A 56,233-nucleotide genomic window follows, 5' to 3' on the forward strand; every position below is an offset into this window, starting at 1 on the left:
CTGTGAGTTCCTTGAGTCAACCTCTATGCGGCGATCGGTTGTTGAGCGGGTTGGTGCAGGTTGGGATTGTAGGGGGTTTCGGTGCGCCAGCAGGCCCAGATGATGCGCAGCCAGGCGCGGCCGAGGGTGCGGATGGCATGGGGGTGTCGTTGTCCGCGTGCGCGGGCAGCGGCGTAGCGCTGATCGGCCCATTCGCTGGCGCGGCGGCTGTTGTCTATCCAGGTGACCAGCGCTTGGCGGGCCTGGCGGTTGGTGGCGTGGCGGAACGCGACGGTGTGTGTTTTCCCGGAGGCCCGGGTGACCGGTGCGATACCGGTTTCGGCGGCGAGTTGGTCGAAGGTGTTGCAACGCTCCAGGATCGGTCCGACCTCGCCGATGATCTGGGCGAGGTTGAGGACCCCGATCCGGGGCAGACCGGCCAGCAGCGCAGCGTAGGGGTGCTGTTCGACAGCGCCGGCGATGAGGGTGTCGAGCGCATCGATACCAGCCTGAATCGAACGCACGAGCCCGACCTGAGCACCGACCAGTTGAGCAATGACCGGTTCGCCGAGCCGGCTGGCCGCGGTGGGAGCCGCGTGCAATCTGGTGAGCAGCTCGGCGCCGGAACGGCGGCCGCTGTAGTGGTGACGTCGGCAGAACGTTTCGACACGGGCCGCAGTGAGTCCGGCAGCGGCCTGTGGTGTCGGGTAGCGGTCGAGGAAGGACAGCGCGATCGGCGAGTGCAGGCTCGCGAAGATCGCCTTGCCGCCGGGCCAGTGGGTGTCCAGCAGCGCCGCGAGCTGGTTGACCGCAGCGATGCGCATCGCCAGATGGTCGCCGCGCTGGCGGGTCAGCGCCTGCAGTTCGAGGGTTTGCGGCAGTGTCGGGGTCAGTATCGGCAGCCGGTGGCTGTCGGTGCGGGCGTAGTCTGCGAGCTTGAACCCGTCGCCCGGGTCGTTCTTGGCGCGGGCGGCGCCCCAGCGGGGACGTGCGGCGTGAAACGCGTTGGGGTGCACCGCGACCACCGGGTGACCAGCGGCGAGCAACCGGTCCACAACCAGCCCGCGGGTGGTTTCGATCGCCACCGGCACCCCGCCGTGGCAGGCCAGCCGGGCCAGCGCGCGGGTGATGCCTTCTTCGGTATGTGGCACCGGGAACCGTTCGATTTTACGGCCGGCATCGTCGATCACGGTCACATCGTGGGTGGCATTTCCCCAGTCCCAGCCAGCGAACACCAACAATCTCCTTCGAGGTCGATGTGGTGCCTCCTCGGAAACGAGGGCCGTGGCCGGAAGCTCATTGATCGGCCCTCTGCGGGGCATTTCCTTGATGCCGGTCTGCGACCCCCGGCCCGGTGGGGCTGGCAATACTCACAGCGGCCATCGAGTGGCACGCGACGCGGGCCATGCACCCACCGGAACCGAGAGACAACAACCCTATCCGTTCGGGTTGCAGAAGGGATGGTGCCCCAATGAGCGGCGAAAAGATCACCAAGGACGTCGACCACGACGTCTCCGGCCTGAAACGGGTGGTGCAGACCGGTCTGTGGTTCGAGGAGCTGGAGACCGGAGTGCTCTACGAGCACCGTCCCGGCCGCACCATGACCGAAACCGACAACGTGCTGTTCAGCACCCTCACGATGAACACTCAGGGCTTGCACATCGACAAAGCCTTCAGCGATGCCCAGGAGCCGTTCCACGAGCGTCTGGTGAACTCCCTGTTCACCCTGGGCACCATGATCGGGCAGGCGGTGGCCCATCTGACCCAGGGCACCACGGTCGCCAACCTCGGCTTCGAAGAGGTCAAGTTCCCGGCCCCGCTGTTCCACGGCGACACCGTGTATACCGAGACCGTCGTCCTCGACAAGAGGGAATCGAAGAGCCGGCCGGGTCAGGGCGTGGTCACCTTCCGCCACGTCGCCCGCAATCAGCACGGCACCGTGGTCGGGGTGGCCGTCCGCAACGCGCTGATCCGGTTGCGCCCGTCGGAAGAGCGGCCGTGAGCGCCGGCGGCGAAAACACCTCGAGGGGGTACCGGCAGTGACCGAGCAGTACGGCGCGGACGCCACCTGGCAATCCGCGGGCCCGGCGTGGCTGTTCTGCCCCGCGGATCGCCCCGAGCGCTACCACAAGGCCGCCGACGTCGCCGATGTGGTGATCCTCGATCTGGAGGACGGTGTCGCCCCCGCCGACAAACCCGCCGCCCGCGTCGCACTCGTGGAGACTCCGCTCGACCCCGCGACCACCGTGGTGCGGGTGAACCCGGCCGGCACCCCCGACCACGACCTCGACCTGGAAGCCCTGCGGCGCACCGGATACCGGCTGGTCATGCTGCCGAAAACCGAATCCGCCCGCCAGGTCACCGGCCTCGGCGAGTACCAGGTCTTCGCCCTGATCGAATCCCCTTCGGGGGCCTCGGCAATCCAGGAGATCGCCGCCGCGCCCAATACCCGCGGCGTGATGTGCGGCGTGGAGGACCTGGTCGCCGCCATGGGCGGCACCGGCACCCGCCGCCCCGACGGCAGCTACCGCGATGTGGCACGGCATCTGCGCAGCACCGGCCTGCTGGCCGCCAAGGCACACCGGCGCCTCGCCCTGGACATGGTGTACCTGAACATCCGCGACCTCGACGGCCTGCGTGCCGAAGCGGAGGACGCGGTGGCGGTGGGCTTCGATATCAAGGTCGCCATCCATCCCGCCCAGCTCCCGGTCATTCGCGCCGCCTACGCCCCGTCGCCCGAAGAGTTGGCCTGGGCCCGTGGCGTATTGGCCGCGGCCCCGAACCACCGTGGAGTCTTCGCCTACGAAGGCAGAATGGTAGACGCCCCCCTACTCCGTCACGCCGAACAACTCCTCCAGCGCAGCCCAGAATGAAATGTGCGGTCGACAGTCCAGAGACCGGTGACCGTTGAGCACTTACAGTGATGTGAACCTCCCCAGGCCGGTCCAGGCGCGCGACAGCATGCACCTTCTGCCCATCCCGGACGGTCGACCTCGGTGGTCAGGGCTCGCCCCCGGTTCTGGAGCGACAGAGCGAAGGAGCGCAGCGACTGAGCGTGTGCAGTCGACCGTCCAGAGAATGGCGACCATTGAGCACTTACAGTGAGGTGAGCCTACCCACGCTGGTCGAGGCGCAGAACAGCATGCAACTTCTATCTATTCCGGATGGTCTACCTCCGCGGTCGGGGCCCGCCCCCGATTCTGGACTGACGGAGCGAAGGAGCGCAGCGACTGAGCGGAGGAGGGAAGAATCGGGGTCACAGGGCCCCGACCCGCGGCGCCGGAGGCGCCGCCATCAACACAGAAGGGTCCTTTGCCGGTGGAACCTCAGTGGGTACCGACCGAACGGGATATCGCCGATGCCCGGATCACCGATTTCGCCCGCTTCGTGGCCGCGCGTTCCGGTGCGGAACTGCCCGACTACCACGCGCTCTGGCGCTGGTCGGTGGACAATCTGTCCGAGTTCTGGCTGGCGGTGTGGGAGTACTTCGAGCTCGGGCCCATCGCCGGTGAGGTACTGCCCTGTCCGGAGATGCCCGGCACACGCTGGTTTCCCGGTACGACCCTGAACTATGTGGATCGGGTGATCGCGCAGGCGCGGACCGACCGGCCGGCGATCCTGCAGGTCACCGAGGACAGCGCGGACGTGGTGGCGACGTCGTGGGCGGAGTTGCTGGCCGGAGTGGCCGCGTTCGCCCGGACTCTGCGCGGGCTCGGTGTCCGGCCCGGCGACCGGGTGGTCGGCTATCTGCCGAATATCACCGAGACGGTGGTGGCGTTCCTGGGTACCGCGGCCGTGGGGGCGGTGTGGAGTGCGTGCGGACAGGACTATTCGGCCAAGGCCGCGCTGGACCGGCTGGGCCAGTTGGAGCCCGTGGTCCTGGTGACCGCGGACGGGTACCGCTACGGCGGGAAGACCCATGACAAGAGCGCGGATATCGCCGCCTTGCGAGCCGGTCTGGATACCGTGCGCGCCACCGTGGTGGTGTCGCGGCTGGGGGTCGGGATCCCCGACAGCACACCGTGGTCGGCCGCGGCCGATCCCTCCGGCGGCGAACCGCTCCCGGAAACCGAAACCGTCGATTTCGCGCATCCGCTGTGGATCGTGTTCTCCTCCGGCACCACCGGACTGCCCAAGGGTATCGTGCACGGCCACGGCGGGGTGCTGCTCGAACATGTCAAAGCCGTTGCGCTGCAATCGGATATCGGACCCGAGGACACCTTCTTCTGGTACACCAGCCCGAGCTGGATGATGTGGAACTTCCAGGTCGCCGGGCTGCTCGCCGGGGCGACCATCGTCTGCTACGACGGCAGCCCGGCCCACCCCCGGCCGGACACGCTCTGGGAGATCACCGCCCGCACCCGCGCCACCGTGCTGGGTACCAGTCCCGGTTATGTGCTGGGCTGCATGAAGGCGGGTGCGGTACCACGGACCGATCACGATCTGTCCGCCCTGCGGCTAATCGGTATCACCGGTTCGTCCCTGCCGCCGGCGTCGGCGCTGTGGCTGCGCGACAACGCCGGGAATGTCCCGGTGGCCTCGATCAGCGGTGGTACCGATGTCGTCTCGGCGTTCGCCGGAGGGGCGCCCACCGTACCGGTCTGGCCGGGCGAACTCTCGGCGCCCTATCTGGGTGTCGCTCTCGACGCCTACGACGAGGTCGGGCAACCGGTCCGCGGCGAGGTGGGCGAGCTGGTGATCACCGCCCCCATGCCGTCCATGCCGATCCGTTTCTGGCGCGACCCCGACGGCGCCCGCTACCACGACGCCTATTTCGACGCCTACCCCGGCGTGTGGCGGCACGGCGACTGGATCACCCTCACCGGCCGCGGCAGTGTGGTCGTGCACGGCCGCTCCGATTCCACCCTCAACCGGCACGGTATCCGGATGGGCAGCGCCGATATCTACCAGGCGGTCGAGCGGCTTCCCGAGGTGGCCGAAGCGCTGGTCATCGGCGCCGAACAACCCGACGGCGGGTACTGGATGCCGCTGTTCGTGGTCCTGGCTCCCGGCGCCGAACTCACCGACGCACTGCGCGGCCGCATCAACGAGGCGATCCGCACCGAGGTGTCGCCGCGGCACGTCCCCGACGAGATCCTGCCGGCGCCGGCGATACCGCACACCCGTACCGGCAAGAAACTCGAGGTCCCGATCAAACGCCTGCTCCAGGGCGCCGACCCGGCCCGCGTGGTGGAGCGCAGCGCCGTCGACGACCCCGATCTGCTCGACTGGTACTCCGGAATCCGCCCACCGGCCCAGCGCTGACCGGCCCGCCGCCACTGACCGCCGCGACCTGGTCGGATACGTAAATACCTCCGGCCGGGCGCGGCCCGAACTAGCCTGGTCGCAGTCGGTGTATCCGCATGTTCGCTGCCGTTCCACCAGTACGCACCCAGTCGCTCGGCTCGGAGAGGACAGGCGCAATGAAGGCACTGCAATACGTGACCGTCGGGGCAGAACCGGAGGTCCGCGAGATCCCCACCCCTGAGCCCGGCCCCGGTGAGGTGCTGCTGCGGGTGACCGCGGCGGGGGTCTGCCATTCCGACGATTTCGTCATGAACAACCCGCCGGAACAGTTCGGTATCGAACTGCCCCTGACCCTGGGGCATGAGGGCGCCGGGCAGGTCACCGCCCTGGGTGAGGGGGTGCGCGGTATCGATATCGGCACGAATGTCGTGGTCTACGGCCCGTGGGGCTGCGGAAACTGCTGGTTCTGCGCCCAGGGCCAGGAGAACTACTGTTCGCGGGCCGCCGAACTGGGCATCATGCCGCCGGGGCTCGGCTCACCGGGTGCCATCGCCGAATACCTGATCGTCGATTCGCCCCGCCATCTGGTGCCGATCGGCGATCTCGACCCGGTGGCGACCGTACCGCTCACCGATGCCGGTCTGACCCCCTATCACGCGATCAAACGATCGCTGGACAAGATCCGCCCCGGCTCGTGGACGGTGGTGATCGGCAGTGGCGGTCTCGGCCATGTGGCCATCCAGCTGCTGCGGTATCTGTCCTCCACCCGCATCGTCGCCCTCGACGTGAACGACGAGAAACTCGAATTCGCGAGGTCGGTGGGCGCGCACGAGGCGGTGCTCTCCGATGACCGGGCCGCCGACAACGTCCGCAAGATCACCGGCCCGGCCGGGGCGAGCCTGGTCCTGGATTTCGTGGGCTTCCAGCCGACCATCGATACCGCCATGGCGGTGGCCGGGGTGGATTCCGATGTGACCATCGTCGGTATCGGCGACGGGAAGTCCGCCGCGCGGGTCGGGTTCGGCATCAGCCCGTACGAAACGACCGCGACCGCACCGTACTGGGGTGCCCGGGCCGAACTGATCGAGCTGATCGATCTCGCGCACGCCGGAGTCCTCGATATCGCCACCGAACGGTTCAGCCTGGACGAAGCCCCCGAGGCGTATCGCCGGCTCGCCGCCGGAACGCTGCGCGGCCGGGCGGTCGTCGTCCCCTGACGTCCGCCCCGGACCACCGGCCGGAAATTCCGGCCGGTGCCCGCTGCGGAGTGCGCACCGGTCGAGTTTTCCCGGCCTGATCCGATGAGCGGCACACCGGCCCACACCCGATAGCGGAGACCGGATACACCGGGCAACGCCGTTCCCGCCCAGCGGGAGCGGTCTCGGTCACGGCCCGGTGACCGGGAGAAACGCGGTCGCGGGATATCCGGCGCACCTAGCGTCGCCCGCATGGATGCGGTATGTGCCGGAGGCGCGCGATGAAGCGCCTGCAGGACCGGGTAGCGGTGGTGACAGGGGCAGCGGGCGGAATGGGCCGTGCCCATTGCCGCCGGCTGGCCGAGGAGGGCGCCGATATCGTCGCGCTCGACCTCGCGGAGAGCGCGGCCGACCTGGTCGCGGTGGCCGGGGAGGTGGAGGATCTCGGCCGCCGGTGCGTCACCGGTTTCGCCGATGTCCGTGACCCGCTGGCGGTCGAGGAAGCCGTGAACACGGGGGTGACGCAGCTCGGCCGGCTCGATGTGGTCGTCGCCAATGCCGGCATCTACGCGGATCTGGCGCCGACCTGGGAACTGTCCGACGACGCCTGGCAGCGCGCCCTCGATATCAATCTCACCGGAGTCTGGCACACCGTCCGGGCCGGGGCCGCCCATCTCGACGCGGGAGCTTCGATCGTGATCGTCGGGTCGACGAACGGCATCAAGGGCGGCGCTTCGGCCGCGCACTACTCGGCGAGTAAACACGCGGTGGTGGGTCTGGCGCGGACGCTGGCCAACGAGCTCGGACCGCAGGGCATCCGGGTGAACACCGTGCATCCGGGCTCGGTGGCGACGCCGATGATCCTGAACGACGACGTATACGCGAAATTGCTACCCGGGCTGACGGATCCGACCCGCGACGACGCGGCGCGGGTCCTCGCGGAACGGACGATCCTGCCGGTGCCCTGGGTGGAGCCGGTGGATATCAGCAATGCGGTGTTGTTCCTCGCGTCCGACGAGTCCCGGTACATCACCGGCACCCAGCTCGTCGTGGACGCCGGACTTACTCAGAAGGTGTGAGATGGGACGGGTTTCGGGCAAGGTAGCGCTGGTCACCGGCGCGGCACGGGGTATCGGGCGGGCCCAGGCGGTACGGCTGGCCGAGGAGGGCGCCGATATCGTCGCGCTCGATCTCTGCGGCCCGGTGGAGACGGTGGTCATCCCACCGGCGACGCCGGAAGACCTCGAGCAGACCGTGCGAGCTGTCGAGAAGACCGGGGCCCGGGTCGTGGCCGCCACCGCCGATGTCCGCGACGGCGCGGCGCTGCGGGTGGCGGCCGACCGGGCGGTGGACGAACTCGGCGGTCTGGACGTGGTGTGCGCGACGGCCGGGATCACCTCCAGCGCACCCGGTCTGCAACTGACCGAGGAGCAGTGGCGGACGATGCTGGATGTCAACCTGACCGGCGTATGGCAGACCTGCAAGGCGACCGCCCCGCATCTCATCGCCCGCGGCGGCGGGTCGATGATCCTGACCAGTTCGATCGCCGGACTGCGCGGACTGGTCGGGGTGGCGCACTACACGGCGGCCAAACACGGTGTGGTCGGGCTGATGCGGTCGCTCGCGCAGGAGCTGGCACCGCACGGGATCCGGGTGAACTCGGTGCACCCGACCAATGTGGACACCCCGATGATCCAGAACGATATGGTCCGCAGGTCGTTCCGCCCCGATCGGGAAAACCCCACCCGCGAGGAATTCGCGGAGGCCGCCCGGGCCATGAATATGCTGCCGATCCCGTGGGTGGAGCCGGTCGATATCGCGAACGCGTCGCTTTTCCTGGCGTCGGAGGAGGCCCGCTACATCACCGCGGTGACCCTGCCGGTCGACGCCGGCAGCACCCAGCGGTAGGGGTGGCTCCTCCAGGCGCATTCGATGCGCGCGGCACAGCCGGTTCGATCGCTGACGCGCCGGTCGGCGTATTCCCTGTCGGACATTACAGTGTCGGGGGCAGGCCCAGCCATGGTTTGTCGGTGGCGTCGAATCCGGTGAGCTCGGCGATCTTCCCGTCGACGATATGCAGGACCGCGATGTTGAACAGCCGGTACTCCGGGTCGCCGAGGGCTCGGAGGTACAGCGCGGCGGCAGGCATGCGATTGACTGTCGTGGCGATACAGCGCCAGTCGTCGTAGCCGGGCTGGAAGAGCCCACCGGAGACCCAGCCGTCCACCGCGTCCCCGGCCCCCGTGATCGAGGTGCCCGGATCGGGCAGCATCGCGAAGCGCAGGTCGTTGCGCAGCAGGGCCATCAGCCCGTCGAGGTCGTTGCGCTCATGCGCGTCGATGTAGGACTTCACCACGCCGCGCTCGTCCTTCGACAGCTCGCGCGTGGCGGGGCTCCGCCAGTCGAGGCGGCGGTCGGGCAGCTGCTCGCGCATCGTCACGCGCGCCCGCTGCAGTGCGCTGGTCACCGATGCGACGGTCAGCTCGAGAGCGTCGGCGACCTTCGACGCCGGCCAGCCGAGGACGTCGCGCAGGATGAACACCGCCCGCTGCCGCAGCGGCAGGTGCTGGACGGCGACGATGAACGCCAGCTCGATCGTCTCCCGGGCCACCACCGATTCCTCCGGGTCCGCGGGGAGCATCCGATCGGGGTACGGCTGCAGGTACAGCACCTCGGAGCCAGGGTCCGGCAGCCCGGACGGTACAGGTGTCCGGTCGTTGCGCTTCTCCAGGAAGTCGAGGCAGGCGTTCGTCGCGATCCGGTACAGCCAGGTCCGCAGCGCGGCGTGGCCCTTGAACGACTCCCGCTTGTTCCACGCTCGCAGGAACGTCTCCTGCGTCATGTCCTGGGCGTCCTCGTAGTTCGCGAGCATCCGGTAGCAGTGCACCTGCAGCTCACGCCGGTGCCGTTCCGTGATGAGTGCGAACCGCGCCGTATCGCCTGAGCGGGCCGCCGCGATGAACGTGGCCTCATCGGCGCCCAGCGGTCTGGCGTCGGTCATGGTCATCAATCCTTCCACTGGTGCGAGGCGGCTACCAGAACCGACGCCATGGCGGAGGATTTCTGATCGGTGAAGCCGCAGGCAGGTCAGCGAAGAAGGCCCGGCGCCGGATCCGAGCAATCGAACCTGCCCAGGTTGGTCTGCTCGATCCGGGGTGGGCCGGCCCTCGAGAGGGGGCGCCTTGTGGGCGCGTGGGTGACGCCGCCCGCGGATTTCGCTCCAGCCGACGTTCGTGCGGGCGGATACGAAAACCTTTTTGTTCACGGCCGCCCCGTAGGTATACCAGTGGAATGCGTATCGGGATCGTCGGTTTGTCGCGGGGTTTGTACATGGCCGAGTGGGCACATCGACTCGGGATCGAAGTGCAGGCGGTGTGCGATCGTGACCCCGAACGGCTGGCCGACGCGCAGGCGGGATTTCCGGCGGCGCGGGCGACAGGGAGCTGGGCGGATCTGCTCGACGCCGGCCTGGACGGTGTCGTGCTCGCCAACGATTTCGACGCCCACGCGGCGTTGTCCATCGCCTTCCTGGATCGCGGAATCCATGTGCTGTCGGAGACGGCGGCCTGCGTATCCGAAGAAGAGGGGCACCGACTCATCGCCGCGGCCGAGGGGTCGACGGCCACCTATTCGTTCGCGGAAAACTACGTCTTCCATCCACACACCCGGTTGCTCCGCGCGTCGGTGGCCTCCGGCGAACTGGGCGGCATCACGTTGGTGGAAGCGGACTATCTGCACAGTCTGTCGCCCGAGGACACCGCCGCGCTCATCGGCGATCCGGCCCACTGGCGTGGTCGCATCCCGCCGACCGCCTATTGCACGCACACCGTCTCGCCGTTGCTGGAGCTCACCGGTGCATGGCCGGTCGAGGTCAGCGCCTTCCCGGTCGGTCCGGGAGGCGACCGCCCCGCCGCGGTGGTGCTGGCGATCCGGCTCTCCGACGGCACTTTGGCCCTCGCCCGCCACGGTTTTCTCACCGGGGAAACGGGCAGCCACTGGAGCTGGATCTCGGTACGAGGCGGCCACGGCATGGCCGAATCCATCCGTAGCGCAGGCGAAGAGGCCTGGTCGGTCCGAGTGCGCGAGGAAGGCTGGGCACAGGCCGACGGGCAGACACGCGAAGCGGTCCGCGTACCGGACCCCTATCTTGTGAACGACGAACCGATCGACCGCATGGCCGAGGGTACCGTCGCGGTGCTCGAAGGATTCCGTGCCACCGTGGAACGCGGCACACCCCCGCTCATCCCGGTACGCCCCGCCGTCGCGGCATCACTGGTCGGCGTGGCGGGTGCGGAATCGCTTGCGAAGGGTTCCGGACCCGTTCCCGTTCCGGACGTATCCGCCTGACGCTGCCCGGGCCCGGGTGCCTCAGTCCTTACGGGTCAGGAAGGCCATGACCGTGGATTCGAAGGCGGCCTTCTGCTCGATCATGGCCCAGTGGCCGCAATCCGGGAACACATGCAGTTCGGCGCGCGGGATGGTGCGCATCGGCAGCAGGGCCATATCCAGCGGGCTCACCCGATCGTCACGTCCCCAGGTCACCAGGGTCGGCGCCGTCACCTTGTGCAGCAGCGCCCACTGCGGCGGGGTGTCCGCGGCGTCCATGGCACGCACCATCGCGGTGAACGCGGCCCGGCTGTACATGCGGCGGGCGCTGTCGAGGGTGGCCGGATCGGTGGCCTGGACCCAGCGTTCCTCGATCATCTCCTCCGTGACCAGCGCCGGGTCGTACACCATCGAGTGCAGCCAGGCGATCAGCCGTTCCCGGGTGGGGTTCTCGGTGAAGTCCTGGAGCAGCCGGATGCCCTCTCCCGGGCCCGGACTGAAGAGGTTCTTGCCGATACCGCCGATGGTCACGATCTTGCCGACCCGGTCGGGGTGGGCGATCGCGTAGTTCAGTGCGACCCCGCCGCCCATCGAGTTGCCGACGATATCGACCCGGTCGAGGCCGAGCGCGTCGACGAAGCGGACCACCGCGTCCAGGGCGGTGATCATCGGGTGCCCGCCGAAATCGTCGCTGACGCCGAAGCCGGGGAATTCCAGGATGAGTGTGCGGAACCGTTCGGCGAAGAAATCGAGATTGCCGCGGAAGTTACGCCATCCGGTGACCCCGGGGCCGGAACCGTGCAACAGCAGCAGCGGAGTACCGGAGCCTGCCTCGTAATACCGCAGCACCCCGGCATCGGTAGGTATCTCCCGCAGCTCGTGCTCGGCGCTGGAAACCGGTGTCATCGTCAGCCCTCCATCTCGGCGTACTTTCTTCCTGCCACGCTGCCAGCTGCGCGGCGACCGCTCACCCGGCGTTCCCGGTGAGCGGTCGCCGCGTGCCGGCGGCGAAACGGCACAGGGTTTTCGAGACGGAGTTCGGTGTCACCGCGGTATGGGCCGAGTGCCCCTACGCCGCAGCCCTGCCTATAGAGTGAACATTAGTTCATTCTATAGATGGGAGGGCCGTCCGTGGCGCGCACCACCGAACAGAGTGCAGCCCTGAGCGCGGCAACGCGAAGCGCGGTTCAGACCGCGGCCGTTCGCGTTTTCGCCCGTCACGGGTACGCCGCATCGGCCATCCGTGACATCGCGACCGAGGCCGGCGTCAGCATCGGCACGATCTACCGGCACTATCCGACCAAAGACGCGCTGTACGCCGACCTGCTCGACCAGGCACTGACCGGGCTCGACGATCTGACAGGGGAACTCTCCGGCCCAGGGCGCCCGCTCGAGATCATCCGGAAATTCACCGCTCGATACCTGGCCGGTCTCACAGCCGACGACGGCGCCGCCGAGTTCATGATCGTCATCAACCAGGGCGTGACCGCCGCTGCCCCGTCCGCATCGATCCCTCGTCTCCTCGATGCACGCAGGTTGATGTGGCGCACTTTCGAGGACCTGATTCGCCGAGGACAGGCGGGCGGCGAACTCGGTCGAGGAGATCCGGCTCAACTCACGACCTGTTACTTCGCGATGCTCGGCGGTCTCACCTCGATCCGAGTAGGTCTCGGCTCCGAATTCACCGCCCCGGACGTCGATGTCGTACTCAAACTGCTCACCGAAGGAAGAACACAATGATCACGATCAAGCACGGCGACGAGCTCGGTGAGGACTACCGCCGTACGATCACCGAGGTACTCGTCCATGGCTTCGCCGAAGACTTCGCCTTCTTCTCGTCCGACCTCGAGCAGCTGACCGCCGCGTTCGAGCACATGCTCATACTGGAGCGTTTCGTCGTGGCCCTGGTCGACGGCGAGCCTGCCGCCATCGCGTCGGTCACCTCCCGCGATCAGGAGTGCTTCGCACCGCGACTACCGGAGTTCCGCCGCCATCTCGGACTCCTCCACGGGACCATCAGCTATCCGGTGGTCCGCTCACAATTCCTCGGCGCCCCCGATGAGGCGCGGGACGGGCTGGCGGAGATCGCTTTCGTCGCCACCGCCCCCGCCCACCAAGGGCGCGGGGTGGGAACCGCACTGATGCAATACATCATCGCCCTTCCCGGCTACGACGAGTTCATCCTGCGCGAGATCAAGGACACCAATACACCCGCGCTGAGCCTCTACCGCAAGTTCGGCTTCACCGAGTATCAGCGACGCCCCGTCCGATTCGCTCGGCGTGCCGGCTTCGGTCAGTATCTATCGCTTCGCCTCAGCATGGTGTAGCTCTCCTGCCGACGGGCGAGCGCCGAGCAGCCGTGTCAGCCGAGGCGGCCCGGAACGGGTTCCCGGCGGCATTCGTCGGTGGGCAGCTCACCGTCGGCGACGGCCCGTTCGATGGAATCGCGCAGTGCCGGGCAGGTGGGGATCCATTTGCTGTGCTCGCCGAGGGCCGCTCGGCGGGCGAATTCGGGGCAGGCGGATTCGGCGTCGTCGAGCCATTGCACACTGGTGTGGCTGGGGCTGAACTTCTCCACCAGCACTCGGTTACCGCAGTTGGCGCACTGTACGGGCTGCACGATCACTCCTTCGTCGCGGCGTGGCGGGCGGCGATATAGCCGAACACCATGGCGGGTCCGATGGTGGCGCCGGCGCCCGCGTAATCGGTGCCCATCACCGCGGCGGACGTGTTGCCCGTCGCGTACAGGCCCGGGATCACGGCGCCGTCGGCGCGTAGGACCTGCGCGTTCTCGTTGTACACCAACCCACCTTTGGTACCGAGGTCACCGATGCGGATTCGCAACGCGTAGAACGGTGCCCGGTCGAGTACGTCGAGGGTGGGTTGCGGGAGAGTCGGGTCGCCGTAGTAGTTGTCGTAGGCGCTCTCGCCGCGCCCGTGATCGGTGTCGCGGCCGGTGCGCGCGGCGTCGTTGTACCGGCGCACGGTCGCCTCCAGGGCCGCGGCGGGCACGCCGATCGCGTCCGCCAGGCCACCGACGGTGGCCGCGCTGCGCACCAGCCCCGAGGACAACCAGTCCGCCGGAAACTTCTGCCCCGGCATGATCCCGCCGATGGGGTAGCGGTTCTTGGCTCTGCCGTCGAACACCAGCCATGCCGGGTCGTGACCGCCGGCCAGCTGCGCGTGCACGAAGGTGACGTAGGGGGCGGCCTCGTTGGTGAACCGGACACCGGAGCCGTTCACGATGATCGACCGGGGTATGGATCGTTCGGACACCAGGACCTGGTTGATCCCGTCGGGCCGCTGGAACGACGGCATCCACCAGGCGTCGTCCATGAGATCGACCGCGGCGCCGACCCGTTCCCCGGCCACGATCCCGTCACCGGTGTTGTCGGCGGAGGCGGCGCTGAAGTTGTCGCGGCCCCCGGCGGGCAGGTGCTGTTTGCGCAGCGCCTGGTTGTATTCGAAACCGCCGGTCGCGAGCAGCACTCCGCCGCGGGCCCGGATCCGTATCTCCCGGCCGGCCCGTTCGGCCACCACTCCCAGCACCGCGCCCGCTTCGTCGGTGATCAGCGACCGCATCGCGGTGTTCAGCCACAGCGGGACCCCGGCGTCGCGCAGCGCCAGGCGGAGCCGGGCGATCAGGGCGCGGCCGAGGGTGTCCATATGCCGGCGCAGCACCACGGCTTTGACTGCCCGCAGTCCGGTGAGCAGCGCGGTCCAGCGGGCCTTCCAGGTCCGGGTGACCATGTTCAGCTGGACGAAATCCTTGGAGGTGATGAACAGCCCGGGCGGGGTGGCGAGCGCGGCCGGGCGCAGGTAGGGCTCGTCGGCACCGAGTTCGCGCAGGTCCACCGGCAGCGGTTCGATCGACCGGCCGGCCGGACGCCCGCCCGGAGCTTCCGGGTGGTAGTCGGAATAGCCGGTGCACCACTGGAAACGCAGGTGCGGGCCGCTGCTCTCCAAGAACTCCAGCATTGCCGGGCCCTGGTCGATGAACGCGTCCAGATTGGCCGAGGGCACCCGGTCACCGACCACCGCGTCGAGGTAGGCGCGTACCTCGGCGCGGGAATCGCGCAGGCCCTCGCGCAGCAGCACCGGGTTGTTCGGTACCCAGATCCCGCCGCCGGACAGCGCTGTACTTCCGCCGTAGTAGCCGGCCTTCTCGATGACCAGGGTGTCCGCGCCCCGGTCCGCGGCGGCCAGCGCGCCGGTGAGGCCGCCGGCGCCGCTTCCCACGACCAGGAAACCCACCTCGTGATCCCAGTGCTGTTCGGTAGGAGACACGGATATCTCTTTTCTCGTAGAGCTCGAACTCAGCCGAAGCTGATGTCCTCGGCCGACCAGAACGCGCGCATACTCGTGATCCGCGCGTTCTCGTCGAAGGTCATGACGTCGATGGGTTCGACGGTGATGGTCTGGTCACCGGTCTCGGTGACGACCCGGAAACCGAACGCGGCGCTGTCGCCGCTCACCCGCAGGCTCAGCAGTTCGGTACTGCGACGCGCGGATTCGAGGCTCCCGTAGAATTTCTCGATGGCCGCGCGGCCGGTGTGCGACGGACTGCCCACCGGGTCTTCCAGGGTGGCGTTCTCGTCGTAGAGGGCGGCGATATCGGCCGCGGTTCCGGTGGCCACGGCGGCGAGGTAGCGGTGTACGGCCGCGCGGATCTGTTCGGGTTCGGGCATCGATGTTTCCTGTTCGGGATCGGGGCGCAGTGTTCGGCCGGCCCGTGGGTGAGCATGTCGGCGGTTCGCGATGGCCCGGTGCTAACGGCCGAGCATGTCGAGGACAGCGAGATGGGCGAACAGCATCGAGGCGCCGATCGGGTTACCGCCGCCGGGGTAGACGGTGCCGCTGACCGCGGCCATGGTGTTGCCGGCGGCGTACAGGCCGGGGATCGGTGTCGCGTCGCGGTCCAGCACCCGGGCGGCGCGATCGGTCCGCAGCCCACCCTTGGTGCCCAGATCGGACAGGCCGAAGGCGGCGGCGTGGAAGGGCCCCCGCTCGATCGGCACCAGCGGTAGCTCGCCCTGGGAGAAGGCCCGGTCGTAGGCTTCCTCGCCGCGGCCGAAATCGGTATCGGCACCCGCGGCGACCATCGCGTTGTACCGCTCGACGGTCTCGACGAGGTGGGCGGCGGGGACGCCGATGGCCGCGGCCAGTTCTTCGAGCGTCTCGGCGGTATGCCACAACCCGGCCGCCTGGTACTTCTCTGTTTCGACCATCGACACATTGGTGGCCTGTACCGGCGGCCGGACCCCGTCCCGGTCGTCGTAGATCATCCAGAACGGCAGGGTCATACTGCCGGCGCGCAGCCGTTCGATGGCCGCCCGGCCGAGCCGGTCGTAGGGCGCGGATTCGTTGACGAACCGCTTACCGTCCTGGTCGACGAAGATGCCGCCGGTGAACCACAGCGCGAAGGCCGACCGCCCGTCGGGGTGGGTGAGCCCGGGCGACCACCACGCCTGATCCATGAGATCGATATCGGCTCCGGCGGCGATACCGGCCCGATGCGCTTTTCCTTGATTGCCGGGCGGGCCCATGGTGTCGCGGGCCGCGCCGGGCACGCCGTAGTGGCGGCGCATCTCTTCGTTGCCCTCGAATCCGCCCGCCGCCAGGACCACACCGCGCCGGGCCCGGATCGCGATCGTGCCGTCGGGCCGTTCGATACGCGCGCCGATCACCGCGCCGTCCTCGACGATCAACTCCGCGAGGGCGGCGTTGCGGTAGAGCCGGACGTCCGGATAGGCCACCAGCGCGCGCAGGAAACGGCCGATCAGCGCCTGCCCGCCGATCAGGAGTTCCGGCGGCTCGGCGCCGAGCCGGTCGGTGTCCAGCGGGCCGCGCAGATGTGCGCGCAGGTCGCCCAGTTCGGCGGCGGGCAGCGGTACGGGGACGATATGGCGTTGTCCGTCCGTTCGCGCTTTCGGCGCCGCGCCGAAATAGTCCGGCCACGGATACATCTGGAATTCGAAACGCTCGTCGCTCTCCAGGTATTCGATGAGGTCGCGACCGCGGCGCACGAAGGTTTCCTGCAGTTGCGCCGGGGTGCGGTCACCCACGACCGCGCGGAAATAGGTGAGCGCGTCGTCGAGGGTGTCGTCGGTACCGGCGCGCTCCAGCACGGGATTGCACGGGAACCAGACCCCGCCGCCACCCGAATACGCGGTGGTGCCGCCGAATTTGTCGGTCGCTTCCACCACCGCGACCGACAATCCCTCCCGGGCCGCGGTGTAGGCGCCGGCGAGTCCGCCGCCGGACCCCGCCACCAGCACATCCACTTCGTCGTCGAAGTCCACCACTGCTCCACCGCCTCCTCGCGCTGCCGGCTCGTGCCGAGGCCGACGGTAGGGCCGGTGCCCGGCGCGGGCGAACGGTTCTCCCGGTGACCGGGAGAACCGGCGCGATCCGGTGAATGTGCCGGTCAGCGGGAGAAGGGCGACCAGGAGGCCGCGGCTGTCCCTACCGTCGCCGCAGAGCACCGGACACCCGAGCAGTTGGAGGCACTGTGAACCCCGGAACCCCCCCGTCACCCGGCCGGACCCGAGTCGATGTGGCGGTCGTCGGCGCGGGTATCGCCGGGCTGTACGCGCTGCACCGGTTCCGTAGCCGCGGCCTCACGGTGCGGGTGTTCGAGGCCGCCGACGGCGTGGGCGGGGTCTGGTACTGGAACCGCTACCCCGGCGCCCGCTGCGATGTGGAGAGCGTGGACTACTCGTACTCCTTCGACGAAGACCTCCAGCAGGAATGGGACTGGAGCGAGAAGTACGCGGCGCAGCCGGAGATCCTGGCCTATCTCGAACACGTGACCGACCGGTTCGATCTGCGCCGCGATATCGAATTCGGTACCCGGGTCACCGGTATCCGCCTCGACGAGTCGTCACTGACCTGGGAGGTGGACACCGATACCGGTAGCCGTGTCACGGCCCGGTTCGTGGTGCTGGCCACGGGGCCGCTGTCGAATGCCAACACCCCGGCGATCGAGGGCCTCGACACCTTCGCCGGGCGGCTGCTGCACACCTCGGCCTGGCCGCACGAGGGCGTCGACCCGACCGGGCAGCGGGTCGGCGTGATCGGCACCGGTTCCTCGGGTATCCAGGCGATCCCGGTGCTCGCCGAACAGGCCGCGCGGCTGCACGTGTTCCAGCGCACCGCCAACTACAGCGTGCCCGCCGGCAACACCGCGCTCGACGACGACACCCGGCGCGCCCAGAAGGCGGATTACGCGCAGCGGCGGCGGCTGTCGATGGCCAGCGGCGGCGGCTCACCGCACCGCGCCCACCCGAAATCCGCGCTCGCGGTGAGCGAGGAGGAACGGCGCGCCGCCTACGAACAGCGCTGGCAACTGGGCGGTGTGCTGTTCAGCAAAACCTTCCCCGACCAGCTCACCGATCCCGCCGCCAACGAGACCGCCCGGCTGTTCTGGGAGGAGAAGATCCGCGCCGAGCTCGACGACCCCCGGGTCGCCGAGCTGCTGATCCCCCGCGACCATCCCATCGGCACCAAACGCATCTGCACCGATACGAACTACTACCGCACCTTCAACCGGGAGAACGTGCAGCTGGTAGATCTGCGCGCCACACCGATCGAACGAATCGACGCGGGCGGTCTGCACACCACGGGTGCGTATTTCCCGCTGGACACCTTGGTGCTGGCCACCGGATTCGACGCGATGACGGGCTCGGTCGCCAAAATCGCGATCACGGGCCGCGGCGGACGGACCCTCAACGAGGCGTGGGCGGAGGGCCCGGTGAACTATCTCGGGCTCGGTGTCCCCGGCTTCCCCAATCTGTTCAACCTCACCGGCCCGGGCAGCCCGTCGGTACTGGCCAATATGGTGCTGCACTCGGAACTGCACGTGGACTGGGTGGCCGAGGCGATCGGGTTCGTCGACCGGCGCGGAGCCACCGCGCTGGAGGCCCGTGCCGACGCGGCGGCGGCCTGGGTCGCCGAATGCGCCGAGCGGGCGTCCGGGACCTTGATGACCCGGGCGAACTCCTGGTACCTGGGGGCGAACATCCCGGGCAAACCGCGAGTCTTCATGCCGTTCGTGAGCGGTTTCGGGGTGTACGGCGAGATCATCGCCGAGGTCGCCGCCGCCGACTACAAGGGTTTCGACCTACTGGACCGGTGAGCGACGCGATTCGCGCCCGCCACGGTAGTCATATGCCGGACCGGTATATGACCACTGATAGCATTCGGCGAATGACGACGAGCGAACCCGACCTGGCGCAGATCAACCTGCCGCCGACCAGCTGGGCGGTGCTCGCCATGCTCTCCTACGAGGAGGAGATCTCCGGGTACGACCTGAAGAAGTGGGCCGACTGGAGTATCCGCTACTTCTATTGGAGCCCCTCCTACAGCCAGATCTATTCGGAGCTGAAGAAGCTCGAACGGCACGGGTTCGCGCACTCGCGGGTCGACGCCGACAACGCCATGCGCGGCCGCCGCCTCTACCGGATCACCCCGGCCGGCCGGGCCGCCGTCACCGCCTGGACCAACAGCGCGCCGGTCGACCCGCCGATGCTGAAACATCATGTGATGTTGCGGATCATGTTCGGGCATCTGAGTTCGCCGGACCGGCTCAAGGAGATCCTGCGCGACCATATGGCCGATGCGGAACGGCTGGAACGCAGTGCCGCCGTGGACGCGGCGGCCGCGAAGTCCGAACCCGGCTGGGCCTACTCGCAGATCGTCCTGCAATGGGCCGAACGCTACTACGCTTCCGAGCGTGCCCTGACCCAGCAGCTGATCGACGATATCGACGCGGCCGAGACCGCGCTGGTGGCGGCCGAACGCGACGAGCAGGCCGCCTATCCGCATCCCACCCCGGGACGCTGGCGCGAGGTGGAGCAGCGGGTCAAAGACGAGGAACCCGGGCGGCGCTGATCGCGATCGCCCGGCGCCGGTCCGCCGATGCGGGCCGGGCACTCGGCATCGCAGGCGCGCGCTCGGCCGGGTCGGCTCGGTACGAGCGGAAGCAACACCGAACGCCGGCACCCGCACCGGGTCGGCGGAGTGACCCGTCGTAAACCGGTCAGGTCAGCACCGGTTCTGTACGGACGCAGTAGCTGTGGCAGACCCGGTCGCGGACGACGACCTCCGGGCATTCCGGGTCGAACCAACGGTCCACCAGACCCCAGTGCACCGGATGCGCGAGGTAGGCGCCCACCAAGCCGTCGAGGTCGCTGAACTCCTGCTCCCAGATGTGCGTCCACTGCGCGGTGCCCTCGGCCCGAAGGGCCCGGCTCAGCCGCCAGGCGCGGATGGTGGATACATGCCGGGGCATCCGCAGCAGGTCGGCCTCGAATTCGGCCAGCACCCGCGGCGACGTGTCCGGGTCCACGCGCAACAGCAGGGTGCGGTACACCGTGCCCGGGCTGCTCGGCCCGGCCACACCGTGCACGCCGGGACCGTGGTCGGCTCCGTCGACGCGCAGCACCTCCGCCCGGTCGCACACCGCTGCCAGCCGGGTCGCCGCCGCCCGCCCCACCGCCGGTTCCGCGAAGCTCAGGCGCAGCAGGATATCGCCACCGTTGCGGACCCCGGGCAGAGTCGGTTCGATCAACGCGCGCCGCGCCGCACCGGCTGCGGCCCGCAGCCCGGCGAGCAGGGTATCGCGTGCGCCCGGGGCAACATCCGGGACCAGATGGATCAGTCGGGTGATCTCATACATCGGCGAGCGCCTCGAGATCGCCGGCCGCGGCGGCCGACTCACGGGTCCGCCGGGCGATCAGGTGCCCGACCCCGGCCCACCATCGGGCCGGCTCCGGGTCGGGCCGGCTTCGCCAGGTCATCTCCCACCATCCGGCGGGACCGGCGAGCTCCCAGGTCACGGTGACCGTATTGGGCCGGTCGTCGAGCCAGAGCGGCGGTGCCACCAGCACCCGGTCGAGGACCATCCCCCGCGCGGTCGCCCCGGGAACGTACTCGGCGAGATAGCGGTCCACGAATTCCCGTGCGCCGCCGGGCATCGTCTCGATCCGGTCGACGATATAGACCTTCGCTGCACCCATCGCCCCACGGTAGGGCCGTACCCGGCGGTCCGGCCGGGACCGGCCCACTCTCCGGGAGACGCGACTCCGTCCGCGCCGTCGCCGACCTACGGTGGCCCGATCAGCCGTGGGGCCGGGAGCTACCGGTCACGAGAATCGAGGAGGCCGCAGATGGAATCAGAAGCCCTACGCGACGCCGAGCCCGGACTGCTTCCCGAGGTGGCCTCGATGCTCACCGCCCTGGACAGCGGCTTCCCGGACGTCACCACCCTGACGGCGCCCGAACTGCGGGCGATCATCCGGTCCCGCCGCGCGCCGCTGCAGTGGCTGCCCGCGATGCGCGATGTCTCGAACCTGACCGTCGACGGACCGGGCGGCCCGCTGCCCATCCGGGTCTACCGGCCCCGGCACGACGCCTCGGCGCTCCCGGTGATCGTGTTCGCGCACGGCGGTGGGTTCGTATTCTGCGATCTGGACAGCCACGACGAGCTCTGCCGCGCGATGGCCGAGGGGGTCGGCGCGGTGGTGGTGTCGGTGGACTACCGGCTCGCCCCGGAACATCCCGCGCCCGCCGCACACGAGGACATGTACGCCGCGCTCGTCTGGGCCGCCGAGCACGCCACCGAATACGGTGGCGATCCCGCCGCGCTCGTGGTCGCCGGGGACAGTGCCGGCGGCAATCTCGCCGCCACCGTGGCACTGGCGGCCCGTGATCAGGGCGGACCCCCGATCGCCGCGCAACTACTGCTCTACCCGGTGATCGACGACGATTTCGACACCGAGTCCTATCGGCGCTACGGCAGCGGGTACTACAACACCGCCGCGGCGATGCGCTGGTACTGGCAGCAGTACGCCCCGTACGGCACCGCGGACGCCCGCCTGGTGCCGACCCGCGCGGACACCCTGGCCGGGCTACCGCCCGCGGTGGTGATCACCGCCGAACTCGACCCGCCCTGCTCGTCCGGCGACGCCTACGCCCGGCTGCTCGCCGAAGCCGGTGTCGCGGTGCGCCACCGTCGTTACGACGGGTTGTTCCACGGGTTCCTGACGATCCCCGCTCTCGCGGTCACCCGGACCGCACGCACGGAGATCTGGGAGATGCTGCGCACCACAGTCACGACCCGGTAAGCGACCGCCCTCCGGATACCGCCCGCGCCGTCGGCACCACGACTGCCGGTTCACGGAACTGCACGAAGGCAGCCGGAGTCGATGTCGGGGTCAATGACGCCGTCTACACCCATCCACGCAGCATGTCGGCCATTTCATCGCGTGGAACGCTGGGCCATGGCGGCTCTGGATGTCGAGACAATCGGTGGTTGTAGAACAAGGTCCAGTAATCGAGTTTACCGGGATCCTCGGCAATGGTGCGTGGCACTTTCGCAGCGACCATCGCCATCCCTCTCCAGTCCTCCATGGCCTGGTACGTGCGGAGGACAGCCTTGGCATCGACATCGGGGTTCGCAAGCGGGACCCGATCCAGCCACATGTCAGTGGCCGGACCGACGGTCTCGCTAGCCGATGACAGCGCACGTTCGAGGAAGAACCCCGCGTCGTAGAGCGGATCACTGGGCCCGGCGCATGCCCAATCGAGAATCCACAATTTTTTTGTTCATCGAACTGGAGGTTGCCTGGATAAAGGTCGTTGTGGGCGAAGTAGGTCGGCTCGCCCGCGCGGCTGAGATCCGGCCGTACATAGTCCGACAACGGCCCGAGTCCGAGTTGATCCAATCTCGCCCGATGTTCCGGTGTCAGATTGTGATACGCGTTGTCGGCATGTTGGATCATCTGCCGCTGCCACGTCGGGATATCCATGGCCATCTCCGCCGGTAGCGGGTGCGCAGCGATCAACTTCACCTGGTCCAGAAGGTCGGGTAACCAGTTCATCAGCTCGGGATCGTCGAAACCATGTGTCTCGCCGGGGACGTACTGCATGACCATGAAATCCTTGCCGGTGGCGGAGTCCGTGCCGGCGTAGAGCAGCCTGGGTGTCCGCACACCGCACTCACTTCCGTAGCGTATGGCCGTGGTTTCCGGCAACCAATGCTTCACGAAAGTCTCGATAGGCCGGGCTGTTTCGAATCTGACGACAGCCGGGCCCGCGCTCGTGTCGACCCGAATCACCCCGTTGGCGGCCCCCGCGAACTCCGGTTCCCGATCCCGGACCCTTTCGAATAGCTCCCGGGCTTCTTCCGAGGAGATTTCGAATCGGTCGCGACCATCGGGATGTGTCCGATTCTCGCTGAAGGTGTTCGTCGAGCGGGTCCCTGCGGTCGAGTCCGGCCCGCGGGCCGGTTCCCGCACATGCGCACCGGTTTCCGCAGGCACGGCGGCGCGATCGCGCTGAGCCGAACCGGCTCTGTCGATGTCCGCTGCGCTCTGCTCGCCGACGCGAGTGGTGCGGTCGAGACCCGCTTGTATCACGTGCGAGTACTCGCGGTGTGCTTCGCTGACCCTCGGGGTGCCGTTGTCGGCGAGCGCGGCGGCGAGGCGTCTGGCTGCCTCCAGCATTCTCGCGTTGAGCTCGCCGCGACCCAGACCGTCCAATGAGGTTTCCTCTCGCTGATCACCCTGTCGGGCAGCAAGGCCGAACCGGGAGACCCGGCCTCGGTGAGCGTCGGGTCGAGCCGGAGGATGAATTCGTCGGCGCAGTCGGCACCGGCCCAGCCGATGCGGTGTCGTGAGCGAGTCGAGAGCACGGCTAGCCGGCTTGTGGTGAGTGGCCGGGCTTCAACGACCGATCCACGGATGTCATGGGCGAAGTCGAGAGCGCTGGGAGATCGTTCGTTCGACCGATAGGGTGTCGAACTCGATCGGTCACTCCTGGCTCCGGGGAAGGGTCGACACACGGCACTAATCGACCGAAGTGAAACCTTCGGACGATCGGCGACAGTACCGGACTCTCAGGACCGTGCGTGCGGACGAAAATCAATATAGTGCCGGCGAATCCGGAGCTGATCAGCGGTGTTTCCCAGAATCGGTAAACGCCGGCTACTTCGCCGAGGTCGGGCCCGCACCTGACCGATCACTCTCCGACCACCGGCACACCGCCGCCGTCCACCGGCGGCACCAGGGCTCGGGTCGGACGTACCGCATCGCGGCCGGGCGACCCTGGGGACCGAGAACCCGACTCGGCGCCGACCTCCCCGAAGTGGCCTCGATGCTCACCGCCCTGGACAGCGGCTTCCCGGACGTCACCACCCTGACAGCGCCCGAACTGCGGGCGATCATCCGGTCCCCGGCTCTACCGACCCCGGCACGACGCCACGACGCTTCCGGTGATCGTGTTCGCGCACGGCGGTGGGTCCTCTTCTGTGATCTGGACAGCCACGACGAGTTCTGCCGCGCGATGGCAGAGGGGGCGGCGGCCCCGATAAGTGACCCACACCGGCCCTACAGAAAATCTGTAGCGGTCACAGTAGACATTTGCGAGGGCATGAGGTAGTTTCTGTGTTGTTGGAAGCGCAAGAAGTATCCAGAAGGCACGGGAGATGACGAACTACCCGTGATGGCAAGACCGGCGGGCGCGGCCGCGGGACCAGCAGATACAACGGTCCTCCCGCCCGCCGGGAAGTAAGTGAAGTTGCACGAAAGAAGATGAAGTAACACCGTGAGGAGAAAGGAGGCGTTGCCCGTCGGGTCGCCCGTGAAGTTATGTGGTTGGGGTGATCGCCGACGTATCGGTTACATGTCGGAAGACGAAGTAATTCCCCCTTTCAATGCCCCGGCGCCGCAGGCGCCGGGGCTCTTCGGCGTCTGGAGGCCACACGATTCCTGAACCCACGACCGCGGACGAGAAGTTCGACGATGACGACTATCCCGCCTACACCATGGGCCGGGCCGCCGACATGCTCGGCACCACCCAAGCATTCCTGCGCACCCTGGACGACGCGAAACTGATCACCCCGCAACGATCCGCCGGCGGGCACCGCCGCTACTCCCGATACCAGCTGCGTATCGCCGCCCGCGCCCGCGAACTCGTGGACTCCGGCACCCCCCTGGAAGCGGCGTGCCGGATCATCATCCTCGAAGACCAACTCGCCGAGGCCCGCGAAATCAACGCAAAACTCACCCAGCAGGATTGAGCGGAACTCGCTGTCCCGGGTCTACCGCGACCTCAACAGCCGGTTGGGGGTGTTCACAGGCCGAAGGTGTCGCGGGCGCGGGTTTTCCATTCCTCGGTGAGTTGGCGTGCTTGCCGGTCGAATTCCTGCCGGTCGGCTTCGGGCCAGGTATCGGGGTCTGATAGGGGCCGTACCGGCGTCGCCCCCGCCCTTCACCGGAGCGGCGAAGCGTGCCCCAGTTCGGGCACGTATTTGTACAGCGTGGTGCGTGATACACCCAGCAGTCGCGCGATCGAGGACACCGACTCGTCGGGCCGGGTCAGCAGCGCGCGGGCCTGACGGACCTGCTCGTCGCTCATGGCCGGGGGCCGGCCGAGGCGTTGCCCGCGGGCCCGGGCGGCGGCCAGGCCTTCGTGGGTGCCGTCGACGATGAGTTCGCGGATGAATTCGGCGAGGGCGGCGAAGACGTGGAACACCAGGCGCCCGCCGGGGGTGGTGGTGTCGAGCGCTTCGTGCAGGGACCGGAACCCGATCTCGCGGCGACGGAGATCGGCCACGATCGAGATCAGGTCCCGCAGGGAGCGGCCGAGCCGATCCAAAGAGGCGACCACAAGAGTGTCACCGGCCCGCATGTAGTCCAGGCACGCGGCGAGCTGTTCGCGCTCGACGTCCTTGCCCGATTTTTTATCGGCGAAAACCTTCTTGCACCCGACCGCTTTCAGGGCGCGGGTCTGCCGGTCCAGGTTCTGGTCCCGAATCGAGACGCGGGCGTACCCGATCAGCGCGCCTCCCCCACCGATTGGATCCAAAGCATCGCCGTCGAGCGAAAGCGGTTCGAGCGCATCGGTCTTCGTCACCCACTCATCGTATATAAAAGGGCGTCTTCATATTGTTGAACAGACCGAACTTGCGAGATGCCCCGGAACCGCCGTCGCTCGAAGCGTTTGCACTCCTTGCCTATGTTCCCGTCCGCCCCCGCTCGCCGACTGCAGTTCGGGCTTCTTGCACCGGCGATGCGACGGTTGTGCAGTGGGTGAGCTCTCCATGCCGATGTCTCGGCCCAGCGACAGCGACCCGTTACAGGGGAGGCGCCGGACGTCCTGCGGGGCACGTACGGTTTCCGTACGTGCCCCGCAGGCTGTGTGTTTCGGTCAGTGGGATCAGCGGGCAGCGAGGCGGCGGAACTCCAGGACGGTGGCAATCGCGTAGCCGACGCCGCCGGCGCCGGCGAGGACCCAGAACGGGCCTGATGCGCCGAAGCAGAGCGCGACGCCCGCGACCAGTGCGAGCCAAGCGCCCAGGCTGTAGTGCAGGACATTGCGGCGGGCAGCGCCTTCGCTGAGATAGATGAGGCCGACGATCAGGCTGGAGCCGGCGGGCCAGAGCACCGACTGCAGGTCGGGCAGGTCCAGGACGGACGTGAGACCGGTGATGGCGACCGCGAGGGCGGCGAAACCCACCACCCAGGACAGGCCCAGGAGTTTTCCGCTCAGCGCTTCGGATTCGGGCACGGTTCGCTGCGCGCGCAGGGCTGCGACGGTGGCACATACCGTGCCGGCCACGAGGCCGATTCCGAGCAGTGAGATCGGCAGCCACTCGGGCAGGGTGACCAGCGATTCGGGGCCGGTGGAAATCGCTGCGGCCCCATGGCCGATGAGGTAGGCCAGCCCGAAACCGATGTAGGCGGTGCGGTTGTCGACCTCACCCGGTCGGGTGGCGGGCGAGGCAGCGATCGGGGCGGCGAGGGTGGCGGTGGTCATGCTGTGTCTCCAGGATTGTGGTGCGGGCAGGCGAACTTGGTCGGGTTGTGGTGGTGTTGTTCAACCGGAGTGTGCGTCGGGTACGAGGACGACCTTCCCGGTGACGGTGCGGGACTCGGCCAGCGCCAGCGCCGAACCGGCCTGGGACAGCGGGAATTCCGCGGCGATCTGGGGAGTGATCTCGCCGTCCGCGACGAGCCGGAGAACCTGTGTGAGGTCGTCGCGCAGCCGGCTCCGGAAAGTATCGAGGCGGCGTTTACCGGCCCAGAAGTTGTAGAAGTGCGCGCTTTTTCCGTTGGGTAGGTAGTTCCACAGCGTCAGCCGGGCGAACAGTTTCAGTACCGGCAGTTGTGAGTTACCGTCGACGTCCTTGGTCGCTGCGGTGCCGTAGGACACCAGCGTTCCGCCGCGCCGCAGCAGCCGCCACGACTCGACCACTCCGGTACCGCCGACGTGATCGAATACCGCGTCCACGCCGTCGGGCGCGATTTCGCTGATCCGCCGGTACATCTGCGGGTCGCGGTAGTCCACCGGGATCGCGCCCAGATCCCGGACCGCCGGGTGGTGCCGGGGAGCGGCCGTGCCGATCACCGTGATCCCGTGGTGGCGAGCCAGTTGTACAAGCGTCGAACCCACACCGCCGTTGGCGCCCAGAACCACGATCGTCCCACCGGGACGGACCGCGGCGGTGCGGTGCAGCATCTGCCAGGCGGTGATGCCGTTCACCAGCACGGTTTCGGCCGCGGTCGCGGTTACGCCGTCCGGTACCGCCACCAGGTCGGCGGCATCGAGGAGCAGGGCACTGGACCAGCCGCCGACCTTGGTGACCGCGGCGAAACGCCGCCCGACGAGACCGGGGTCCACCCCCGGGCCGGTGGCCGTGACGGTGCCGACCACGTCGTATCCGGGCACAAAGGGGAACGGGGGCTGGTCGAAGTATTTCCCGCGACGCATCTGCTGCTCGGCGAACGAGACGCCCGTGGCGGCGAGGGCCAGGACGACCTGCCCCGGTGGGGGTGAGGGGAGTTCGCGGGTTGTGACCTGGAGGCCGTCCGGCTCGACCTTGCCCGGCAGGACTACTTCGGTGGCGTAGGTGGCGGTGCTGTGGCCCATGATGCGTATCCGATCGCTCTGAGTTAACGACCGTAAGGTTACGCATGTAAGTAAGGAATGCGCAAGAGCTAACACCTGTAAGTTTTGTTGTGTAAGGTGCTCGCATGGAGGAGACAGCGCCCCGCCCCCGAGTACGCAACCGCCGCGGCGAAGGAGGTCGGCTGCGGGACGAAATCGTTGCGGCGGCGGTCGAACTGCTCGACGAGACCGGCGAGGAAAGTGCCGTCACCCTGCGCTCCGTCGCCCGCCGCGCCGGAATCGCGGCCCCCTCGATCTACCGGCATTTCCCGGATCAGCCCGCCATCATGCTCGCCGTCGTACGCAATGCCTTCACCGAGTTGGACGAACAACTTCGCGCCGCCCACGACTCCGCCGTGGATTCACCGCGGGACCGCCTGCTCGCCGTATGCCACGGCTATCTGGACTTCGCGCGTACTCGGCCCGGTCGCTACCGGGCGATGTTCGCCGGGGTCTGGATACCCGATCTCACGCGGGCTTCGATAACCGAGCAGGACATGGCCACGCTCGGCCAGGACACGCTGGCATTGCTCACCCGGGCCGTCGAGAATTGTGTCGCCGCCGGCTGCGCTACCAGCACAGACGTGCGGGCGGACACCGTGGCGCTGTGGCTCGGCCTGCACGGGCTCGCCCATCAGCGAATGGTTTCCCCGTCGTTTCCGTGGCCACCGGATATCGCCGAGCGCGTCATCACCACGCTCGCGCACCTCACCGAGAGCTGATGTGCGCGCCACCGTATCCGGAGAAACACCGAGCAGATCGTAGCCGTGTCCGGCGTTATACGACCGGGAACCGGCCGCCGGAGTGGCGTTGCGCCGGGGGCAAACACCCGGTGGCCGCCCCAGCCGACCTCGGCTTCATCATCGGCAGGCCGCCGAGGCGTGGGCCTGGGGGCCTGCCGCCGCACACACCCACCACGTCGGCAGCCACCACTTGCCGTCACGCGGGACGAGGGGAACAACCAGAGGCATTCTTCCCACGCTGCTGGTCGTACTGGTCGTCGCCAAGAGAATATTCGGTCGGATCAAGGTGACCCGGCCCACGTTCATCTGCAATGAGAACTGAGCCTGGAACGATGCCATTCGATCGACGAGGTGCGGATCCTTGGCGTCGTCGACAACACGGATGCGCTTCTCTACGGCCGGAACACCCGGATCGAAGACCTCTTCGATCTGTGAGTCCATGTCGGCCACCGTCGGGAGCGGCGGCGTGGGCTCTGCCGACACTTCGACCGGGCCACGGGTGCCCGGGTAGAGATCGTCGACGATGGCCGCCCAGATGCTCGGCGCGTTGACCATCAACTGTGTCGCCGGCAGGGTGTGCTGGTTCACTACGACCACCACGCTGACGTCGCGTTCGGGCAGATAGCCGATCTGGGTCGTATAACCGAGGACCGATCCCTGATGAGACAACCAGCGGCCGTCCTGCGCCAGTCCCAGACCGTACCGGTACGTTCCACCCCCTGGCGTCGAGACATCGGTGAACGCTGTCCGAGCCCGCAAAGTCGACTCCTTCAGCAGGTCACCACGACCGAGTACCGACGCATACGATGCCAGGTCGGCGACCGAGGACACCATCGCCCCGGCCGCACCGTAAAGAGTGGGAGACGTGCGTTCGGTGACGTCGACGGAAACGTCTCCAGCGTAGGTGTACCCACGAGCGACAGGCACCGGAAGCGATCGATCGTCGGGATAGAAGGTTTCACGCAATCCGTGGTCACCGGCGAGGTCGTTCAGCACTTGGCGCACCGGCTTGCCCATCACCTGCTCCAGCACGAGCCCTAGCAGGTAGTACTCGGAATTGGAATAGTTGCCGTGCTGTCGAGGCATTTTCGCGGCGTCGGGGCGGGCGGCAATGACTCGCAGGACGTCACCACGGCCCCATTCCCGAGTGGGCTCCGCCGGTTTCAACTGCTCCGCGAACTCGGGATCCGTCGAGTAGTCATAGACGCCCCCACGCATGCCGAGCAGATCCCTGATGGTGATCGCATCGCCGTTCGGCACACCCGATACGAACTTTTCGAGGGAATCGTCCAGCGACAACCGGCCCTGCTCCGCGGCGCGCAGGACCGCTGTCGCCGTAAAGGTTTTTGTGACACTTCCGATCCGGAAGTGGTCATCGACGGTGGCCGGTCTGCGGTTGGTGGTATCAGCGAGCCCATATGCCCGGATGTAGCGGCCCCGTTCCGGGTCCACGATCGCCACCGCCGCACCAGGGGTCAACCCGGCCTCCATATGCGCACGCACGGCACGGTCGATTACTGCGGTCGCCTCGACCGGAAACCCATCGCCCGGCCGCGGGTCGGCGAAACCGCAACCTGCGGCAACCATGAGCAGTATCGAACCCAGCACTCGGGCCCGCACGCCCGAAACGAGCGGTTGGCCGCCCCTCATACCTGTTCCTCCGACTTTCGCCAGAACCGGCGACCTTCGATATCGGCCCGACGGATCATCTCGCGTGCCGACTCGGAATTTGCTCTCCGAACGAGACCTTCACCCCGGGATCTTCGTTGATCGGCATCCGATTCTGTTCACCGACATCTGTCCACCCCACCACACGTCGGCCGGAACCTCTCCCGTTCCGATCGGAAGAGCATGAGATCACATCAACCTACGAGCACGAGCGCCCGTAGGGGGAGCAGACCGGAAACCCTTCGAGCCCATAGTCGATGCTCGTGCAGCCGCATGCTCGATCGGGCTCTGTGGTGATGAGTGCTCAGGAAGGGGTCGAGCAACAGAGGGCACACTCGCCGGAACCGGCTGGTGACCGCCAAGAGGTCAGCCACCGTTCGGGTGGCTGACCACCGGTGGTGCGCCCTCGCCGGGTCCACCTGTACCGTCCGGCCAGACCATGCGCACCATCATGACCGGCTCCATCGACTATCGACTGCGCACGGGGAACAGCGCACTCGGGCGGCAAGGCCCGAAAGTCACGCTACGGCCGAGAGGATCGCCGTGGACAGGCCCGGCTCAGCGCGGGCGTGCCACGTTCTGGGGGAACTGCCCCTCTACGTTGCCCGCCGGGTTGTAGAGACCGACGACGACGGTGTAGCCGCCCTCCGAGGCGTACCCGATACCGAGCCGGGTGCTGGCCTTCCACACCAACTGCGTGAAATGACCCGTTGACATGCTGAATCCGGGGTTGTTGAAGTCGTATTCCTTGATCTCGTCGTACCACATCTGCGTGCCCATACGGACAAAGGAGACAGCGTCCCAGCTGCCCTGTCCCCCGACGAGGTTCTCCCCGGCCCCGTTCTTGTAGGGGCAGCTGTGATCGATCGTGCGCTTTTGGGTGTAGTACTGCGCGCATTTCTGGGCCTGAGCGTTCAGGTTCTGGGTCGAGGTCATGGCCGGGGAACCGTGCTTGGCCCGGTAGTTGTTGTGCAGGGTGAGCCCGTTCTGCGCGTAATCGCTCTGTCCGGCGGCTGGGCCGCCGCCGGTGACGAGCGCGGCGAGCATCACCACGGCAATAACCGATACCAATCGACCGACACGCACGACGACCTCCCGAGACAGAGCAGAACACAACAGAACGAACCACACAGACCTCGGAACCCCCACAGGCCGTGAGCGTTTCGGGATCAGGTGAGCATACTCGGACTCGCTGCACTGCTCCTCGAACGACACCGGGAACCCCTGAGCGATTTCGGCCGACATGATCATCCACGCGGTGATGCCCGGAGGGGAGTTACGGAACGACCTCGAGCCAGCTGTTCAGGGTCACGCGGTGGGGGCGGCGCATCCGCAGCCCGAGCCCGCACACGCACCGACCACGCCGTCATCGACGTTGCGCTCCCGCTCCGATCGGCGCCCACCAGCGGCGCGACTTCGCGGACTCAGCACTCACAGCGACCCCCACCGGTGACGCCGCGGGCGGTGTCGGTGTCGGTGTCGGTGTCGGTGTCGAAAGGTACCGGGCAGCCCGGGCTTTCACTACACACGAGCAGGTCATCGCACCCGGCAGCCAGAGCCGCACCCAACGTGGCGCGCACCGCGGCCAACTCGGCGAGCTCGGCGTCGACCTCGGCCAGTTTCGCCGCGGCCCGGGCCTGCAGCCCGGTCGCGGTGCGGTGGCGCCCGAACCGGGTGGCGGCGAGCAGATCGGCGACCTCGTCGAGAGTGAATCCGAGCCGTTGGGCGGCCTTGATCACCCGCAGCACCGTGATGGCCCGCTGCGGGTACAGGCGGTGCCCGCCGAGGCTGCGATCGGGTTCGGCGAGCAGTCCGCGGCGTTCGTAGTAGCGCAGCGTCTGCGTGTTCACCCCGGCCGCGGCCGCGAGCTCACTGGTGCGCAGCGCGGTCACCGGGCACCACCGATCGCGGTACCGGCCCGGGCGGCGAACGCGTCGAGCACCTCGACATACGCGGCGGGGGCCTCGACTCCCATCACCAGGCCTTCGGTGGTGGGGTCGAAGTCGAAGGTGAAAAACGAACAACAGCGCGACTCCCGCGCCGCCAGCCCTCGCGCGTCCGGTTCGGCGGCGGGATCGAGCACGAGTTCGCGCCGGGCCGGGCCCGGGCGGCGGGCGCTGCGCGCGGAGTCGGCGAACAACCGGTCGAACTCGGCGACCCGGATCGGCTGCTCCACGGTGGGTAGCGTGCACGCATCCGGCGCCCACCCGGCACTACCAGCAGAAATCGTCATACGCCACGGTAAGCCTGTACCCCGGTACAGGATGCAACCACGACAACGTCCCCCTACCGGCGTCCATCGAAGGGGTGCATATGGACGATTACGGTGGGTAAATCATCGCTAACCAGCGATAATTCTGCGTATACGTGTCCAAGGAAACACTGGTTCACGAACACCCCACCGGAGGTGGATTCAGTAGACCTTGAAGGTTCATCATTTTCTGAATACAGATTTTGATGTACTGTCCGCGTCATGGAGACCGCAGTCCACACCGACGCGCTGGCGCGGTTCGGCCACGCCCTGTCCGACCCGACTCGCACCCGGATCCTATTGAGCCTGCGGCAGGCTCCGGGGTATCCGTCGGATCTGGCCGAGCAGATCGGGGTGACCCGGCAGATCCTGTCCAATCACCTCGCCTGCCTACGCGGGTGCGGACTCGTGGTCGCGGTACCGGAAGGCCGGCGCAGCCGTTATGAACTCGCCGATGCGCGGATCGCCGCGGCGCTGGGTGATCTGCTGGGTTTGGTGCTGGCGGTGGATCCGGCCTGCTGCCCGGACGCCGAGACCGAAGGCTGCTGCTGATGGCTTCGCTCGGCATGCCTTCGCTTCCGTCCGCGGTGACCGTCTCCGGGCCCGATCCGGATCGGAAGGCACTGCTGGCGCGGCGGATCCGCTGGTTCGTCGCCGCGACCATCACCTACAACGTGATCGAGGCGATCATCGCGCTCACCGAAGGCGCACGGGTGTCTTCGACCGCGTTGATCGGGTTCGGCCTGGATTCGGTGATCGAGGTGTCCTCGGCGGCCGCGGTGGCATGGCAGTTCGCCGGCCGCGACCCCGAAGCGCGGGAGAAGGTCGCACTGCGGATCATCGCTCTCTCCTTTTTCGCCCTCGCCCTCTACGTCACCGTCGACTCGATCCGGGCACTCTTCGGCCTCGGCGAAGCACAGCACTCCGCGATCGGCATCGGGTTGGCCGCAGCGAGTCTGGTGATCATGCCGGTGCTCTCGGCCGCCCAACGCCGCGCCGGTCGAGAACTCGGATCCGCCTCCGCGGTCGCCGATTCCAAACAGACCCTGCTGTGCACCCACCTCTCAGCAGTCCTGCTGGTGGGCCTGCTGCTCAACAGCCTGTTCGGGTGGTCGTGGGCCGACCCGATCGCCGCCCTGGTCATCGCCGCGATCGCAGCCAAAGAGGGTCGCAACGCCTGGAAGGGCGACACCTGCTGTCCGGTACCGGTCCCGACTCCGGAAGCCTCCCGGACCGGCGGTCGCGGCGGGCACGACTGCGACTGCTGCGAGGACTGATTCCACCACTCCCGAAAGGGCCCTCCGGATCGGCACCGCGGTGGGCCCCGGTCCGTCAGGGCTCTGTGAGTACTGCGCGAGGAATTCCGTCCCTGCCGCCGCCCGCCGTGGGCACAGTCACCGTCCCCGACCGGCTCTCTCTATCGAGCGCGCAGCGACGGGCCGCCCTCGGGTAGCACGACACCGGTCAGACGTACTGCAAGGCCGCCGTGGGGTGGGGCCTCGGCACCGATCCCAGCGGGCGGGACTGCTGCAGCGTGGGATGCACCCGGACCCGGCCGTCCTCGACATTGCGCCAGATCCCGAGCGCGGTCATCCGCACCGGCGCGGCCGTTCGGTGATCGAAGCTCATCCGGTCCACCGGCCCGCAGATCGATACCGCGGCCACCGCCTGACCGATCTCCCCGACGGGTGCCGCCACGCATCCGAATCCCGCCACTGATTCCTCGCGCTCGAAGGCGATACCGTGCGCGCGGACCTTGGCCAGTTCGGCCCGCAGTTGCGCGGCCGTGGCAATGGAGTACCGCGTCTTCGGCCGGACGGGGCCGGCACCGAACACATTGCCGCGCTCCCCGTCGGCGTAGGCGAGGATCGCTTTGCCCACCGCCGTACAGTGCGCGGGCTGGCGGCCCCCAACGCGGGTCGGTACCGCGCCCGCCAGCCGTCCGCCGACCTTGTCCAGGTACACCACATCCGTGCCGTCGAGCACGGCCAGATGCACCACGCAGCCGGTGGTGCGGTGCAGTTCGTGCAGGAAGGGCACCGCGGCGCGGTGCAGCCGGTCCTGGTGCACGGCCAGCGAGCCGAGTTCCATCAGCCGCAGGCCCAGTTCGTAGTCCCGGCCGTCGCGCCGCAACCAGCGCAGCTGTACGAGCCGCTCCAGGATGCGGTGCGCCGAGGACCGGGGTAGTCCGGTGCGCCGCACTATCTGGGCGAGCGTGAGGCGCCCCGGGCCCTCGAACGCGTCGAGAACCAGCGAGACGCGGTCGAGCACAGCGCTCGGGGTGGTGGCGTCGGCCTGCATAGTCATGAGCCCTCCATTGGGTCTACGAGCTGATGCCCAATCGAATATGCCGAATAGGCATATTCCTATTAGTAGCATCCTCTTGTGGCAGCTGTCACACAAATCGCAAAGGTTGGCCGAAAATCACGAACGGCCCCCCGGACCGAGCGCAACGCTCGGTCCGGGGGGCCGTTCTCCGCGGGCCCTACATCGCCGCCAGCGGTTCGCTACCGGACCAGTCGTGGCCCCAGTAGCTGTCCGCGGTGATCTCCTCCGCGGTGTAGTACTTCTCGTCGACCCGCATCCCCTCCGTGCCGAATTCGATATCCCAGCCGCCGGGGGCACGCACATAGAACGACACCATCTTGTCGTTGGTGTGCCGGCCCAGCGTCGAGGACACCGAGAACCCGTCCTTCGCCACCCGGTCCAGCGCCTGGCCCACCGCGTCGAGCGAATCGACCTCCACCATGATGTGCACCAACCCGGGCGCGCCGCCGTGCGGCGCGGGGCACAGCGCCAGGCTGTGGTGGCGTTCGTTCACGCCCAGGAAACGGATCCGCACCGGCCCGAACTCCGGCGGCGCCGGCACCCGGAACGCGCCGCGCGGCAGGAAACCGAGGACCTCGGTGTAGAACTCGAACGCACCACCCAGGTCCATGGTCGGCAGCACCACGTGCCCCAGGCCTTGGGCGCCCGTGACGAACCGGGCGCCGAACGGGGTCACCACCGGGCTGTGGTCGAGGACGGGGCCGTGGAACACCTCCAGCGTGGCGCCGGCGGGGTCGGTGAAGGTGATCGCCTCCTCCACCCGGCGGGCATCCGCGTCGGCCGGGGACAGCGATTCCACCGTGATGCCCGCTTTCGACACGGTCTCCCGCACCCGCCGCAGCGCCGCGTGGTCACGGACCTCCCAGCCGATCCGCACCACCTCGTCGCTCTCCCCGGCAACCACCACGATCCGCGCGGCCCGTTCGTCCATCCGCAGGTAGAGAGCGTTCTCGTCGGGTCCCGACCCCTCCGCGAAGCCGAGCACGTCGAAGGCGAACTGCCGCCAGCGCTCCATATTCGTGGTCTGGATCTGTACATAGCCGAGGCTCTTGATATCGGTCATTTCGTTCCTGTCGTTTTTCTCGTCCCCGGCCGGTCAGATCATCGAGCGCAGATGCTCGGCCGGATCGAATCCCATCGAGCTCAGCGCCGAGGCGTGGTAGACGGTGCTCGGTACATGGATGGCGTGGTTGAGGCCGGCGTGGGCGTCGCGCCAGTACCGCTGCAATGGTTTGTCCATTCGCAGCGCGTTACCGCCCGACCGGGCGAAGATCTGGTCCACGGCCATCACCGCCCGCCAGGCCGCCCGCACCTGGGTGCGGCGTCCGGCCGCGCGGAGCGCGAAATCCACCTCGCCACCGGATTCGACGATGCCCCAGATCCGGTCCACATTTGCCAGCAGTTCCTGGCGCGCGGCGTTGATATCGGCGGCGGCCTCGCTGATCGCGAACAGCACGTACGGATCGTCCTTGACCGCCGTCCCCTGCGCGCCCACCCGGCCGCGCTGATAGTCCAGATGCGCGGCCAGCGCACCCTCCGCGATGCCGATGACCGCCGCGCTGATACCCAGCGGGAACATCGTCGACCACGGCATCTTGTACAGCGTCTCGGTGACTCCGTATTCGCGCTGCGCGGTGCCGTCGATGACGTGGTCGCCGTTCATCACCCGGTAGGAGGGCACGAACGCGTCGCGTACGACGATGTCCTTGGAACCGGTGCCTTTCAGCCCCACCACGTTCCACGAGTCCTCGACGATCTCGTAATCGGCCCGGGGCAGGATCATGTGCAGCATCGTCGGCGGATCGGCGATTCCGCCCTGTGCGTCGCCGAGCATGGCGCCGAGGAAGATCCAGTCGCAGTGGTCGGTACCGGAACTGAACTGCCAGCGGCCGTTGAAGATATAGCCGCCGTCCACCGGGCGGGCGATACCGGTCGGCGCGTACGGCGACGCCATCCAGGTGTCGTTGTCGGCGCCCCACACTTCTTCCTGCACCCGCGGATCGGCGAAGGCCAGCTGCCAGGGATGAACCCCGACGATGCCGCAGATCCAGCCGGTGGCCGGGTCCAGCGCCGCCGCGGACATCACCGATTCGGCGAACTCCCGCGGATGCGCCTCGAACCCGCCGTACTTCTTCGGCTGCAACAAGCGGATCGCGCCGGCCGATTTCAGCAGTTTCGCGGTCGAATCCGGCAGCCGGCCGAGCCGTTCGGCCTCCGGGGCCTGGTCGCGCAGCTGGTCGGCGATCGCCGCGAGATTGTCGAGAACTCTGGTCATGATGGGTTCCTAGGTAACGCGCGCCGGGTGTTCACCCGGCGCGCACGAGGGATATTCGGGTCAGGCGGTGGTGTCGATTACCGCGCCGCGGGCGATGTTGTCCGCGACCTCCGCCTCCCAGCTGGTGACGGCGCGTTCGGTATCGATCTCGAATTCGAACCGTTTGGTCATGTCCTCGGTGATGTCCTCGACATCCACGTAGAACTGCTGGTACCAGCGGCGCAGCTGGTACACCGGCCCGTCCTCCTCGGAGAGCAGCGGATTGTCGATGGGCGCCTTGTTCTTCCAGATCTCGACGTCCTGTTCGAAACCCACCTCGACACCGCGCGCGAACTGCGCCGCCATCGCCTCGGCGTCGGAGTCCGACATGCCCTGGGGTTTCTTCACCATCGCGCCGTACTGCAGGACGAACGAATTCGACGTGACCGGGTAGTGGCAGTTGATCAGCACCGTCTCGATCGTCATGCCCTGCGCCTCGTTCCACAGCCAGTCGATCATGTAGGAGGGGCCGAAGTACGAGGCGTCCGAGCGCAGCGAGGAATTCGGATCGTCGTAGTTGGTGCCGACATTGATATCGCCGCGCGGTGTGGACCGCATGTACTGGGTCGCCACATGCCCTTCGAAAACGTTCTTGAAGTAGCGCGGGAAGGAGTAGTGGACGTAGAAGAAGTGGGCCATATCGACGACGTTGTCCACGATTTCCCGGCAGTTCGACCCCTCGACCAGCAGGGAGTTCCAGGTCCAGTCGGTCCACTCCGAGGTGCCGTAGCCCTCGATCTCCGGGACCGTCACCTCGTCGGTGGGTTTGCTGCCCTGCGGGTCGTGCCAGACGAACAGCTGACCGTTGCGTTCCAGCGTCGGCCAGGCCCGGGTACGAGCCAGCGGCGGTACCCGCCGGGCGTACGGGATCCCGGTGCACTTACCGTTGCCGCCCCAGCGCCAGTCGTGGAACGGGCAGGCGATGGAATCGCCTTTGACCGTCCCCTGGGCCAGGTTGCCGCCCATATGCCGGCAGTACGCGTCGAGCACGTGCAGCGTGTCGTCGGTCTCGGACCGGAACACCACCAGCGTGGTGCCGAATGCCTTGACCTCGTGCGGTTGCCCGTCCCGGAACGATTTCGCCAGGCCCAGGCAGTGCCAGCCGCGCGCGAACCGGGTCGGGGCCGCGGCCGCCTCGATCTGCCTGTATTCGTCTGTGCCGTGCTGGGGTCGCCCGTTCGGTGCAAGATCCGGCATCGGAACCTCCATGTTCCAGCGGAGTTGTGTGACTGCGCCGATAGTGACCTGGGGCACCGGGTCGACCCAGCCGCGTTCCCGGTCAGTGGACACGTTTCGGCGCCGCGATTGCGCCGGGTGCCGGGCCCGGCCGGAATCCCCGGTCACTTCGAGCGCCGCGGAACCTCGTATCCGGAACTCGGGGACACCGGTTTGTGCCATGGTTGTGTTCTCCCCTCGGGGAGTCCTCGTGCCCCCGGCCCCCGCGGCCACCCGGCGACGAGCCGGAAACCCGGGCCGGGCCGCGCACCGGCCGCCCGGAAGCGGCCCCTGAGCGGGGTGCGCGGCATTGTCGCTGGTTACCCGACGATAGGATTACGGAATGAGCGTCGACAATCGCCGGGTCCGGTCGTCCGCGCCGCCGGTGCGCGCGAACGGTCGCGACGATCCGGGCAGCGACGCCGCCACCGGGAAGAAGGAGAGTGCCGCGGCGGCTCGCCCCGTGCGGCGCCGGCCGAAGAACCGGCGGGCACAGATCGCGGCGGCCGCGGCCAACGCGTTCGGTTCGCTGGGGTATCACGGCGTGAGCATGGAGGACATCGCCGGCGGGCTCGGTATCAGTTCCGCCGCCCTGTACCGCCACTACCCCAGTAAGTACGCGCTGTTCCAGGAGGAATCGCTGCGGGTCGGCCAGGCCATGGCCGAATCGGTGCGGCTCGACGCCGATGCCGCGGCGGCCCCGCCCGAGCAGCGGTTGCGCACCGTGCTGGAAGCGCTCAGCACGGTCACGGTCGCCAACCGGGCCAGTGTGGCGCTGGTGCGCTGGGAAGGCCGCTACCTGGAGCCGGCGGACCGCGAGATCCGGGATGGTCAGCAGAACGCGGTGCTGGAGGCGCTGGGGACCCAGCTCGCCGCCTACCGTCCGCAGTTACGCGGTCAGGACCGCCAGGTGCTGGTGGTGGCCCTGCTGTCGGTGATCACCAGCATCGCCGATCACCATGCGACACTACCCACGAAAGCCCTGATCGGACTGCTGGTTTCCACCGCCATGGATCTCGCGGCGGTAACGCTGCCGGAACCGGGGGACGTCGAACCCGCCCGCCCGGTGGAAATCCCGGAATCGTTCAAGCACGAACTGCTGCTCCGCAAGGGTGTGGAACTCTTCCACGCTCGCGGATACCCGAATGTGAGCGTGGAGGACATCGCGACCGCGGCGGGCCTGTCCGCGGCGTCCGCGGTGTATCGCTTCTACCGCGGTAAGAGCGATCTGCTGGCCGCCGCCTTCCGGCGCGCCGCCGAACGCGTGTCCAGCGCGATCGGTCCCGCGGTGGCCGGGGCCGCCGGACCGCGCGAAGCGCTGGATTCGCTGATCCACCAGTATGTCGAGGGTTCATTCGCCGAACGGGAACTCACCTTCGTCTATTACACCGAATTCCAGCACGTACCCGCAGAGGAGCGCGCCGCCCTGCGCAATGTGCAGCGGCTGAGCGTGGAGGAGTGGGCGCGGCTGGTCCGGCAGGTGCGCCCCGAACTCTCCGGTCCGCAGGCACGTTTCCTCGTCCACGCGGCCTTCGCCCTCGTGGTCGACCTGGGCCGCGCGTTCGGCACGGTCGCGACCGCCTCGCAGGAGCGGGTCGCCCTGCTCATGCGGACAGTCCTGTACGGCCGGCCCGCCCACTAGCTCCCGGCGTGACCGGGCACGCCGCCGTACCCGGTCATGACGCCGGGCCGGGAGCGAGCGGGGTGATCATCTGATCGACCAGCCAGTGTCCGTCGATCTTCTGCATCCGCATCACCATGCTCAGCTGCCCCGGCGCGGGCTGCCCCCGGGTGCCGAGGCTGGTGATGGTCTGCCCGATCACCACCACGGTCTCGGCCGAATCCGCGTCGGCCTGTTTCACCGCGCACTGGATATCACCGGCGGTGGAGACCACCTGACCCGCGACGAGCGCCTCCCGCAGTTCGGCGGTGGTCGTCTCGAATTCCTTCTTCCAGTCGCCGGTGGCGCCCGCCGCCACAGCCGAGAAGTACGGGTCCAGATTCTTCGCGTCGTAGTTGGCGAGCACCGGAGCGTAGCGGCAGGCCGCCTGCCGCGCTTCCTCGTACGCGGCCAGGGTTTCGGATGTGTCCTGTTCCTGCACGTACAGATAGCCGGCCACCCCGACCGTGCCCAGCAGTACGACCGCGGCCGCGACGAGAACGGCGATCACCGGGCGGGTGATCCGGGCAGTGGAGCGCGGCTTCCCCGCACCTGTCCCGGTGCCCTCGTCGTCCGGATCGGTGACCTTACGCAACCGGTCCGCGCCGCCCTCCGGCACCGGCTCCGGGGCACTCGCGGCAGGCGCGGAATCCGCGGTACCGGGCGACGGGGTTTCCTCGTTCGCCGCCGCGGAATCCGCCGCGTCCCCGCCTACCACGGATTTGTCCTCACTCATGCTCGTCTACTCCTCAACGGCCCGGAATCGGGCGGGACAGTTCGTCACCGCTGACGCCGGGCGGTGGTCCGGCGGTGTTGTCGGGCACATTCGGCCGGGGTGCGTTGGCCGAACCACGTACCTGCAACGCCGGATCGTCGGTCACACAGTAGTTGTACAAGCGCACCCGGGTATCGGCCGTGCGCTCGGTCGGAACCAGCGGAATCGTGTTGTACTCGCAGGTGGGACGCGGCCAGATATCCACCAGCGTATGGAAGATTCCGTCGTGCACCGGCACGTTCAGCGCCGCGGTACCCGCCCGCAGCGCCGGGAACAGCGCCGCGATCGCCGGTTGCCGCAGTTTCGCGGCCCGGGTGATGGCCACGAAGTTGGTGACCAGGTTGGTGATCGGGTCCTGGGTCTCGGTGACGAAACCGCCCAGGGTGGCCAGCTGGCCGGGCGCGAGGTCCAGCAGTCGCCGCACTTCCTGGTCGGCCGCGGTGAGCTGCCGGAACAGCGCCCCCGCGGAACCGGTCAGGGTACCGAGGTCGGGTTGGGCGTACTGCGTGGTGTCGGCGATCACGGTCAGGTTCTCGATGAGCTGCCGGGTCTGCGGCAACAGGCCCTCCAGACCCGCCATGGCGCGACTGATGCCGGAGATCATATTGCGCAGCCGGTCCGGTCCGCCGGCCAGCGCCTTGTCCAGTTCGTCGACGATCACCGTGAGCCGCTCGGGATTGAGTCCGCTGATCATCGCGCTCATATTCGACAGCAGCGAATGCGTGGTCACCGGGATCCGGGTGCGCGCCACCTCGACCCGGTCACCGTCGCGCAGGTAGGGGCCGGTATCGGCGTCGGGCCGGAAGTCCAGGTACTGCTCGCCCACCGCCGAGAGCCGCCCGACCACCACGGTGCCGCCCACCGGAATGTCGATCGCGGAATCGATTTCGGCGACGGCCTCGATCCCGGTCTCCGAGACCCGGACCTCGGCGACCCGTCCCACCCGGGAGCCGCGGAAATTGACATCGTTGTCCGCGAGCAGCCCGCCGGATCCGGTCAGTTCCACCGTCACCCGGTAGGTGCTGTTGGGCAGCAGATTGATCCGCAGCACCTCGGCACCCAGATACCCGCACCCCACGATCAGCACCACCACCAGGCCGAGGTTCGCCACGCCGACCCGACGCCGGACCAGCCAGTTCCAGAGCGGGATGTTCATCGCGGGCCCTCCTGCGGCGCCGGGCCGGGCTGCGGCGGACTGGTCAGCCGGCCCTGGATCTTCTGCAGCACCTGCGTGAGGCTGCCGATGAAGGCCGGCACATCCGACCCGTCCGGTAGCCGGCTGCGCGACGGATCGGTCAGCGCGCCCACGCTCAGGTAGGAGACCCGGGCCGCGACGGCCAAGGTCGGGCCCTCGAAGGACTGTTCCAGGGACGGGTACAGCGCGTGCAGACCGTCCAGGGTCTGCCGCAGGTTGTCTCCCATCGCCGTGAAACCACCCATGAGCCGCCGGATGCTGTCGAACAGGCTGATGAATTCCGGGCTGGTGGTATCGCTGAAATCGCCCAGCGCCGACATGGTCACCGAGATCTTCTGGATCAGCGAGGTGATGTCCCGGTTGTTCTCCGCGACCAGCCCCAGCAGATCGGGGAAGGTGTCCGCGGCCAGACCCAATTCCTGTTTGCGCGCCGCGAGTTCGCCGGTGAGCACATTGACCCCGTGCAGCACACTGTCGATATCGGCGGTCCGGGTGTTCAGCGCGCTCAGCACCTGAGTCATCTCCGTGATCAGATGGCCCAATTGCGGCGCGCGGCCGGCGAACATCGAATCCATTTCGGCGGTGATCCGCGCCGCCTGGTTCAACCCCCCACCGTTGAGCAGCAGCGATACCGACATCATGAGTTCTTCCACTGAGGCGCCGGCGCCGGTGTGATCGGTATCGATCACATCGCCTTCGCCCAGCATCACCGCACCGGGTTCCGCCCGGGGCAGGGTCATGGCGACGAAGATATCGCCGAGCGGAGTCCCCTGCCGCAACTCCGCGGTGGTCCCGCGCGGTAACCGGATGTCCTCGCGGATGAGCATGTCCACATCGGCGACGAAATCGGTGGTGGAGATATCGGTGACCACCCCGATATCGGTGCCGCCGATCTTCACATGGGCCCGGTCGGGCAGGTTGAGCGCATCGGCGAACCGCACGCGCAGGGTGTACCCCGGCCCGCCGATACCCGGTTCCGGCATCGGCACGTTCTGCACCGTCAGCACCCCGCACCCCGGTACCGCCAGCACCGCCGCCGTCACGAGGCCCGCCAGTCGGGTCCCGCCCCGATGCCGGAGCGTCGAAGCGAAGCCCAGCGACCGAACACGTACAGCACCCACTTCCCGTCTCCTCCGAATGGTCAGCGTCCGTGGTCGGGGCCCGCCCCCGGTTCTGGAGCGACAGAGCGAAGGAGCGCAGCGACTGAGCGGCGGAGTGAAGAACCGGGGTCACAGGGCCCCGACCCGCGGCGCCGGAGGCGCGCAAATAGGCACAGCACTTCATTGCGTCATCCCCAGCAGTGCGGCGGTGATTCCGAAATCCGGCCCGAAATCCTGGATCCGGCCGGTGCGGCAGCCGTCGGAACGCATCTGCACCCGTTCACAGAAGGTGGACAGCACCTCGTTGTCGAGCAGTGCCTTGTCCAGCAGCGCGTGCACCCGGAACGCCTGGTGTTCGTGACTCACCCCGTTGGCCAGGTTCTCGAAGAACAGCGGGCCCACATCCACCAGTTCGGTCAGGCCACGGGCGTTGGCCCGCATCTGCGCGGTGATAGTGACGAATCGCTGCAACGCGCCGGCGAGCTGGTCACGGTTCTCCCCGACCAGCGTCGAGGTGTTGTTCACGAAATCGTTCAACTGGATCAGAACCGCGTGCAGACCCGGCGACTGATCCCCCATCAGCTGCACCAGTTCGGTGAGCCGGGCACTGAAATCGCGGACGGTTCGGTCATTCTGGGCGACCACCTGGGTGATCTCGTTCAGCTTGATGATGGTGTTGGCGATCTGGTCCTTGTTGGCGAAGGTCACCTCGAATGCGGCCGACAGATCGTCGAGGGTTTCACGCAACCGGTCGCCGTTACCCTCGAGCAGCGGAAACAGCACCCGGCTGGCCAGCGGCCCGGCCTCGCTGTCGCCTTTGAGGGCAGCGCCCAGCTGGTCGAAATTGTCCAGGATGCGGTCCAGTTCCACCGGGACCCGGGTGCGTTCCAGCGGAATATGCGCCCCGTCGACCAGTTTCGGGCCGGTACCGCTGTAGGCGGGGGCGAGTTCGACGTGGCGGTTGGTGATCAGCTGCGGCGAGATGAGCGCGGCCATGGCGTCGGCGGGTACGTCGACGTTCTTGTCCAAGGCCATGGTGACCTCGACGTAGCTGCCGCGCGGTGTCACGGTCTCGACCCGGCCCACCGGCACCCCGAGCACCGCGACCTCGTTCCCCGCGTACAGGCCGGCCACATTCTCGAAATCGGCGCTGATCCGGACGTGTTCGCCCAGATACTGTTCCGGTAGTCCCGCGATACTGTCGGGCAGAACCGAACAGCCCGCCGCGCACAGTCCGGCGATACCGGCCGCGAGCACCCGCGCGAGTATGCGTAGGTTCACTTTCCACACCCCTGTACGACCTGTGCGAAACACAGCCAGTTGTCCGGCAGGAACCAGGGCGCCCACACATCGGCGTAGGGCCCGTTGCCGATCACATTGTTGAACTGCCGCAGTGAGACCGGCAGGATCTCGTAGAGCCGGTCCAGGTTGTCCCGGTTCTTCTCCAGGCCCTGGGTCATCGTGTTCAGGTTCTGGATCAGCGGGCCGAGCTGCCCGTTGTTCTCCAGGCCCATATCGCGCAGCAGACCCGACAGCGCGGCGACATTATCCAGCAACCGGCGCAGCAGGTCCTGGCGCAGGGCCACCGCGTTACCGATCGCCTCACCGCGGGTGAGCAGCATCAGCACGCTGTTCTGATTGTCCGCGACCAGCTGCGAGACCTGGTCCATGCTCTGCAGCAGGGTGTCCACCTCGTCGCGCCGGGCATTGATCACCTTCGCCAGCGCGCCGATCGAATCCAGCGCGGTCACCGCGAGTTCCGGGGAATCACCCATCTGCCGGGAGAAGACGTCCAGCGCCTGCCGCAGTTTGTCCGGGTCGATGCGCTCGATCCGCTCGAACGACGAGGTGTACTTCGGGTCCTGGATGACCTTGGCCAGGTTGTACGGAACCGAGGTGTTGGCCAGCGGGATCCGGCCGTCCGCCGATTCCTCGCCCGAGCCGGGCACCAGTTCGATATGCATGCGGCCGAGAATGGTCGACATCTCGATCGCGGCACGTGCGTCGGCGGCCACCCGGATATCGCGGCTGATCTTCATCACGACCTCGACCTTGTCGCCGGCCAGGCGCACCGAACGCACCTCGCCGACCTCGATCCCGGAGACGTCCACCGTCGCGCCCGCGCGCATCCCGGCCGCCTGCGCGAATTCCGCGGTCACGGTCTTGTCGCCGAGCCGCAACTGAGAGAGCACACTCGAACCGACGACCAGCGCGGCCACCGCGGCGGCGGCGAGCAGCCCCTGCCACAGGAACCGGTTCTTCGCGAAGGCCGGACGACGCAACCGGGCCATCAGCGGCACACCTCCGTCTGCGAATCGCCGCCGATCCGGGAGAACAGGCCCGGCGGCAACAGCACACCCCACAGCGAGACGTCCAGATTGCAGATATAGGCGTTGCCGTAGGCGCCGTAGCCGGTGAAGCGGGCCAGGCCGTTGAGTACGTTCGGCAGTTCGACCGCGGCCTGATCCAGGGCGGCGCCGTTGAACAGCAGCAGTTCCACCGCGGTGGTGGCCTGGTCCTGGGCGGAGGCGATATCGGGTTTGACCGAGCCGATCAGCGCGGTCAGCGAATCGGTGGAATACGCCACCTGATCCACCGAACTCTTCAGCGTCTCCCCCTCGGCGTACAGCGCGTCCATCAGGCCTCTCGTCTGGGTGATCAGTGTCTCCAACTCCTGGCTGCGATTGGCCAGCCCGGCGATCACACTGCTGAGGTTGGTGATCACCGCGCCGAGGATCTCGTCGCGCTGCCCGAAAGTGTTCGCCAGTTCCGCCGCCTGGGTGATCAGCGCGCTCAGCGAGACGCCGTCACCCTGCAGGACCTGGATCAGGGTGTCCGACAGCGAATTGACCTGGTCGGGCTGGAGCACGCTGAACAGCGGTTCGAATCCGGACAGCAGCGCCGACACATCGAAGGACGGTTCGGTGCGCTCGACGGGGATATGCGAACCGGCCGGTATCTCGGTGCCCTGCTCCTGGCCCGGCAGCAGCGCGATATAACGCTGACCGATCAGGTTCTGGTACCGCACCAGCGCTTTGGTGGTATCGGTGAGCCGCTGCCGGGCCTCGATTCGCAGGACCAGCCGGGCCTTGTAATCGTCCTCGAATTCGAGCGAATCGACCCGGCCCACCCGTACCCCGGCCATGCGCACATCGTCGCCGACCCGCACCCCCATCACATCGGTGAAGGTGGCCGAATAGGTCTCGGTCTCCCCCGGCACCGACCGTTGCAGCGTCGACCAGATGGTGAAGGTGAGCACGATCGCTACCACGGCGAAGATACTGAAACCGGCAATTGTCCGCGCCAGGCGCATCAGGCCTCCCCGTCGGAGTAGATATCGATCGTGCCGCCCGCGAGTATCGGCGTGAGCAGCAGCAGTTCGGCCGCGGTGGGTTGTCTGCCGAGCAGCGCGGCGACGGCGGCGTGACCGCGCAATTGCGCGATCGGCGCCCCGGCAGGAGCCGGTTGGCCGGGCACTGCCGGCGCCGCCTCGGGCGCCGGCGCGGTCGGAGAAGTGGGGAACAGCGGCGTGGTGATCCCAGGGATGACCGGCAGCCCGGGTAGCACCGGCAGCCCGGGCAGCAGCGGCACAGCCGGCGTCGGTGCCGGTATCCCCGGGATCTGCGGCTGCGGTTTCGGTCCCGCTCCCTCGACCCAGCCGGGCAGCAGGGTGGCCGGATACTCCTGCGGCGGTGCGGTCTGCGGTACCGAGGGCCCACCGCAGCGCGGGCCGGTCATCTCGCCGTAGCGCGGGCAATCCTTCGCCGTGTACTGCTGGAACGGCGTGAACGATACGTCCAGGCTCCAGCGCATCTGTCGCTGCGCACCCCAGCCGAAGGCGCCCGAGAGCTTGCCGAGGGCCGCGTTGAGGTTGGCCACCGCGGTGGGGATCGCCTCCGGGTCCTGCGCCAGCGACCCGAAGAGTCCGTCGAGGCCGGGCACCAGGTCCTTGGCCGCGTCGGGATTACGGGCGAACAGCTCGTTCACCGAGTCCACCGCGCCACCGGCGTTGGCCAGCATGGTGATGAGATTCTCGCGGCGTTCGGTGAGGGTGCGGGCGGTGGTGACCGATTCCGAGAGCACACCGACGAGTTCGGGCGCCGACCGGCTCAGCGCCGTGGTCGCCCGGCCCAGGTCACCGAGCAGATCGCCGACCCCGTCGATATGCCGGACCTCGGTGACCCATTTGTCCAGCCGCTCGATCGTCGACCCCGGCGCCCGGGCGCCGGGGTCCAGCGCTTCGGAGAAGGTCGCCAGAACCCGGCCGAGCTTCTCCGGCTGGATATTGTCCAGCACGTTCCGCAGCACGGTGAGCGTCGTCTGCAACTGCACCGTTCCGGCGCTGCTGTCCTCGGGAATTTTCGCGCCCGCGGCCAACCGCCCGGGCGCGGCACCGTTGTCCACGAGCTCGATTCCGGTGACGCCGAACAGGTTGTTCGGAATCACCCGGGCGGTGACGGTATCGGGAATGGTCGGCGCGATCCGGGGGTCGAGATCGATCCGGACCTGCTGCCGTTGCCCGGCGGCCACCACGTCCACGTCGGTCACCGCGCCCACCACCATGCCCCGGAACTTCACGTCGGCGCGCTCGGGCAACCCGTCACCGGTGCTGGTGAGCACCGCGTCGACCGGCACCCGGTCCTCGAACCGGCCGGTGTAGCGCAGGCCGAGCAGGCCCAGCAGCACCGCCACCAGCGTGATCATCGCCAGACCGGCCACCGTCATATGCCACGGGCGCGGCCCGCGCCCACTGTGATCGATGAACATCGCCACCTACCCCGAAATCCGGAACCCGGGGTCGATACCCCAGATGGCCAAGGTCAGGAAAAGATTCGCGAAAACCATCACGACGATCACCATCTTGATCGCCTGCCCGGCCGCCACCCCGACGCCTTCGGGCCCGCCGGTGGCGAAGAATCCGTAGTAGCACTGGATGTAGGTCGCCAGCAGTACGAACACCACGACCTTGAGCAGCGAGAAGAAGAGGTCCGGTCCGAGGAGGAACTGGAAGAAGTAGTGGTCGTAGGTACCCGCCGAGGTGCCGCCCAGCAGCAGCACCGACAGTTTCGTGGCCAGATACGCGACCGCCAGTCCCACGCTGTACAGCGGGATGATGGTGACGGTGGCCGCGATCATCCGGGTGCTCACCAGATACGGCAGCGGCCGGATGGCGATGGATTCCAGCGCGTCGATCTCCTCGGCGATCCGCATGGACCCCAGTTGCGCGGTGAATCGGCAGCCAGCCTGGATCGCGAACGCGAGGGTGGCAAGAATCGGCGCTAACTCCCGGGTGGTCGCGAAGCCGGAAATGGCCCCGGTGAGCGGGCCCATGGTCAGCAGGTTCAGCGCGCTGAAAGCCTCCATGCCCACGGTGATCCCGCCGAAACCGCACAGGATGATCACCACACCGACGGTCCCGCCGCCCACGACGAGCGAACCGTTGCCCCATCCCACGTCGGCGGTCAGCCGCAGCACTTCCTTGCGATAGTGCTTCAGCACGAACGGGATCGCGACCAGCGCCTGGACGAAGGTGATGCCCTGGTGACCGAGACGGCGGTTGGCCGCGATGGGCACCGCCGCCGCCGAGGTCACCATCCGGACCGGTTTGAGCACCGGTGGCGTGTACGGAGTGCCCACCTCAGATCACCTTCGTCGGGAAGACGGTGTTGTACACCTGCGTGATGATGATGTTGGTGGCGAACAGCATCAGCGCCGAGGAGACGACCGCCGAGTTCACCGCGTCGGCCACGCCCCCGGGGCCGCCCTTGGCGTGCAATCCGATATCGCAGGCGATGATCGCGGTCAGCACCCCGAAGATCGCCGATTTCACCAACGCCACCGCCATATCGTTGGCCACGGCGAACGAGGCGAACGAGCCGATGAACGAGCCCGGTGTCCCGGATTGCGCGTAGACGTTGAACATATAGGCGGTCGCGAAACCGACGAACACGATGAACCCGCACAGCAGCATGCTCACCACCACGGCCGCCACCAGCCGTGGCGCCACGAGTCTGCGGACGGGGTCGACCCCCATCACCATCATGGCGTCGATCTCCTCCCGGATGGTCCGGGAACCGAGGTCGGCGCAGATGGCCGAACCCACCGCACCCGCGATCATGAGCGAGGTGACCAGCGGCGCGCCCTGGCGGATGATGCCCAGGCCGGCCACGGCGCCGATGAAAGTGGTGGCGCCGACCTGGTTCACCAGCGCGCCGATCTGGATCGAGACCACCACCGCGATGGGCATGGCCACGAAGATGGTGGGCGCGGCGGACACATTGGCCATGAACGCGCACTGTTTGGCGAACTCCGCGAACGGGAAGCGTCGCGCGACCACCGCTTTCACGGTCTCCACCACGGCTTCCCGACCCAGGGTCACCTGCCGGCCCAGGGTTTCCAGGGAACGCTGCGGATGCCGCTGCCACAGCCCTTTGAGATCGTCGACTGCCTGCTCGAGGTCGGTGCGCTGCGCCGGCTTGTCCGGCCCGGTCGTCACCATGGCAGGTCCGGGCCGGTCGTCTCGAGGTCACCGGTCAGGTACTGCTGCAACAGCACGAACCCGGCGCCCACCACCGCGATTCCGGCGGCGAGGACACACAGCAGGGCGAGCCAGAGACCGAAACGCAGAATCGGGTTGACCTTCATCCGCCCACCGAGGATCTTGACGACGATCACCAGGATGTCGATGAGCCATACCAGCGCCATCATCAGGTCATCGTCACGTTCGCGAAGGTGAGCACGGGCCAGCACACGATGGAACCGAGGAACGAGATGATCACGTCCAGACCGTGCATCTCACGCAGATGCGATGTGTGCGTGAGCGTCCAGACGATCCCGATGAGCCCGTAGGGAATGCCGAGGATGATCAGGGTCCCGAGAAACTCGGACACCTTCATCTCATAGCTGAACAGTCGATCCAGCCGCTTGAGCATAGTGCGTTCCTTCCTTGACCGGCCGCTGACGCAGCCTCCCCGCGGGGGAACGTCTGAGACGGTCGGGTCGGAGCGGTATGTTACGCAGCATTCCTGTCTTGACGGAAGCTTTTGGAGAAGATTCGTGGTCCGGGATCACCGCTCGTTACCAGTTCTCAGTGCGTTTCACATTGCGTCCAATGAGACATAAGTTAGCGGCTGTTCATTCATACCATCCGACTGTTGGAAGAATTTGGAGTAACTTAGACCACACCGGATCCCTGTGGAAGGACACTCATGACCGCCGCCGCACACTCCTGGCAAACCGACGCCGCACCCGGTCCGCGGCCCGCCGATCAGCCGCGGCTGACCACCGAGCAGACGCGCATCCGGATCGGCACCACCCACCGCCCCTTCACCAAACGACCCCTGAAACTCACCGACGCCCTGGACTTCTGGCAGTTCGCGGGCGCCGCGGCGAACGTCATCATGCAGATGGCCCGTCCCGGGGTCGGCTACGGCGTCGCCGAGAGCAAGGTGGAATCGGGCTCACTGATGAAGCGGCCGTGGAAACGCGCCCGCACCACCACCCAGTACCTGGCCGTGGCCATCCTCGGCGACGAAGAGGAGAAGAAGGCCTTCCGCGAAGCGGTGAACGGCGCCCACCGCCAGGTGCGCTCCGAACCCGGCGCCCCGGTGAAGTACAACGCCTTCGATCGCGATCTCCAGCTCTGGGTGGCGGCCTGTCTCTACATCGGTTTCGAGGACACCTACCAGCTGCTCGCCGGCCGGATGAGCCCCGAACAGAACGAGGCGTTCTACCGGTCCTCCTCCGCCCTGGGCACTACGCTGCAGGTCACCGAGGATATGTGGCCGGCCACCCGGGCCGAGTTCGACGAATACTGGAACACCGCCTGCGAACAGGCGGTGCTCGACGACTTCGTCCGCTCCTACCTCGAGGACCTGCTGAACCTGCGGATGATCCACTGGTACCTGCGCATTCCGTTCCGCGGTCTGCTCAGATTCCTCACCATCGGTTTCCTGAGCCCCTGGTTCCGTGAGCAGATGCGGGTCGAATGGTCCGATGCCGATCAGCGCCGGTTCGAGAATCTCTTCCTCTTCGTCGGTTTCGTGAACCGCTTCATCCCCCGCTTCCTGCGGCACGGCGGCAGTCACGCCCTGATGGCCGACGTGCGGCGCCGCATCAAGAGGCGAAAGAACCTCATCTGACCCACCGCATGAGTCGTACCGCGGATGGCCGCGTAGCCACGGCCACCGTGCCCAACCCACGCGTGCGCCGGCCTCGCTCAGGACGCGTACTTGTCGATGCCCATCCACCATGCTTCGAGTTCGCCTTCCTGGTAGTACTCCGGCGGCGGGCGATACCCGTTGGGCAAGTCCACCGTCGTGGCGGCGGTCCGCAGCGCGATCGCACGGATCTCCGCGGGCTCGCGGGTATCCGAGGGCACCTCGGTGTAGACCTCCGGCAGCAGGATTCGAGGGCCGAGTGCGTGGAATCGTCACATTCCACGCGCCCTGAGGAAGCCTTGACTTGAGCTCGACGCGTGGTTCGAGGTTTCTGCCACAGGGCGACAGGAAAATCTCCGGTAGGGGTTCGGGTCGTCGGGCGGAGGAGACTGCTATCGGAGTTCGATTCGCCACACGTCTTCCTCGCACCTCGACCGCCGACCTGATCGAGATCGATTCGAACCGGGATTCCCTGGAGCCGATCGCGCGAGCGAAGAAATGAGCAGCGCAGCATCCCGAGGTCCGACCGGCCTGGCAGAGATTACGCAAGAGGCCGCGGAACGTGCGGTACGCGCCCTCGATATGTGCGCCTCGGACATCGTCCGACGAGAGCACGCCATGTTCGGTGGAGCGCGGCAATCCGCCGATCTATTTCTCGGCAAGGATTACCGCGGCAAGGAAGTCACCGGCAGCGCACAACAGCAATCCGGGCCGGAGGTCACGGCTGCCCTGCGAGGCGGGACTCCCGGTATCCCCCGGCAGTCGTCCGGCGCGGACCGGCATGCCTCCTCCGGAGACGGAGCGGGAGAGCCTCCACCGCCGCCCGCGGGCGGCCGATCCGGAGGCGACGACGACGAGCCGCACATACGCCTGGATCTGGGTGGCCCCGGTTCGCCCGCGCTCCCCGCGAACGCCGACAGCGCGGCCTTGGCGCGGGGCTCGCTGACCGCCGCGCTGCGCGACTGGTCTGCACCCGGTTACGTCGACGATATCGCGAACGCCGTCGGAGACGTGGTCGCGCACGGTCGCGGCACGGTCCGGCTCACCGCGGAAACCGTCGACCGGACGGACGGGTCCCGGCTGCTCCGCATCGAGGTCACCCACACCGACGCCGGCCGGGTACGTACGACGTGGGAACTGGACCGGACGCCGCGGGCGGTGGAGCGGGTCGTGCCGGAACCCGGCTCCACCGGCTCCACCCCGCAACCGGAGCGCGCGGCAGTGGCCGACGGGGACGACCGGAGAACGCCGCTGTGGGAGTCGGTGTACCAGGACTATCAAAAGGGAGTCGGAGAGGTCCGCAGGGCGATGGCCCGAGACTTGGCGGACAACTATCCGTGGCTCACGCCGGCGCAGATCGACGATGCGAAATTGATCATCTCGGAGCTGTACACGAATTCGGTCGCCTATTCACCGGACCATCGAGGCCGAATCGATATCACCTCGCCGGCGGACGGTCAGGTGCGCGTCTCGGTGACCAATGCCATGGGCCCCGGTGATGCGTTGAAAATGGCGGACTGGGTTCCCGACCAGCAGTCCGTCGAACGTCAAGGGGGCCGGGGCACTCAACTCGCACACGCGCTGAGCGCGGCCTGCGGCCGGGATCTCCATTTCGGAACAGAAGGCTCGAGCGCCACACACTGGTTCGAACTCCACCGCTTCGACGAGGGTGGCGGCAGCGACCCGGTAATCGATATGAGTGAGTTGGCGGGCGATCTGGCCGACCTGGGTATCAATGTCGACGACCTCCGCCCTGATGGGGAGTAGGCGAACCGGCATTCACGGCAGCGACCGGCGGCGATCGGTCGCCGCCGGGCCCGGCGCGGCGAGCCGGTGACTCCGGCACCGCCCGGCCCCACGAGATGCAGGTGAGTCGCTCGGGTCGATTCGTACGGCGGCGTTGGACAATCGCAGGGGCCGGGCCGCGGCACCCGTCGGAGGCGGAAGGGACGGCACCCGGCGCTCGAGGCACGGATCGCGGTTCCGGACCCGGACGATTTCGCGCGAGCGGGCGCGGCGCAGGAGGTGATCGCGGCGTGGGTGAGCGAGGAACGCCGCTCGGGCGGCGGGGATTTCTACGCGCCACCGGTGGCATCGGCGCGGCGCTGGCGGTTTCGGCGCTGGGTGCGTGCGGCAGCGATGACGACGCGCTGACGTTCTTCTTCCAGGCCAATCCCGCCGAAGCCGATGGACGGCAGCGGGTGATCGACGAGTTCACCCGCAGAAATCCGGATATCCGAGTGCGCACCCTGCTGTCCGGCCCCGACCCGATGCAGCAGATGTTGACCTTCTGCGCGGGCGGCCGATGTCCCGACGTGTTGATGGCGTGGGAGCAAACCTATGCCGGTCTCGCCGACCGGGGGGTGCTGCTGGATCTGAACACCCTGCTCGACCGTGATCCGGCCTTCGCCGCCGACCTGTCGGCAGGTGGCACCTCGGCGCTGTACGACACCTTCGCTTTCGAAGGCGGGCAGTACGCGCTCCCGGAACAGTGGTCGGGAAACTTCTTGTTCTATAACAGGACCCTGTTCGACCAGGCCGGACTGCGTCCGCCCGGCCGGTGGGAAGACGCGTGGAGCTTCGCCGAGTTCCTGGATATCGGCCGCGCGCTCACCGAGCGTGATCGGGCCGGCGAGGTCCGCCGGTGGGGATTCGTCGACACCTGGGTGCCGTACTATTCGGCCGGTCTCTTCGCCGTCAACAATGGCGCCGAATGGGCGAGCCCGCGAACCGTTCCCGATCGTTCGGACTTCTCCACCGCTGCTTTCATCGAAGGCGTCCAGTTCTATGCGGACCTGGCCAACAGGTATCGGGTGGCGCCGAGTCCGGCGGATCAGCAGTCGATCTCGGCGATGGACCTGTTCACGCAGGGCAGAGCCGCGCTGGCGATGGGCGGGCACTGGCGGTACCGCACCTTCGCCGAAGCCGGCGACCTGGATTTCGATGTCACCGCCCTGCCGGCCGGCCCGGCGGTCAGCGGTGCGCGCTCGAATATCGGCACCACGGGCCTCGCCATATCCGCCGGCAGCCCCCGGAAAGAGCAGGCGTGGGAGTTCCTGAAGTTCGCGGCCGGGCCGATCGGCCAGGCGGTGGTCGCGGCGACCGGCCTTTTCGTGCCGGCCCTCGGCTCCGCGATGCGATCTCCCGGATTCGCCGCGGCACACAGCGATATCCGCAACCTGGACATCCTCGTCGGCGGACCGGCACATTCCGCTCCCCTGCCGGTCACGGCGGAATGGCCGCGCATCGACGCGCTGATGGACCGGTACCTCGGCCCGGTGCTCCGCGGCGCCGCCCCCGCGACCTCGCTGGCGGACCATCTCGCTCCGGAAGCCGACGAGGTGCTGCGCAACCGATGACCACCACCGGCGAGATCGCGACCGGGAAACCGGCGGCACCGATTGCCGCCACCGGACAGCGCCGCTCGGAGTCGGCGCAGCGGCAGGCACGGGCGGCACGCCTGTTCATCGCCCCGAACCTTGCGGCGGTCGCGGTGTTCCTGGTCTTCCCACTGGGCTTCTCGCTCTATTTGAGCTTCCACGAGTGGGATATGTTCGGGCCGCTCCGGTTCACCGGGCTGCAGAACTTCCGCGAGTTGCTCACCGCGGATCCGCTGTTCGCCATCGCGTTGCGGAACACGATCGTCTACACCCTGGGGACACTGATCCCCACCGTGTCGATAAGCCTCGTCGTCGCCGCGGCCCTGAACAGAGGAGTCCGGGGAACCGGCTTCTTCCGGACGGTCATGTTCCTGCCCCTGGCGATATCCAGCGTGGTGATGGCGGTGATCTGGCGTTTCGTCTTCGACACGAACAACGGGCTGCTCAATACGATGCTCGCCCGGGTCGGCATCGGTCCCATCCCCTGGCTGGTCGAACCGCGCTGGGCGATGGTCTCGGTATGCCTGGTCAGCGTGTGGAAGAGTATCCCGTTCGCCACTGTCGTGCTGCTCGCCGCGATGCAGGGCGTCCCGCGGGACCTCTACGAAGCGGCGAAGATCGACGGAGCCGGAGCGATCCGGCGATTCGTATCGATCACCGTGCCCCTGATCCGGGGCGCGCTGTCCTTCGTCGTCGTGGTCTCGATCATCGACTCGGTGCAGGCCTTCGACCAGATCTACGTGCTCACCGGCGGCAACGGCGGCCCGGAAACAGGAACCTACGTCTTCGGCATCATGATCTTCCAGAACGCCTTCGCGTTCGGTGACGCCGGCTATGCGTCGGCCATCGCCTGGTTGATCTTCCTGGTCCTGTTGGCGCTGACCGTCGCGCAACTGTGGTTCGCCCGCAAGAACGCGACGGAGCAGTGACGGTGGTACCGGGCCGGAAGACCCGCGTCTTCGTCCGGGCAGCCGCGCTCTACCTCGCGCTCATCGCGATGGCGTGGTGCGCTCTGCTCCCCATCCTGTGGGCGCTGGCGGGCTCGGTGAAGAAACAGTCCGAAGTCACCACACCGACCCTGCTCCCGCGTGAACCGCAGTGGTCCAACTACCGCACCGTTTTCCAGGAGATGCCGTTCGGCCGGATGTTCCTCAACACCGTCCTCTACGCCGGATGTGTCACCGCCGGCCAGGTCTTCTGCTGCTCCCTGGCCGGATACGCGTTCGCCCGGCTGCGCTTCCCCGGCCGCGACGCCCTGTTCGTGGCCTATCTGGCCACGCTCATGGTCCCCCTCACCGTGACCGTGGTGCCCCAGTTCCTGCTCATCCGGGTGCTGGGTTTGACGGATACGCCCTGGGCGTTGATCCTGCCCGGGTTGTTCGGCAGTGCGTTCGGCACCTACCTGATGCGGCAGTTCTTCCGCACCCTCCCCGTCGAACTCGAAGAGGCCGCCGTCCTCGACGGCTGCTCCCCGTGGCAGATCTACTGGCGGGTCCTGCTGCCCAATGCCAAACCGGCGGTCATGGTTCTCGCCGTGCTCACCTGGGTCAATGTCTGGAACGATTTCCTGTGGCCGCTGGTGATGATCCAACGCCGGGAGATCTCCACCGTCACCCTCGGCCTGGTGTGGATGCAGGGGCAATACGTCTCGGATTGGCCGGTGCTGATGGCCGCGTCCATGCTCATCCTGCTACCGCTGGTCATCGTCTATGCCGTCGCGCAGAAGGCATTTCTCCGCGGTATCGAC

The 56,233-nt window shown here is 67.7% G+C and carries 55 protein-coding genes and 1 pseudogene (1 of these 56 cut by a window edge); 22 read left to right on the forward strand and 34 right to left on the reverse strand.

Features of this window, described 5'->3' with window-relative positions:
• Nucleotides 1–23: 23 nt before the first annotated feature.
• On the reverse strand, nucleotides 24–1,214 hold the full coding sequence (locus NF4_RS31850; RefSeq protein ID WP_063131110.1) for an IS110 family RNA-guided transposase: 1,191 nt from the start codon (nucleotides 1,212–1,214) through the stop codon (nucleotides 24–26).
• A gap of 236 nt (nucleotides 1,215–1,450) precedes the next feature.
• On the opposite strand from NF4_RS31850, the gene NF4_RS31855 reads away from it, so the two are divergent.
• From NF4_RS31855 to NF4_RS31880, 6 genes are all read left to right on the forward strand, one after another.
• Nucleotides 1,451–1,981 carry a MaoC family dehydratase gene (locus tag NF4_RS31855; protein WP_063131111.1) on the forward strand — a complete coding sequence of 177 codons (531 nt, stop codon included), beginning with the start codon at nucleotides 1,451–1,453 and terminating at the stop codon, nucleotides 1,979–1,981.
• Between the two features lie 37 nt (nucleotides 1,982–2,018).
• On the forward strand, nucleotides 2,019–2,852 hold the full coding sequence (locus tag NF4_RS31860; protein ID WP_063131112.1) for an HpcH/HpaI aldolase/citrate lyase family protein: 834 nt from the start codon (nucleotides 2,019–2,021) through the stop codon (nucleotides 2,850–2,852).
• Nucleotides 2,853–3,297: 445 nt separating this feature from the next.
• The gene (locus tag NF4_RS31865; RefSeq protein WP_063131113.1) at nucleotides 3,298–5,244 is read left to right on the forward strand and encodes an acetoacetate--CoA ligase; all 1,947 of its coding nucleotides are present in this window, start codon (nucleotides 3,298–3,300) and stop codon (nucleotides 5,242–5,244) included.
• A 158-nt stretch (nucleotides 5,245–5,402) separates the two neighbouring features.
• Nucleotides 5,403–6,443: an NAD(P)-dependent alcohol dehydrogenase gene (locus NF4_RS31870; protein ID WP_063131114.1), complete on the forward strand. Its 1,041-nt coding sequence runs from the start codon at nucleotides 5,403–5,405 to the stop codon at nucleotides 6,441–6,443.
• A 260-nt stretch (nucleotides 6,444–6,703) separates the two neighbouring features.
• Entirely contained in the window at nucleotides 6,704–7,501 is a 798-nt protein-coding gene (locus NF4_RS31875) for a mycofactocin-coupled SDR family oxidoreductase (protein WP_063131115.1), read from the forward strand.
• 1 nt (nucleotide 7,502) lies between these two features.
• Nucleotides 7,503–8,330: a mycofactocin-coupled SDR family oxidoreductase gene (locus tag NF4_RS31880; protein ID WP_063131116.1), complete on the forward strand. Its 828-nt coding sequence runs from the start codon at nucleotides 7,503–7,505 to the stop codon at nucleotides 8,328–8,330.
• Between the two features lie 85 nt (nucleotides 8,331–8,415).
• Here NF4_RS31880 and NF4_RS31885 read toward each other — a convergent pair whose 3' ends face one another.
• The gene (locus NF4_RS31885; RefSeq protein WP_063131180.1) at nucleotides 8,416–9,423 is read right to left on the reverse strand and encodes an RNA polymerase subunit sigma-70; all 1,008 of its coding nucleotides are present in this window, start codon (nucleotides 9,421–9,423) and stop codon (nucleotides 8,416–8,418) included.
• A 290-nt stretch (nucleotides 9,424–9,713) separates the two neighbouring features.
• Here NF4_RS31885 and NF4_RS31890 point away from each other — a divergent pair, with 290 nt between their 5' ends.
• Nucleotides 9,714–10,769: a Gfo/Idh/MocA family protein gene (locus tag NF4_RS31890; RefSeq protein WP_063131117.1), complete on the forward strand. Its 1,056-nt coding sequence runs from the start codon at nucleotides 9,714–9,716 to the stop codon at nucleotides 10,767–10,769.
• A gap of 21 nt (nucleotides 10,770–10,790) precedes the next feature.
• On the opposite strand, the gene NF4_RS31895 is transcribed toward NF4_RS31890, so the two are convergent.
• The gene (locus NF4_RS31895) at nucleotides 10,791–11,654 is read right to left on the reverse strand and encodes an alpha/beta fold hydrolase (protein ID WP_063131118.1); all 864 of its coding nucleotides are present in this window, start codon (nucleotides 11,652–11,654) and stop codon (nucleotides 10,791–10,793) included.
• A 210-nt stretch (nucleotides 11,655–11,864) separates the two neighbouring features.
• Between NF4_RS31895 and NF4_RS31900 the strand changes: the two genes are divergently transcribed.
• Nucleotides 11,865–12,488: a TetR/AcrR family transcriptional regulator gene (locus NF4_RS31900; protein WP_198165550.1), complete on the forward strand. Its 624-nt coding sequence runs from the start codon at nucleotides 11,865–11,867 to the stop codon at nucleotides 12,486–12,488.
• Complete coding sequence (locus tag NF4_RS31905) at nucleotides 12,485–13,075, forward strand: GNAT family N-acetyltransferase (protein ID WP_063131120.1); 591 nt, start codon at nucleotides 12,485–12,487, stop codon at nucleotides 13,073–13,075. The genes NF4_RS31900 and NF4_RS31905 overlap by 4 nt, the downstream gene beginning before the upstream one ends.
• Nucleotides 13,076–13,110: 35 nt before the next feature.
• Here the strand turns inward: NF4_RS31905 and NF4_RS31910 are convergent, their stop codons facing one another.
• The 4 genes from NF4_RS31910 to NF4_RS31925 all read right to left on the reverse strand — a co-directional run bounded on the left by NF4_RS31910 (nucleotide 13,111) and on the right by NF4_RS31925 (nucleotide 17,053).
• Nucleotides 13,111–13,368: a hypothetical protein gene (locus NF4_RS31910; RefSeq protein WP_063131181.1), complete on the reverse strand. Its 258-nt coding sequence runs from the start codon at nucleotides 13,366–13,368 to the stop codon at nucleotides 13,111–13,113.
• Nucleotides 13,369–13,370: 2 nt separating this feature from the next.
• Entirely contained in the window at nucleotides 13,371–15,035 is a 1,665-nt protein-coding gene (locus NF4_RS31915; RefSeq protein ID WP_157120715.1) for an FAD-binding protein, read from the reverse strand.
• A gap of 29 nt (nucleotides 15,036–15,064) precedes the next feature.
• Nucleotides 15,065–15,436, reverse strand: coding sequence for a nuclear transport factor 2 family protein (locus NF4_RS31920; protein ID WP_063131122.1), 372 nt, complete (start codon nucleotides 15,434–15,436; stop codon nucleotides 15,065–15,067).
• 81 nt (nucleotides 15,437–15,517) lie between these two features.
• Nucleotides 15,518–17,053: an FAD-binding protein gene (locus NF4_RS31925; RefSeq protein WP_063131123.1), complete on the reverse strand. Its 1,536-nt coding sequence runs from the start codon at nucleotides 17,051–17,053 to the stop codon at nucleotides 15,518–15,520.
• A 206-nt stretch (nucleotides 17,054–17,259) separates the two neighbouring features.
• On the opposite strand from NF4_RS31925, the gene NF4_RS31930 reads away from it, so the two are divergent.
• Together NF4_RS31930 and NF4_RS31935 are read left to right on the forward strand one after the other, a co-directional pair.
• The gene (locus NF4_RS31930) at nucleotides 17,260–18,885 is read left to right on the forward strand and encodes a flavin-containing monooxygenase (protein WP_063131124.1); all 1,626 of its coding nucleotides are present in this window, start codon (nucleotides 17,260–17,262) and stop codon (nucleotides 18,883–18,885) included.
• 71 nt (nucleotides 18,886–18,956) lie between these two features.
• Nucleotides 18,957–19,640 (forward strand): PadR family transcriptional regulator, encoded by a 684-nt coding sequence (locus tag NF4_RS31935; protein WP_063131125.1) that lies wholly within the window; start codon nucleotides 18,957–18,959, stop codon nucleotides 19,638–19,640.
• A 148-nt stretch (nucleotides 19,641–19,788) separates the two neighbouring features.
• Here NF4_RS31935 and NF4_RS38280 read toward each other — a convergent pair whose 3' ends face one another.
• Together NF4_RS38280 and NF4_RS38285 are read right to left on the reverse strand one after the other, a co-directional pair.
• A complete protein-coding gene (locus NF4_RS38280) occupies nucleotides 19,789–20,427 on the reverse strand; it encodes a Dabb family protein (RefSeq protein WP_063131126.1) in 639 nt (212 codons plus the stop codon).
• A complete protein-coding gene (locus NF4_RS38285) occupies nucleotides 20,420–20,767 on the reverse strand; it encodes a hypothetical protein (protein WP_063131127.1) in 348 nt (115 codons plus the stop codon). The genes NF4_RS38280 and NF4_RS38285 overlap by 8 nt, the downstream gene beginning before the upstream one ends.
• A 150-nt stretch (nucleotides 20,768–20,917) precedes the next feature.
• On the opposite strand from NF4_RS38285, the gene NF4_RS31950 reads away from it, so the two are divergent.
• Nucleotides 20,918–21,874: an alpha/beta hydrolase gene (locus tag NF4_RS31950; protein WP_063131128.1), complete on the forward strand. Its 957-nt coding sequence runs from the start codon at nucleotides 20,918–20,920 to the stop codon at nucleotides 21,872–21,874.
• A 103-nt stretch (nucleotides 21,875–21,977) separates the two neighbouring features.
• On the opposite strand, the gene NF4_RS39635 is transcribed toward NF4_RS31950, so the two are convergent.
• Nucleotides 21,978–22,346: a hypothetical protein gene (locus NF4_RS39635; RefSeq protein WP_063131129.1), complete on the reverse strand. Its 369-nt coding sequence runs from the start codon at nucleotides 22,344–22,346 to the stop codon at nucleotides 21,978–21,980.
• Between the two features lie 14 nt (nucleotides 22,347–22,360).
• Nucleotides 22,361–23,254: pseudogene (locus tag NF4_RS40200) on the reverse strand (phosphotransferase); the annotation flags it as partial.
• A gap of 1,319 nt (nucleotides 23,255–24,573) precedes the next feature.
• On the opposite strand from NF4_RS40200, the gene NF4_RS31965 reads away from it, so the two are divergent.
• The gene (locus NF4_RS31965; protein WP_198165553.1) at nucleotides 24,574–24,828 is read left to right on the forward strand and encodes a MerR family transcriptional regulator; all 255 of its coding nucleotides are present in this window, start codon (nucleotides 24,574–24,576) and stop codon (nucleotides 24,826–24,828) included.
• 191 nt (nucleotides 24,829–25,019) lie between these two features.
• Here the strand turns inward: NF4_RS31965 and NF4_RS31970 are convergent, their stop codons facing one another.
• From NF4_RS31970 to NF4_RS31980, 3 genes are all read right to left on the reverse strand, one after another.
• A complete protein-coding gene (locus NF4_RS31970; RefSeq protein WP_369690964.1) occupies nucleotides 25,020–25,664 on the reverse strand; it encodes a recombinase family protein in 645 nt (214 codons plus the stop codon).
• A 303-nt stretch (nucleotides 25,665–25,967) separates the two neighbouring features.
• Nucleotides 25,968–26,567: a hypothetical protein gene (locus NF4_RS31975; RefSeq protein WP_063131131.1), complete on the reverse strand. Its 600-nt coding sequence runs from the start codon at nucleotides 26,565–26,567 to the stop codon at nucleotides 25,968–25,970.
• A gap of 60 nt (nucleotides 26,568–26,627) precedes the next feature.
• Nucleotides 26,628–27,680, reverse strand: coding sequence for a medium chain dehydrogenase/reductase family protein (locus NF4_RS31980; RefSeq protein WP_063131132.1), 1,053 nt, complete (start codon nucleotides 27,678–27,680; stop codon nucleotides 26,628–26,630).
• A 104-nt stretch (nucleotides 27,681–27,784) separates the two neighbouring features.
• On the opposite strand from NF4_RS31980, the gene NF4_RS31985 reads away from it, so the two are divergent.
• On the forward strand, nucleotides 27,785–28,420 hold the full coding sequence (locus NF4_RS31985) for a TetR/AcrR family transcriptional regulator (RefSeq protein ID WP_063131133.1): 636 nt from the start codon (nucleotides 27,785–27,787) through the stop codon (nucleotides 28,418–28,420).
• Between the two features lie 138 nt (nucleotides 28,421–28,558).
• On the opposite strand, the gene NF4_RS31990 is transcribed toward NF4_RS31985, so the two are convergent.
• From NF4_RS31990 to NF4_RS32005, 4 genes are all read right to left on the reverse strand, one after another.
• Nucleotides 28,559–30,091 (reverse strand): serine hydrolase domain-containing protein, encoded by a 1,533-nt coding sequence (locus tag NF4_RS31990; protein ID WP_084533722.1) that lies wholly within the window; start codon nucleotides 30,089–30,091, stop codon nucleotides 28,559–28,561.
• Nucleotides 30,092–30,667: 576 nt separating this feature from the next.
• Entirely contained in the window at nucleotides 30,668–31,195 is a 528-nt protein-coding gene (locus tag NF4_RS31995) for a CAP family protein (RefSeq protein ID WP_198165551.1), read from the reverse strand.
• A gap of 338 nt (nucleotides 31,196–31,533) precedes the next feature.
• Nucleotides 31,534–32,001, reverse strand: a complete 468-nt coding sequence (locus NF4_RS32000) for a MerR family transcriptional regulator (protein WP_063131136.1) — start codon at nucleotides 31,999–32,001, stop codon at nucleotides 31,534–31,536.
• A complete protein-coding gene (locus NF4_RS32005; RefSeq protein ID WP_063131137.1) occupies nucleotides 31,998–32,342 on the reverse strand; it encodes a hypothetical protein in 345 nt (114 codons plus the stop codon). Before NF4_RS32005 ends, NF4_RS32000 begins: the two co-directional genes overlap by 4 nt.
• 240 nt (nucleotides 32,343–32,582) lie before the next feature.
• Here NF4_RS32005 and NF4_RS32010 point away from each other — a divergent pair, with 240 nt between their 5' ends.
• Nucleotides 32,583–32,912 (forward strand): ArsR/SmtB family transcription factor, encoded by a 330-nt coding sequence (locus NF4_RS32010; protein ID WP_063131138.1) that lies wholly within the window; start codon nucleotides 32,583–32,585, stop codon nucleotides 32,910–32,912.
• Nucleotides 32,909–33,637 carry a cation efflux transmembrane domain-containing protein gene (locus NF4_RS32015; protein WP_063131139.1) on the forward strand — a complete coding sequence of 243 codons (729 nt, stop codon included), beginning with the start codon at nucleotides 32,909–32,911 and terminating at the stop codon, nucleotides 33,635–33,637. The genes NF4_RS32010 and NF4_RS32015 overlap by 4 nt, the downstream gene beginning before the upstream one ends.
• Nucleotides 33,638–33,824: 187 nt before the next feature.
• Here the strand turns inward: NF4_RS32015 and NF4_RS32020 are convergent, their stop codons facing one another.
• The 4 genes from NF4_RS32020 to NF4_RS32035 form a co-directional block, all read right to left on the reverse strand.
• Nucleotides 33,825–34,661 (reverse strand): IclR family transcriptional regulator, encoded by an 837-nt coding sequence (locus NF4_RS32020; protein ID WP_063131184.1) that lies wholly within the window; start codon nucleotides 34,659–34,661, stop codon nucleotides 33,825–33,827.
• Nucleotides 34,662–34,845: 184 nt separating this feature from the next.
• Nucleotides 34,846–35,751 carry a biphenyl-2,3-diol 1,2-dioxygenase gene (gene bphC, locus NF4_RS32025; protein ID WP_063131140.1) on the reverse strand — a complete coding sequence of 302 codons (906 nt, stop codon included), beginning with the start codon at nucleotides 35,749–35,751 and terminating at the stop codon, nucleotides 34,846–34,848.
• A gap of 33 nt (nucleotides 35,752–35,784) precedes the next feature.
• A complete protein-coding gene (locus NF4_RS32030) occupies nucleotides 35,785–36,966 on the reverse strand; it encodes an acyl-CoA dehydrogenase family protein (RefSeq protein WP_198165554.1) in 1,182 nt (393 codons plus the stop codon).
• Nucleotides 36,967–37,023: 57 nt separating this feature from the next.
• Nucleotides 37,024–38,199 carry a 3-ketosteroid-9-alpha-monooxygenase, oxygenase component gene (locus NF4_RS32035; RefSeq protein ID WP_063131185.1) on the reverse strand — a complete coding sequence of 392 codons (1,176 nt, stop codon included), beginning with the start codon at nucleotides 38,197–38,199 and terminating at the stop codon, nucleotides 37,024–37,026.
• A gap of 361 nt (nucleotides 38,200–38,560) precedes the next feature.
• Here NF4_RS32035 and NF4_RS32040 point away from each other — a divergent pair, with 361 nt between their 5' ends.
• Complete coding sequence (locus NF4_RS32040; RefSeq protein ID WP_084533724.1) at nucleotides 38,561–39,859, forward strand: TetR/AcrR family transcriptional regulator; 1,299 nt, start codon at nucleotides 38,561–38,563, stop codon at nucleotides 39,857–39,859.
• 34 nt (nucleotides 39,860–39,893) lie between these two features.
• On the opposite strand, the gene NF4_RS38290 is transcribed toward NF4_RS32040, so the two are convergent.
• From NF4_RS38290 to NF4_RS32095, 11 genes are all read right to left on the reverse strand, one after another.
• Nucleotides 39,894–40,613, reverse strand: a complete 720-nt coding sequence (locus tag NF4_RS38290) for a hypothetical protein (RefSeq protein ID WP_063131142.1) — start codon at nucleotides 40,611–40,613, stop codon at nucleotides 39,894–39,896.
• A gap of 13 nt (nucleotides 40,614–40,626) precedes the next feature.
• A complete protein-coding gene (locus NF4_RS32050) occupies nucleotides 40,627–41,808 on the reverse strand; it encodes an MCE family protein (protein WP_063131143.1) in 1,182 nt (393 codons plus the stop codon).
• On the reverse strand, nucleotides 41,805–42,968 hold the full coding sequence (locus tag NF4_RS32055) for an MCE family protein (RefSeq protein WP_439956789.1): 1,164 nt from the start codon (nucleotides 42,966–42,968) through the stop codon (nucleotides 41,805–41,807). The genes NF4_RS32050 and NF4_RS32055 overlap by 4 nt, the downstream gene beginning before the upstream one ends.
• A 159-nt stretch (nucleotides 42,969–43,127) precedes the next feature.
• Nucleotides 43,128–44,228, reverse strand: coding sequence for an MCE family protein (locus tag NF4_RS32060; RefSeq protein ID WP_063131144.1), 1,101 nt, complete (start codon nucleotides 44,226–44,228; stop codon nucleotides 43,128–43,130).
• Nucleotides 44,225–45,238, reverse strand: coding sequence for an MCE family protein (locus NF4_RS32065; protein WP_063131188.1), 1,014 nt, complete (start codon nucleotides 45,236–45,238; stop codon nucleotides 44,225–44,227). Before NF4_RS32065 ends, NF4_RS32060 begins: the two co-directional genes overlap by 4 nt.
• Nucleotides 45,238–46,260 (reverse strand): MCE family protein, encoded by a 1,023-nt coding sequence (locus NF4_RS32070; RefSeq protein WP_063131145.1) that lies wholly within the window; start codon nucleotides 46,258–46,260, stop codon nucleotides 45,238–45,240. The genes NF4_RS32065 and NF4_RS32070 overlap by 1 nt, the downstream gene beginning before the upstream one ends.
• Nucleotides 46,260–47,714 carry an MlaD family protein gene (locus NF4_RS32075; protein WP_063131189.1) on the reverse strand — a complete coding sequence of 485 codons (1,455 nt, stop codon included), beginning with the start codon at nucleotides 47,712–47,714 and terminating at the stop codon, nucleotides 46,260–46,262. Before NF4_RS32075 ends, NF4_RS32070 begins: the two co-directional genes overlap by 1 nt.
• 6 nt (nucleotides 47,715–47,720) lie before the next feature.
• Nucleotides 47,721–48,584: an ABC transporter permease gene (locus NF4_RS32080; RefSeq protein WP_063131146.1), complete on the reverse strand. Its 864-nt coding sequence runs from the start codon at nucleotides 48,582–48,584 to the stop codon at nucleotides 47,721–47,723.
• Nucleotide 48,585: 1 nt separating this feature from the next.
• Nucleotides 48,586–49,446 carry an MlaE family ABC transporter permease gene (locus tag NF4_RS32085; RefSeq protein ID WP_063131147.1) on the reverse strand — a complete coding sequence of 287 codons (861 nt, stop codon included), beginning with the start codon at nucleotides 49,444–49,446 and terminating at the stop codon, nucleotides 48,586–48,588.
• Nucleotides 49,440–49,655, reverse strand: coding sequence for a hypothetical protein (locus tag NF4_RS32090; protein ID WP_063131148.1), 216 nt, complete (start codon nucleotides 49,653–49,655; stop codon nucleotides 49,440–49,442). Before NF4_RS32090 ends, NF4_RS32085 begins: the two co-directional genes overlap by 7 nt.
• Nucleotides 49,655–49,879, reverse strand: a complete 225-nt coding sequence (locus NF4_RS32095) for a hypothetical protein (protein WP_030525279.1) — start codon at nucleotides 49,877–49,879, stop codon at nucleotides 49,655–49,657. The genes NF4_RS32090 and NF4_RS32095 overlap by 1 nt, the downstream gene beginning before the upstream one ends.
• A gap of 276 nt (nucleotides 49,880–50,155) precedes the next feature.
• On the opposite strand from NF4_RS32095, the gene NF4_RS32100 reads away from it, so the two are divergent.
• Complete coding sequence (locus tag NF4_RS32100; RefSeq protein ID WP_063131149.1) at nucleotides 50,156–51,088, forward strand: oxygenase MpaB family protein; 933 nt, start codon at nucleotides 50,156–50,158, stop codon at nucleotides 51,086–51,088.
• A 77-nt stretch (nucleotides 51,089–51,165) separates the two neighbouring features.
• Here NF4_RS32100 and NF4_RS38295 read toward each other — a convergent pair whose 3' ends face one another.
• Nucleotides 51,166–51,327 (reverse strand): hypothetical protein, encoded by a 162-nt coding sequence (locus NF4_RS38295; RefSeq protein WP_157120717.1) that lies wholly within the window; start codon nucleotides 51,325–51,327, stop codon nucleotides 51,166–51,168.
• A gap of 397 nt (nucleotides 51,328–51,724) precedes the next feature.
• On the opposite strand from NF4_RS38295, the gene NF4_RS32105 reads away from it, so the two are divergent.
• From NF4_RS32105 to NF4_RS32120, 4 genes are all read left to right on the forward strand, one after another.
• The gene (locus tag NF4_RS32105; protein WP_063131150.1) at nucleotides 51,725–52,873 is read left to right on the forward strand and encodes an ATP-binding protein; all 1,149 of its coding nucleotides are present in this window, start codon (nucleotides 51,725–51,727) and stop codon (nucleotides 52,871–52,873) included.
• Between the two features lie 269 nt (nucleotides 52,874–53,142).
• Nucleotides 53,143–54,465, forward strand: a complete 1,323-nt coding sequence (locus NF4_RS32110) for an ABC transporter substrate-binding protein (protein WP_063131151.1) — start codon at nucleotides 53,143–53,145, stop codon at nucleotides 54,463–54,465.
• Nucleotides 54,462–55,415: a carbohydrate ABC transporter permease gene (locus tag NF4_RS32115; RefSeq protein ID WP_063131152.1), complete on the forward strand. Its 954-nt coding sequence runs from the start codon at nucleotides 54,462–54,464 to the stop codon at nucleotides 55,413–55,415. The genes NF4_RS32110 and NF4_RS32115 overlap by 4 nt, the downstream gene beginning before the upstream one ends.
• Nucleotides 55,412–56,233, forward strand: the 5' portion of a protein-coding gene (locus NF4_RS32120) for a carbohydrate ABC transporter permease (RefSeq protein ID WP_063131153.1). The gene runs 24 nt beyond the window's last position; 822 of the gene's 846 nt are visible here — the first part of the coding sequence; its start codon is at nucleotides 55,412–55,414; the stop codon falls past the right edge of the window. The genes NF4_RS32115 and NF4_RS32120 overlap by 4 nt, the downstream gene beginning before the upstream one ends.

The organism is Nocardia fusca NBRC 14340, from assembly GCF_001618425.1.
Lineage (GTDB): Bacteria > Actinomycetota > Actinomycetes > Mycobacteriales > Mycobacteriaceae > Nocardia > Nocardia fusca.

What these genes read in the sequence shown, in the direction of transcription:
- NF4_RS31855 (WP_063131111.1), top strand. Translation starts at nt 1,451, where the DNA reads ATGAGCGGCGAAAAGATCACCAAGGACGTCGACCACGACGTCTCCGGC.
- NF4_RS31870 (WP_063131114.1), top strand. Translation starts at nt 5,403, where the DNA reads ATGAAGGCACTGCAATACGTGACCGTCGGGGCAGAACCGGAGGTCCGC.
- NF4_RS31875 (WP_063131115.1), top strand. Translation starts at nt 6,704, where the DNA reads ATGAAGCGCCTGCAGGACCGGGTAGCGGTGGTGACAGGGGCAGCGGGC.
- NF4_RS31880 (WP_063131116.1), top strand. Translation starts at nt 7,503, where the DNA reads ATGGGACGGGTTTCGGGCAAGGTAGCGCTGGTCACCGGCGCGGCACGG.
- NF4_RS31885 (WP_063131180.1), bottom strand. Translation starts at nt 9,423, where the DNA reads ATGACCGACGCCAGACCGCTGGGCGCCGATGAGGCCACGTTCATCGCG.
- NF4_RS31890 (WP_063131117.1), top strand. Translation starts at nt 9,714, where the DNA reads ATGCGTATCGGGATCGTCGGTTTGTCGCGGGGTTTGTACATGGCCGAG.
- NF4_RS31895 (WP_063131118.1), bottom strand. Translation starts at nt 11,654, where the DNA reads ATGACACCGGTTTCCAGCGCCGAGCACGAGCTGCGGGAGATACCTACC.
- NF4_RS31900 (WP_198165550.1), top strand. Translation starts at nt 11,865, where the DNA reads ATGGGAGGGCCGTCCGTGGCGCGCACCACCGAACAGAGTGCAGCCCTG.
- NF4_RS31905 (WP_063131120.1), top strand. Translation starts at nt 12,485, where the DNA reads ATGATCACGATCAAGCACGGCGACGAGCTCGGTGAGGACTACCGCCGT.
- NF4_RS31920 (WP_063131122.1), bottom strand. Translation starts at nt 15,436, where the DNA reads ATGCCCGAACCCGAACAGATCCGCGCGGCCGTACACCGCTACCTCGCC.
- NF4_RS31935 (WP_063131125.1), top strand. Translation starts at nt 18,957, where the DNA reads ATGACGACGAGCGAACCCGACCTGGCGCAGATCAACCTGCCGCCGACC.
- NF4_RS38280 (WP_063131126.1), bottom strand. Translation starts at nt 20,427, where the DNA reads ATGTATGAGATCACCCGACTGATCCATCTGGTCCCGGATGTTGCCCCG.
- NF4_RS38285 (WP_063131127.1), bottom strand. Translation starts at nt 20,767, where the DNA reads ATGGGTGCAGCGAAGGTCTATATCGTCGACCGGATCGAGACGATGCCC.
- NF4_RS31950 (WP_063131128.1), top strand. Translation starts at nt 20,918, where the DNA reads ATGGAATCAGAAGCCCTACGCGACGCCGAGCCCGGACTGCTTCCCGAG.
- NF4_RS31965 (WP_198165553.1), top strand. Translation starts at nt 24,574, where the DNA reads ATGGGCCGGGCCGCCGACATGCTCGGCACCACCCAAGCATTCCTGCGC.
- NF4_RS31975 (WP_063131131.1), bottom strand. Translation starts at nt 26,567, where the DNA reads ATGACCACCGCCACCCTCGCCGCCCCGATCGCTGCCTCGCCCGCCACC.
- NF4_RS31980 (WP_063131132.1), bottom strand. Translation starts at nt 27,680, where the DNA reads ATGGGCCACAGCACCGCCACCTACGCCACCGAAGTAGTCCTGCCGGGC.
- NF4_RS31985 (WP_063131133.1), top strand. Translation starts at nt 27,785, where the DNA reads ATGGAGGAGACAGCGCCCCGCCCCCGAGTACGCAACCGCCGCGGCGAA.
- NF4_RS31990 (WP_084533722.1), bottom strand. Translation starts at nt 30,091, where the DNA reads ATGAGGGGCGGCCAACCGCTCGTTTCGGGCGTGCGGGCCCGAGTGCTG.
- NF4_RS32005 (WP_063131137.1), bottom strand. Translation starts at nt 32,342, where the DNA reads ATGACGATTTCTGCTGGTAGTGCCGGGTGGGCGCCGGATGCGTGCACG.
- NF4_RS32010 (WP_063131138.1), top strand. Translation starts at nt 32,583, where the DNA reads ATGGAGACCGCAGTCCACACCGACGCGCTGGCGCGGTTCGGCCACGCC.
- NF4_RS32020 (WP_063131184.1), bottom strand. Translation starts at nt 34,661, where the DNA reads ATGCAGGCCGACGCCACCACCCCGAGCGCTGTGCTCGACCGCGTCTCG.
- bphC (WP_063131140.1), bottom strand. Translation starts at nt 35,751, where the DNA reads ATGACCGATATCAAGAGCCTCGGCTATGTACAGATCCAGACCACGAAT.
- NF4_RS32035 (WP_063131185.1), bottom strand. Translation starts at nt 38,199, where the DNA reads ATGCCGGATCTTGCACCGAACGGGCGACCCCAGCACGGCACAGACGAA.
- NF4_RS32040 (WP_084533724.1), top strand. Translation starts at nt 38,561, where the DNA reads ATGAGCGTCGACAATCGCCGGGTCCGGTCGTCCGCGCCGCCGGTGCGC.
- NF4_RS38290 (WP_063131142.1), bottom strand. Translation starts at nt 40,613, where the DNA reads ATGAGTGAGGACAAATCCGTGGTAGGCGGGGACGCGGCGGATTCCGCG.
- NF4_RS32050 (WP_063131143.1), bottom strand. Translation starts at nt 41,808, where the DNA reads ATGAACATCCCGCTCTGGAACTGGCTGGTCCGGCGTCGGGTCGGCGTG.
- NF4_RS32065 (WP_063131188.1), bottom strand. Translation starts at nt 45,238, where the DNA reads ATGGCCCGGTTGCGTCGTCCGGCCTTCGCGAAGAACCGGTTCCTGTGG.
- NF4_RS32070 (WP_063131145.1), bottom strand. Translation starts at nt 46,260, where the DNA reads ATGCGCCTGGCGCGGACAATTGCCGGTTTCAGTATCTTCGCCGTGGTA.
- NF4_RS32075 (WP_063131189.1), bottom strand. Translation starts at nt 47,714, where the DNA reads ATGTTCATCGATCACAGTGGGCGCGGGCCGCGCCCGTGGCATATGACG.
- NF4_RS32085 (WP_063131147.1), bottom strand. Translation starts at nt 49,446, where the DNA reads ATGGTGACGACCGGGCCGGACAAGCCGGCGCAGCGCACCGACCTCGAG.
- NF4_RS32090 (WP_063131148.1), bottom strand. Translation starts at nt 49,655, where the DNA reads ATGATGGCGCTGGTATGGCTCATCGACATCCTGGTGATCGTCGTCAAG.
- NF4_RS32095 (WP_030525279.1), bottom strand. Translation starts at nt 49,879, where the DNA reads ATGCTCAAGCGGCTGGATCGACTGTTCAGCTATGAGATGAAGGTGTCC.
- NF4_RS32100 (WP_063131149.1), top strand. Translation starts at nt 50,156, where the DNA reads ATGACCGCCGCCGCACACTCCTGGCAAACCGACGCCGCACCCGGTCCG.
- NF4_RS32105 (WP_063131150.1), top strand. Translation starts at nt 51,725, where the DNA reads ATGTTCGGTGGAGCGCGGCAATCCGCCGATCTATTTCTCGGCAAGGAT.
- NF4_RS32115 (WP_063131152.1), top strand. Translation starts at nt 54,462, where the DNA reads ATGACCACCACCGGCGAGATCGCGACCGGGAAACCGGCGGCACCGATT.